The 52,725-nt window shown below is 54.7% G+C and carries 43 protein-coding genes, 2 tRNA genes and 1 other RNA gene; 24 read left to right on the top strand and 22 right to left on the bottom strand.

Annotated elements, in window-relative coordinates:
• The 9 genes from ACT3TJ_RS14350 to ACT3TJ_RS14310 form a co-directional block, all read left to right on the top strand.
• Positions 1-676: S8 family serine peptidase (locus tag ACT3TJ_RS14350; protein WP_444622164.1), on the top strand; the 676-nt coding region annotated here is incomplete at its 5' end.
• Positions 677-689: 13 nt separating this feature from the next.
• Complete coding sequence (locus ACT3TJ_RS14345; RefSeq protein WP_444622163.1) at positions 690-929, top strand: hypothetical protein; 240 nt, start codon at positions 690-692, stop codon at positions 927-929.
• 105 nt (positions 930-1,034) lie between these two features.
• Entirely contained in the window at positions 1,035-1,520 is a 486-nt protein-coding gene (locus tag ACT3TJ_RS14340; protein ID WP_444622162.1) for a VOC family protein, read from the top strand.
• Between the two features lie 50 nt (positions 1,521-1,570).
• On the top strand, positions 1,571-2,089 hold the full coding sequence (locus ACT3TJ_RS14335) for an MgtC/SapB family protein (RefSeq protein WP_444622161.1): 519 nt from the start codon (positions 1,571-1,573) through the stop codon (positions 2,087-2,089).
• 181 nt (positions 2,090-2,270) lie between these two features.
• A complete protein-coding gene (locus ACT3TJ_RS14330) occupies positions 2,271-2,993 on the top strand; it encodes a ZIP family metal transporter (protein ID WP_193056328.1) in 723 nt (240 codons plus the stop codon).
• Between the two features lie 173 nt (positions 2,994-3,166).
• Positions 3,167-4,477, top strand: coding sequence for a DUF945 family protein (locus ACT3TJ_RS14325; RefSeq protein WP_444622160.1), 1,311 nt, complete (start codon positions 3,167-3,169; stop codon positions 4,475-4,477).
• Between the two features lie 362 nt (positions 4,478-4,839).
• On the top strand, positions 4,840-5,433 hold the full coding sequence (locus tag ACT3TJ_RS14320; protein WP_172116468.1) for a LemA family protein: 594 nt from the start codon (positions 4,840-4,842) through the stop codon (positions 5,431-5,433).
• Positions 5,434-5,464: 31 nt separating this feature from the next.
• Positions 5,465-7,414 (top strand): M48 family metallopeptidase, encoded by a 1,950-nt coding sequence (locus ACT3TJ_RS14315; protein ID WP_444622159.1) that lies wholly within the window; start codon positions 5,465-5,467, stop codon positions 7,412-7,414.
• A gap of 442 nt (positions 7,415-7,856) precedes the next feature.
• The gene (locus tag ACT3TJ_RS14310) at positions 7,857-8,177 is read left to right on the top strand and encodes a DUF1330 domain-containing protein (RefSeq protein ID WP_193056331.1); all 321 of its coding nucleotides are present in this window, start codon (positions 7,857-7,859) and stop codon (positions 8,175-8,177) included.
• 54 nt (positions 8,178-8,231) lie between these two features.
• Here ACT3TJ_RS14310 and ACT3TJ_RS14305 read toward each other — a convergent pair whose 3' ends face one another.
• Positions 8,232-8,936 (bottom strand): FMN-dependent NADH-azoreductase, encoded by a 705-nt coding sequence (locus tag ACT3TJ_RS14305; RefSeq protein ID WP_444622158.1) that lies wholly within the window; start codon positions 8,934-8,936, stop codon positions 8,232-8,234.
• Positions 8,937-9,056: 120 nt separating this feature from the next.
• Here ACT3TJ_RS14305 and ACT3TJ_RS14300 point away from each other — a divergent pair, with 120 nt between their 5' ends.
• The gene (locus tag ACT3TJ_RS14300; protein WP_444622157.1) at positions 9,057-9,962 is read left to right on the top strand and encodes a LysR substrate-binding domain-containing protein; all 906 of its coding nucleotides are present in this window, start codon (positions 9,057-9,059) and stop codon (positions 9,960-9,962) included.
• A gap of 115 nt (positions 9,963-10,077) precedes the next feature.
• Here ACT3TJ_RS14300 and ACT3TJ_RS14295 read toward each other — a convergent pair.
• The 11 genes from ACT3TJ_RS14295 to ACT3TJ_RS14245 form a co-directional block, all read right to left on the bottom strand.
• Positions 10,078-10,173 (bottom strand) — tRNA-Sec (locus tag ACT3TJ_RS14295).
• A 12-nt stretch (positions 10,174-10,185) separates the two neighbouring features.
• Positions 10,186-12,114, bottom strand: a complete 1,929-nt coding sequence (selB, locus tag ACT3TJ_RS14290) for a selenocysteine-specific translation elongation factor (protein ID WP_444622156.1) — start codon at positions 12,112-12,114, stop codon at positions 10,186-10,188.
• Positions 12,111-13,574, bottom strand: a complete 1,464-nt coding sequence (gene selA, locus ACT3TJ_RS14285; RefSeq protein WP_444622155.1) for an L-seryl-tRNA(Sec) selenium transferase — start codon at positions 13,572-13,574, stop codon at positions 12,111-12,113. Before selA ends, selB begins: the two co-directional genes overlap by 4 nt.
• A gap of 85 nt (positions 13,575-13,659) precedes the next feature.
• Complete coding sequence (gene fdhE, locus ACT3TJ_RS14280) at positions 13,660-14,586, bottom strand: formate dehydrogenase accessory protein FdhE (protein WP_444622154.1); 927 nt, start codon at positions 14,584-14,586, stop codon at positions 13,660-13,662.
• A complete protein-coding gene (locus ACT3TJ_RS14275; RefSeq protein ID WP_444622153.1) occupies positions 14,583-15,290 on the bottom strand; it encodes a formate dehydrogenase subunit gamma in 708 nt (235 codons plus the stop codon). The genes fdhE and ACT3TJ_RS14275 overlap by 4 nt, the downstream gene beginning before the upstream one ends.
• Positions 15,287-16,195 carry a formate dehydrogenase subunit beta gene (fdxH, locus tag ACT3TJ_RS14270; RefSeq protein WP_444622152.1) on the bottom strand — a complete coding sequence of 303 codons (909 nt, stop codon included), beginning with the start codon at positions 16,193-16,195 and terminating at the stop codon, positions 15,287-15,289. Before fdxH ends, ACT3TJ_RS14275 begins: the two co-directional genes overlap by 4 nt.
• A gap of 15 nt (positions 16,196-16,210) precedes the next feature.
• Complete coding sequence (fdnG, locus tag ACT3TJ_RS14265; protein ID WP_444622166.1) at positions 16,211-19,273, bottom strand: formate dehydrogenase-N subunit alpha; 3,063 nt, start codon at positions 19,271-19,273, stop codon at positions 16,211-16,213.
• 153 nt (positions 19,274-19,426) lie between these two features.
• Complete coding sequence (locus tag ACT3TJ_RS14260; RefSeq protein ID WP_172116477.1) at positions 19,427-19,825, bottom strand: hypothetical protein; 399 nt, start codon at positions 19,823-19,825, stop codon at positions 19,427-19,429.
• Positions 19,826-20,003: 178 nt separating this feature from the next.
• Complete coding sequence (locus tag ACT3TJ_RS14255; protein WP_444622151.1) at positions 20,004-20,963, bottom strand: nucleotidyl transferase AbiEii/AbiGii toxin family protein; 960 nt, start codon at positions 20,961-20,963, stop codon at positions 20,004-20,006.
• A 46-nt stretch (positions 20,964-21,009) separates the two neighbouring features.
• Positions 21,010-21,630, bottom strand: a complete 621-nt coding sequence (locus tag ACT3TJ_RS14250) for a type IV toxin-antitoxin system AbiEi family antitoxin domain-containing protein (protein WP_444622150.1) — start codon at positions 21,628-21,630, stop codon at positions 21,010-21,012.
• A gap of 279 nt (positions 21,631-21,909) precedes the next feature.
• A complete protein-coding gene (locus ACT3TJ_RS14245; protein WP_444622149.1) occupies positions 21,910-23,823 on the bottom strand; it encodes a DNA topoisomerase III in 1,914 nt (637 codons plus the stop codon).
• Positions 23,824-23,907: 84 nt separating this feature from the next.
• Here ACT3TJ_RS14245 and ACT3TJ_RS14240 point away from each other — a divergent pair, with 84 nt between their 5' ends.
• Positions 23,908-25,155 (top strand): ABC1 kinase family protein, encoded by a 1,248-nt coding sequence (locus ACT3TJ_RS14240; RefSeq protein WP_444622148.1) that lies wholly within the window; start codon positions 23,908-23,910, stop codon positions 25,153-25,155.
• A gap of 71 nt (positions 25,156-25,226) precedes the next feature.
• Complete coding sequence (locus ACT3TJ_RS14235) at positions 25,227-27,047, top strand: SEC-C metal-binding domain-containing protein (RefSeq protein ID WP_444622147.1); 1,821 nt, start codon at positions 25,227-25,229, stop codon at positions 27,045-27,047.
• 41 nt (positions 27,048-27,088) lie between these two features.
• On the opposite strand, the gene ACT3TJ_RS14230 is transcribed toward ACT3TJ_RS14235, so the two are convergent.
• A complete protein-coding gene (locus ACT3TJ_RS14230) occupies positions 27,089-28,450 on the bottom strand; it encodes an AmpG family muropeptide MFS transporter (protein ID WP_444622146.1) in 1,362 nt (453 codons plus the stop codon).
• Positions 28,451-28,546: 96 nt separating this feature from the next.
• Here ACT3TJ_RS14230 and ACT3TJ_RS14225 point away from each other — a divergent pair, with 96 nt between their 5' ends.
• On the top strand, positions 28,547-29,065 hold the full coding sequence (locus tag ACT3TJ_RS14225) for an FKBP-type peptidyl-prolyl cis-trans isomerase (RefSeq protein WP_444665909.1): 519 nt from the start codon (positions 28,547-28,549) through the stop codon (positions 29,063-29,065).
• Between the two features lie 473 nt (positions 29,066-29,538).
• Here ACT3TJ_RS14225 and ACT3TJ_RS14220 read toward each other — a convergent pair whose 3' ends face one another.
• Positions 29,539-31,275, bottom strand: a complete 1,737-nt coding sequence (locus ACT3TJ_RS14220; RefSeq protein WP_444622144.1) for a proline--tRNA ligase — start codon at positions 31,273-31,275, stop codon at positions 29,539-29,541.
• Between the two features lie 237 nt (positions 31,276-31,512).
• On the opposite strand from ACT3TJ_RS14220, the gene ACT3TJ_RS14215 reads away from it, so the two are divergent.
• Positions 31,513-31,947, top strand: coding sequence for a hypothetical protein (locus ACT3TJ_RS14215; protein ID WP_087105633.1), 435 nt, complete (start codon positions 31,513-31,515; stop codon positions 31,945-31,947).
• 114 nt (positions 31,948-32,061) lie between these two features.
• On the opposite strand, the gene ACT3TJ_RS14210 is transcribed toward ACT3TJ_RS14215, so the two are convergent.
• Complete coding sequence (locus tag ACT3TJ_RS14210) at positions 32,062-33,273, bottom strand: benzoate/H(+) symporter BenE family transporter (protein ID WP_444622143.1); 1,212 nt, start codon at positions 33,271-33,273, stop codon at positions 32,062-32,064.
• A gap of 320 nt (positions 33,274-33,593) precedes the next feature.
• Here ACT3TJ_RS14210 and ACT3TJ_RS14205 point away from each other — a divergent pair, with 320 nt between their 5' ends.
• Positions 33,594-34,181, top strand: a complete 588-nt coding sequence (locus ACT3TJ_RS14205) for a helix-turn-helix domain-containing protein (RefSeq protein WP_193056347.1) — start codon at positions 33,594-33,596, stop codon at positions 34,179-34,181.
• Here the strand turns inward: ACT3TJ_RS14205 and nfo are convergent.
• Positions 34,151-35,011, bottom strand: a complete 861-nt coding sequence (gene nfo, locus ACT3TJ_RS14200) for a deoxyribonuclease IV (protein ID WP_193056348.1) — start codon at positions 35,009-35,011, stop codon at positions 34,151-34,153. The genes ACT3TJ_RS14205 and nfo overlap by 31 nt on opposite strands.
• A 38-nt stretch (positions 35,012-35,049) precedes the next feature.
• Complete coding sequence (locus ACT3TJ_RS14195) at positions 35,050-35,814, bottom strand: glycerophosphodiester phosphodiesterase family protein (protein WP_444622142.1); 765 nt, start codon at positions 35,812-35,814, stop codon at positions 35,050-35,052.
• 195 nt (positions 35,815-36,009) lie between these two features.
• Between ACT3TJ_RS14195 and ACT3TJ_RS14190 the strand changes: the two genes are divergently transcribed.
• The 5 genes from ACT3TJ_RS14190 (at position 36,010) to ACT3TJ_RS14170 (ending at position 42,286) form a co-directional block, all read left to right on the top strand.
• The gene (locus ACT3TJ_RS14190) at positions 36,010-36,987 is read left to right on the top strand and encodes an NADPH:quinone reductase (protein WP_444622141.1); all 978 of its coding nucleotides are present in this window, start codon (positions 36,010-36,012) and stop codon (positions 36,985-36,987) included.
• 311 nt (positions 36,988-37,298) lie between these two features.
• Positions 37,299-39,143 (top strand): SLC13 family permease, encoded by a 1,845-nt coding sequence (locus ACT3TJ_RS14185; protein ID WP_444622140.1) that lies wholly within the window; start codon positions 37,299-37,301, stop codon positions 39,141-39,143.
• Positions 39,144-39,283: 140 nt separating this feature from the next.
• On the top strand, positions 39,284-40,042 hold the full coding sequence (locus ACT3TJ_RS14180) for a DeoR/GlpR family transcriptional regulator (RefSeq protein WP_087105625.1): 759 nt from the start codon (positions 39,284-39,286) through the stop codon (positions 40,040-40,042).
• 109 nt (positions 40,043-40,151) lie between these two features.
• Complete coding sequence (glpK, locus tag ACT3TJ_RS14175) at positions 40,152-41,639, top strand: glycerol kinase GlpK (RefSeq protein ID WP_444622139.1); 1,488 nt, start codon at positions 40,152-40,154, stop codon at positions 41,637-41,639.
• A gap of 422 nt (positions 41,640-42,061) precedes the next feature.
• Entirely contained in the window at positions 42,062-42,286 is a 225-nt protein-coding gene (locus tag ACT3TJ_RS14170; protein ID WP_172116492.1) for a hypothetical protein, read from the top strand.
• A 122-nt stretch (positions 42,287-42,408) separates the two neighbouring features.
• On the opposite strand, the gene ACT3TJ_RS14165 is transcribed toward ACT3TJ_RS14170, so the two are convergent.
• The 5 genes from ACT3TJ_RS14165 to betI all read right to left on the bottom strand — a co-directional run bounded on the left by ACT3TJ_RS14165 (position 42,409) and on the right by betI (position 50,838).
• The gene (locus ACT3TJ_RS14165) at positions 42,409-44,049 is read right to left on the bottom strand and encodes a glycerol-3-phosphate dehydrogenase/oxidase (RefSeq protein WP_444622138.1); all 1,641 of its coding nucleotides are present in this window, start codon (positions 44,047-44,049) and stop codon (positions 42,409-42,411) included.
• A 178-nt stretch (positions 44,050-44,227) separates the two neighbouring features.
• Positions 44,228-46,714 carry an acyl-CoA dehydrogenase gene (locus tag ACT3TJ_RS14160; protein ID WP_444622137.1) on the bottom strand — a complete coding sequence of 829 codons (2,487 nt, stop codon included), beginning with the start codon at positions 46,712-46,714 and terminating at the stop codon, positions 44,228-44,230.
• A gap of 298 nt (positions 46,715-47,012) precedes the next feature.
• A complete protein-coding gene (betA, locus tag ACT3TJ_RS14155; protein ID WP_444622136.1) occupies positions 47,013-48,686 on the bottom strand; it encodes a choline dehydrogenase in 1,674 nt (557 codons plus the stop codon).
• A 48-nt stretch (positions 48,687-48,734) separates the two neighbouring features.
• Positions 48,735-50,204, bottom strand: a complete 1,470-nt coding sequence (gene betB / locus ACT3TJ_RS14150) for a betaine-aldehyde dehydrogenase (protein ID WP_444622135.1) — start codon at positions 50,202-50,204, stop codon at positions 48,735-48,737.
• Between the two features lie 19 nt (positions 50,205-50,223).
• Positions 50,224-50,838: a transcriptional regulator BetI gene (gene betI / locus ACT3TJ_RS14145; protein WP_441679329.1), complete on the bottom strand. Its 615-nt coding sequence runs from the start codon at positions 50,836-50,838 to the stop codon at positions 50,224-50,226.
• A gap of 176 nt (positions 50,839-51,014) precedes the next feature.
• Here betI and ACT3TJ_RS14140 point away from each other — a divergent pair, with 176 nt between their 5' ends.
• The 4 genes from ACT3TJ_RS14140 to ACT3TJ_RS14125 form a co-directional block, all read left to right on the top strand.
• Positions 51,015-51,947, top strand: coding sequence for a choline ABC transporter substrate-binding protein (locus ACT3TJ_RS14140; RefSeq protein WP_444622134.1), 933 nt, complete (start codon positions 51,015-51,017; stop codon positions 51,945-51,947).
• Positions 51,948-52,038: 91 nt separating this feature from the next.
• Positions 52,039-52,115 (top strand) — tRNA-Met (locus tag ACT3TJ_RS14135).
• A gap of 50 nt (positions 52,116-52,165) precedes the next feature.
• Positions 52,166-52,262: signal recognition particle sRNA small type (gene ffs / locus ACT3TJ_RS14130), an RNA gene on the top strand.
• A 123-nt stretch (positions 52,263-52,385) separates the two neighbouring features.
• Positions 52,386-52,725: TnsA endonuclease N-terminal domain-containing protein (locus ACT3TJ_RS14125; protein WP_444665907.1), on the top strand; the 340-nt coding region annotated here is incomplete at its 3' end.

Genomic DNA, 52,725 nt, shown 5'->3' with positions numbered 1-52,725 from the left:
GTTTATTAGCTGCTCATTCGTAGGAGAGCCGGTTCAAGATATCAATGGTCACGGAACGCACTGTATCGGCACGGCCTGCGGCCCCAGGATGCCTTTCGAAAATGCTCCTCGCTACGGTATCGCATCCGATTCGCAGGTGCTGGTTGGAAAGGTGCTCACCAACTCGGGTAGCAGTACGGGGGCGGGAGTACTTGCGGGAATGAATTGGGCGATCGCCAATCGATGTGACGTCATTTCGATGTCGCTGGGCAGTCAAAGTCCTGTGCAAGCTGCCTACACCCACGCGGGTGCTGCGGCTCTGCGTAAAGGGTGTCTGATTATTGCTGCCGCAGGAAACTCTTCTGCCCATACGGGAGCGCCTGCCAACTCATCTACTATCATGTCGGTTGCATCTATTGACGCCAACTTAAAGCCTTCGAGCTTTTCTAACGCCGGCAAAATCGAAATTGCCGCACCCGGTGGCGACATTTTTTCGTCCTGGCCCCGGCCGGTACATCATAAAACGATTAGCGGAACCAGTATGGCGACGCCCCACGTTGCAGGCTGCGCCGCCCTTTGGGCTGAGTCAGATGCCTCGCTGCGCGGTATGAAACTCTGGCAACGGCTGTTGGGTTCTGCAAAGCCTTTACCATCCTCTGGTTCCCGTGTTGGGGCCGGGTTGGTACAGGCACCTTAGGTGAGGATGATCGATGCCGACAATAGCGCTTTGGATAATCACGATTTCTGAAGATCAATCGATCAATGACATAGCTTCGCGCCTTAGTGACGAAGGGCTCACCATCAGAGAGGTGTTTGAGGAGATTGGGTGCATCACCGGGGCGGCAGATGACATTACCGTTGAGCGGCTTAAAAAGGTCAACGGAGTGGTGGATATTGCCCCTGATATGCAGCTCGATATAGGCCCGCCAGGTGCTGATAAGACTTGGTGATTCCTCAGTAATCATCTTGGGAGGAGCTGTTAAAGGAGGCTGGGGTGCGCCGCATTACAATGTCATACCCATCATTGGCTGTTTCGTTTTGATTGGAGAAGTGTCATGGCAACACCAGCAAAGAATACGGTTTGTCTTTGGTTCGATGGTCGCGCAGAAGAAGCCGCACGCTTTTATGCAGATACCTTTCCTGATTCGTTTGTCAGTGCTGTTCACCGCGCGCCGGGAGACTTTCCAGCCGGTAAGGAAGGGGATGTGTTGACCGTTGAGTTTACCGTGCTGGGCATTCCATGCCTGGGGCTTAACGGTGGGCCTGAGTTTACGCATAGCGAAGCGTTTTCCTTTCAGGTCTCAACCAATGATCAGGCCGAAACGGACCGCTATTGGAACGCGATAGTGGGTAATGGCGGGCAAGAAAGCGCGTGTGGTTGGTGTAAAGATAAATGGGGCGTGTCTTGGCAGGTAACGCCTGTGGCGCTGATTGAAGCGATCACTGCCTCGGATCCTGCCGCTGCAAAACGCGCGTTTGCAGCGATGATGCAGATGAAAAAAATTGATATTGCCACCATTGAGGCAGCACGTAACGGTTGAATTAGATAAAAGATGTTCACTCATCGCGCGTTAACGACAGGGCTGAGGCAATGGAGTCAGTGAGTAATATTGTTATTTCTGAATTTTCTGATTTTAATGACCTAAGTGAATTTATTATTGTAGTGACTCGGTTGCTAATGGCTGCTTTTCTCGGTGGCCTCTTGGGGCTTGAGCGTGAACAGAGCGGTAAGCCAGCTGGAATACGTACCCACATGCTTGTGTGCATGGGGGCGGCGTTATTTATATTAATCCCGCAGCAAACAGGCATTTCAGATGCAGAGATGAGTCGGGTCATTCAAGGTGTTATTAGCGGCATTGGTTTTTTATGTGCTGGAAGTATTATCACCCGTAAAAATGATCTATTTGCTACCGGGCTTACCACGGCGGCTGGCATTTGGTTTACAGCGGCTATAGGTGTCGCCGTTGGTCTTGGGCGTGAGCAAACGGCCGTTTTGTGTACCGTGCTGGCCTGGACAGTGCTGTATGTGGTGCCTTTCTTCTCACGCGCAATAACCAAGAAAAGGCCTGTGGCTTCAGGATCGAAAGAAGATGATTCTGGTAACAAATAAGCGTGAGACGCACCCCGTTAATTTGCGGCATTCATGGCCTTATGGACCTTCATAAGCTGAACAAACGCAAGGGGCGAAAATACGATACGGCTCGGTGCTCTGAAACGCTTGGGAGGCAGCGAGAAATGCCGGACAACCCGGTGAACCAACGGTGGTTGAAAAGAGGCTAATCTGACATTTTATGGCTGAAATTATCACTATCCTTCTTTTATCATTAATGGCAGGTGCCGCAATGCCCATCGGGGCATTATTAGCTAAGTTTGACCTGGTTCATCCCTCCCTTTTAGGGGATTCCTGGCGACATTTCATTATTGCTTTTGGTGGTGGAGCGCTGATGTCAGCGGTCGCTCTGGTATTGGTACCTGAAGGTGCTAGTAAGTTACCGCTTGTACCGGCCGCCTTGTGTTTTGCTGCTGGTGGGGTATGTTTTTACTTCCTTGATGCCTACTTAAAAAAACTCAATAGCTCGGTAGGCCAACTGGTGGCAATGTTATCTGATTTTATCCCTGAAGCGATTGCCTTGGGTGCTGCCTTTGCAGCAGGCGAAGGCACAGGGTTGCTGCTTGCACTATTAATGATTTTACAAAATCTGCCTGAGGGTTTTAACGCTTACGAAGAACTGAGCAATAATAATACTCAACTATCTTCCAATAAAATCATACTGGCATTTAGCGGCTTGGCATTAGTGGGGCCCATCTCAGCAGCAACCGGCTATTACGTATTGGCACAGTACGATGTGTTAATGGGAGCGCTAATGCTATTTGCGAGTGCAGGTATTTTGTACCTTGTTTTTCAGGATATTGCCCCTGGGTCCAAGCTCGAACAACATGGAATGCCGGCAATCGGTGCTGTCGCTGGGTTTCTGCTTGGGTTGATGGGTAACATGGTACTTCTTGCTTCCTGATGGCAAATAACCGCAAGCAGCGTAATGCTATGACTATGCGGTTTAATGGCGAAGAATATGAGTCTTCGCCTCGCTTTTTCTTTCTTTAATAGCTAGCCATGAACTGAATTAACAGTGGGTTTTTATTCTTAAATACAGGATAATTAATAATCATTTTTATTAAGGATAGTGATATGCCCGCAACTTCCAAGACGTTAATTTTGACCGCTGCTGGTGTTGTAGTGCTCGGGGCAGGGGGATATATAGGCGCCCAAGCGGTGGTGGGTAATGAGGTGGAAAAAGTGCTAGCCCAAACCTTTGCGCAGTTGGATGATTCTGTTTCCTGGTATGCAAGCGACGTAACGATTGATAAATCGTTGTTCAATACAACGGCGACGGCAACGATCGGTATGGAAGGTGTTGAAAACGCCAATGCCCAGGTAAATCTGCTGGTGGATCACGGCATTATCAATAGCCCGATTACCGGCACGATTCATCCCAACGAGCAGTTTCTAAGCGGGGATATCGACGTTGATCTGGTCGCGACTCGCAGCGCCGTCACGGGGCAGTTGACGGCAGGTTCGTTAAGCGGCGTTGAGTTTGACGGCACTCTGCACGACCTGGTAGTGGATCTTGATCTTGAAGATGAAGACGTGTGGAAGGTAGACGGCCAGGCACGTGAAATTGTTGTCAATGACGAGAACGACTCGTTTCGGATTGTCTCGCCACGCTTTGAAAATAGCTCCCAGGAAGCGTCTAGCCTGATACATCAACGTCTGGAAATACCCAAAATTGAGTTTTTGGCGGAGGGCGTCAATGTTTATATAGATGGCATTGAGCTTGAGGCCGAGTCTGAATCCGTAGGTGATAGCCAAATCGTCAATTCAGGCGGCCGTTTTAAGATAGCCGATATCGGCGCCGACGGCACCTCAATGGGCAGCCTGTCACTTGATATCGATGCCAAGAACTGGGATATGTCAGCATTTCAGGCGCTTCAGGAAGCCTATGCACCGCTGGAAGCCATGCGTGCAGAGTATGAAGAGACCGGTGTACGCGGCGATGAGCAGGAAGAGCGTGAACTACTGATCCAGTCTATCGAACGAGGCTATGATGTCCTGATTGCGAGTCCCTCAATGGCGTTCCAACCGCTGGAAGCGCACGTTACGCTGCCCATGCTGGGTATCGATTTTAATCCCCGCATTACGGCGGATATCCGCTTTGATGGTGAAGAACTTTCCAAGGAGGCGCTATACAGCGCTTTATGGGATAACCGTTTGCCGTTACCCGAGCAGCTTCAGGCATCGCAAGACAGGATGAGCACACCGGAGGCGCAAGAGTACCTCCAAAACCGCTTGAGCTTGGATATTGGCGTAACGACACCTCCCCAGATGGTACTTTCACTCATTCCCATGCCTTATGCTCTGTTAATCGATCCGGACTTTGAAGAGCAGACGTTGACCTGGCAAGACGGCGTCCTGACGGTTAATGGTGAAGAAGTGATGTAAGCAAGGCTTGTATCATAAGCACTACGCCATACGGAGTGGCGTAGTGTTAAATCAAAGGTATTAAGATCACTGCACTAAACAAATTTGTACCGTATTGAAACTTTCGGTCAATGGAAAACATCCTTATCAGGTGATAACGCAGTGGTTGAATCCCGCTACCATGCAAGTACATGTGTTTAAAAGCCAGAATATCTGGTTTGATCCCTCGCCTTATATCAATACGGATACCATTGCTGTCTTTATCGAGCAGAATGATCCCCAGAAATATCACATGGATATAGAGTTTTTGCCTAAACTCGCCAAGTAAAGCCGTCAGGTCGTGATGCGTAATAGTTTTTTATTAACCACAGGAAGGATCAATTATGGTTTTAACTATCATTATCGTAGCGATAATAGCGGTTATCGCGTTCTACCTTATCGGTGTGTACAACCGGCTCGTTTCCCTGCGAAACCGTTTTCAAAACGCCTTTGCTCAAATTGAAGTGCAGCTAAAGCGCCGTCACGACTTGATACCTAACCTGGTCGAAACCGCCAAAGGGTATCTCAGCCACGAGCGCGAAACGCTTCAGTCGGTGATTGAAGCGCGCAATTCAGCGGCGGCGGGGCTCAAAGCGGCGGCCGCCAACCCAGGGAGCGCCAAAGCGATGGCCGAATTGGGCGGGGCAGAAGGTGCGCTAAGCCAAGCGATGGGGCGGCTTAATGTGGTGATGGAAGCTTACCCGGACCTCAAGGCCTCTGAAAACATGCAGCAGCTCTCTGAAGAGCTTACCAGTACTGAAAACAAGGTCGCTTTTGCCCGCCAGGCGTTCAACGACGCTGTCATGCAATACAACACTTACCGCCAGAGCTTCCCTCCGGTGGCCGTAGCAGGCCTGTTGGGGCATGGCGAGGACGCTTCCTTCCTGGAGTTCGAGGACAGCGCCCAGATTCAGTCAGCGCCTAAAATATCGTTTTGAAGCGTTCTTGAACCGACAAGGATAGGTGTGCATGGATTTCTTTACGGCTCAGGACAACGCCCGACGTAAAACCGGGCAACTGGTTGTTTTATTGATAGCGGCGGTAATCGCCCTGATAGCGGTCACCACTGTCGTGATCGCAATCGTCGTGCATTTCATGAGAGATGACCGAGGCAGCGTGACAGCGAATAACCTGTTGGCTGCGCTATCCCCAGAACTGGTAGCCGTGGTTGCGCTTGGCGTGGTGGCGTTAGTGGGTCTCGGCGGGCTTTTCAAGCGCTCTCAGCTGCGTCGCGGCGGCGGTAAAGTAGTGGCCGAGGCGCTGGGCGGACGAGAAATCAGCCCCAGCACCGAAAACGCTAACGAGCGCCGTATTCTCAACGTGGTGGAAGAAATGGCAATTGCCTCGGGCACGCCGGTTCCACCGGTTTATCTGCTTCAGGAAGCGGGTATTAACGCTTTCGCCGCCGGGTATGATACCAGCGATGCCGTGATCGGGATCACCCAGGGGGCGATTAATCACCTCAACCGCGAGGAACTACAAGGCGTGGTTGCCCATGAATTTAGCCACATTCTGCATGGCGATATGCGCTTGAACATGCGTTTGATCAGCGTACTTCACGGTGTGCTTCTGATCGGACTGTTAGGCTATATTCTGCTGCGCAGTACGACGTCGCGTGGTCGAGCTGTGCGGCGCAACAATTCAAATGGCAAAGGCGCTGTCGTCGTACTTGCCTTGGGTGTTGCCCTGGCCGTCATTGGTTATGCGGGCACGTTTTTTGGCAACTGGATCAAGGCGGCCGTGAGCCGCCAGCGAGAATACCTGGCCGACGCCTCCGCCGTTCAATATACGCGTAACCCCAATGGCATCGGCCAAGCGTTAATCAAGATTGGCTCCCTTACGCAGGGGGCCAGAATAGAAGCCTCCCAAGCGAGCGAATATAGCCACCTGTTTTTCGGCCAAGGCATGAAGCTTGGTTTCACTCGCTTATTGGCGACCCACCCGCCGATACGCCAGCGCATCAAACGCGTTATGCCAAGCTGGAACGGTGAATTTAACGCGCCGCTAAGTGCATCTTTTGACGGTGACGTGGAAAAAGCGGGAGGTGAGTCAGTGGTTGGCTTTGCAGACACCCCCTCCGCCCACGCTTACTCCAGCGCAGCAACCATGAACGGCACCTCGGCCCGCATGGCGATTGCCTCAATGGGGCAACCCGGCCCACGCCATTTGGCCCAGGCACGTACCATGCTCAATGCATTGCCTAAGCGGCTCGTCGACGCCGCCCACGATCCTTATGCAGTACGCGCATTAATGTACGCACTGCTGTTGAGCCAGAGTATCGAGGTGCGTAAGCAGCAACTGGCATCACTTCAGCAGACAGCCTTGCCCGATGTGTATCGTGAAGTCATGAACCATGCCGGCGACGTGTTAATGCTTAGAGACCAGCTTCGCCTGCCGTTGATGGAATTGGCGTTGCCAGCGTTAAAAAACCTGTCAGTGGATCAGGCCACGCATTTTCGGCACTGCATGGTAGAACTGATCAATGCGGATAATCAGGTCAGCCTGTTTGAGTGGACACTGTATCACTGGCTGGTTCATCACCTGGGCCTGGGAAAGAAAGATAGTGGCCCTGCTGTTCGTAAGCTGAGCGATTTACAGCAGGAGTGCCAGCGGCTGCTCAACGTGCTGGCCTGGGCAGGGCAGAGTGACCACGAAAAGGTAAGCGCTGCGCTAGATGCCGCTGAAAAAGAGCTGCCGTTTGCACTAAACGTAAAAAGAGAGGCCCCTAATATCAAAGCGCTGGGCCCCGCAGTCAGCCGCTTGCGTCGTTTACGACCGCAACAAAAGCCTGCTGTTCTGCAGGCCATGGCCCGCTGTATTGAGCATAGTGGGCAAATAAAGCCCGCAGAGGCCGAGCTGTTTCGCGTCATTGCCGATATGCTGGAATGCCCCATGCCGCCGCTGCTGATAGAAGAGTGATTGAGCGTCGCCATTTTCAAGGCGGGGAGTATCCATAGCATGAATGAGGCAGAGTCCTTGAACCGAGCGACTAACGAGAAGATAGTACTCTGCTCATACAGTACTGATTGGCCAACTCTGTTTGAAGCGAAACGGGCTCGGCTGCTGCCTCTTTTCAACTTCCATGGAATATAACGCCTCTCTGATCGATAGGCGTTGGGCGGCGAAATATAGGTTGGATAGAGAAGCGTATACAGCAGCAAAAAGGGACTTTATTTGCGAAACCCTGAATGGAGGCCTCTAACCAGTGCAGCAGTGAAGCATTATTGGTTTAATAAAAATTAAATTTATGGAGAGTTATTGTCAGTTAAATCGATATAGTGATAAGTGGGTTCGTTATTTAAAGTGTTTGCTCTAGGCTTTCGTTGTTCAGAAAATTATTTCGTCTAATCAAGGGGGGATGATGCCTGCCTACGCTGTTGCTCTCATTCGAGAAACTCGATTCGATCCTGAGGTTAAACACTATTTAGAGCGTATCGACGCAACGCTCGCTCCTTTCTCAGGTAAATACCTTGTTCATGGTGGGCCATACACGCCTCTTGAGGGTGCGTGGGCTGGCGATATGGTCGTCATTGAGTTTCCTACTATGGAACAAGCACAGGGGTGGTATGACTCCGATGCTTATAAGACGATTCGCCCATTTCGTACCCGGCATACCGAGGGCGATGTGCTGTTGGTTCAGGGCGTGCCAGAGGGGCATAAAGGTGCGGATATCCTGGGTTAGCGATACCCGCACCTAACGCGCCGACCTTGATAGTAAGAATGCTGCTTGCTGCTTTTATGCCGGTTCAGATATTTGTGTGTCTCGCCATGTCATCACCTGCAACTCATCAACGAGCCGTTCGACTTTCCTTCTTGCGTCAGCAACTGACTTCGCCAATACCTCCCCGCCTACTTCCTGCCCTTCAATGGCGATATAGTGAATTTTAGTGATGCCAATAAACGCCAGTGCAGTGGCTAAATTGGGCTCCAGGTGGTTGATGTGCGCCATCTTTCCACCGATATCAAAGCCTATCCCGCCTCTGGCAGTAAGAACAACCGCATGCCTTGGCCGGTCAGAAAGTTTTGGAACGTAAGGATCGGTCGGGTTACTCTCATCGATATCCACCGTTCGACCGGGGCGTACTACTTGGTCGATCCACGCTTTGAGGGCGGCAGGCATGCCGAAGTTGTAGAACGGCGTGCCGATCACTACGACATCCGCGGCGATTAATTCATCAACCAGTTGGTCGCTTTCTGCTAGTGCATCCTTCATCCAGGGTGCCCGCTGTTCTTCAGGCGTGAAAGCCGACGCGATCCAGTCGTGGTTGAGAAAGGATGGCGGGTGTTGGCCTATATCGCGATAGGTGATCATGTCTTGCGGGCGGCGTAATTGCCATTGTTTGGCAAACTGATCGGTAAGGTGACGGCTGTGAGAGCCATGATTGTCTGTTCCTGCAATCCCCGGGCGAGCGCTGGCGTCTATATGTAGGATATGCGGCATGGATAGTCTCCTGTTCTGAGCTGAGCTCATCTATGATTAACAACAGACGTAGCTTAGACTTGGATTGTGCGCCGTAACAAACGACCTTTTCTTGCAGGTATAGGTGAGTAAAACTCATTCATGAATTCTCGACGATTACCCTCGCTTTCGGCACTTCGCGCTTTTGAAGCGGCTGCTCGCCATGAAAGTGCCAAACAGGCAGCGCAGGAGCTCTCGGTAACGGCCACGGCCATTAGTCACCAGATTCGTGGGCTTGAAGAGGCTCTGGGCATTGCGCTGTTTGTACGCAGGCCCAGGCAACTGGAATTGACGCCGCAAGGCCGCGAGCTGCAGCAGGTGCTGGAATCTTCATTCGACAATATCAGCAACACCATTGAGCGCTTGAGTACCATGCCCGAGCGCAGGGGCATTACGCTGACGACCACGCCGGTGGTGGCCGTGCGTTGGTTGCTGCCCTGGGTTTGCATACTGCGCGAATCTCACCCAGACATTGACCTGCGAATCCATGCGTCCCACGAGCCCGTTGCGTTAGATGGGGTAACCGCCGACCTTGCCATTCGGCATGGCGATGGACGCTGGCCAGGGTTAGTAGCCGAGAAGCTGTTTGATACCACGTTGATTCCGGCTTGCAGCCCACAGCTTGTTCAGCATGCAGGGGAGGATCTATCGAAGTATCCGCTGATTCACTTTCGACCCCAGGGAGTAATTATATCGCCCATGGATTGGCTGGGTTACCAGAAAACCGCCCAGATTCCAGGGTTGAATGTCGGCGCCGGGCTGGCTTTTTCTGACGAAAGCCACGCTATTTCAGCGGCTGTGGGAGGGCAGGGTGTCATGCTGATGAGCCGTCAACTGATTGAAGATGAGCTGGCCGAAGGGCGCCTGGTACACCCTTTTGGCCCTGAACTTGAAGACCGCGCCTTCTTTTTGGCCTACCCTGAAAGCCGCCGCAACGATCCAACGATGTTGGCGCTTCGCGACTGGGTGATGGCAGTGCCTGGCAGGCTATCAACGCCTTCGGCTTGATAGTATCGTATTTTATACCGTTATCTTACGTGACCTGATGCTTCGCCGTCTGTGAGTTTCATGGCGGAATCTGATTTGGCTCAAATAGCGAGGCTGGGGGAAGAGTCAAAAAGAGTGGCGGAAGAGCGTGGGAGTCGAACCCACCAAAGACTGCTGGCAGCCCCTGCCAGATTTGAAGTCTGGCCGCCCCACCGGGGGTCGATCCTCTTCCTTGAGCGGTTGCCTAGTTCCACAGGGCAGTACGGCGAATGTAGCGTTCATCTTGCACCCGGCGTGTAAAACCTATCCTATCAAAGAATTCGAGAATATGAATGGCCAATTTGCGTCCGGTACCGATGCGGTTGCGAAATTCTGCGACGCGAATAGTGCCGTGCTCGTCCATCAGCTTACGCGCGATATTGGCCAGTTCATGTGTCGCTGAGGCGAGGTAGAAGTGGTCCTTGCGTACTTGGTAGAGCCTGCCGAGGCGAGCGCAGGCTGTTAGCACCCGGCGAACACACTGTTCATCAAGCCCACCGCTTGCTGCCAGGTCGCGAACCCGGGGTGGCTGGAAGGGGACTTCCGCGAGAAGAGGTTCGAGCCGTTGCCAGAGCGCCTCGTCGTGTTCATTAAGTGCTGCGCGATGGCCAGGCAGAGAAATGAAGGGCCCATTGCTATCAAGCTGGCCCGCCTCGATCAGTTGTTTCAGCAGGCCGCGGAAGAGGGGAGCCGGTAACCGAGGGGCGGCCTGGCGATTTAGTCGCTCGCGCTCGGTCCCCAGCATGGCGGGTTCGTTCTGGTGATTACTGGCGATTACTTGGATAATCCGCTCTCTAAGCGATTCGATGGCTTGCCTGGAGAAAGCGCTAACTTCGCCTTCGGCAGTGAGGACTTGACCTGCGGATGCCTCGACCAGCGGCGCTAGATCCTGAACGCTGATATTAAGATTACGCGCCATGCCAGTAAGATCCAGGCCTTCGGGATGGAGATCAAGCGCAGCACTCAGCGGTTCATGAAGATCGTAAGGTGGCTTGGTGTTTGCGCATTCCGCCAGTGCCGCCAACCAGGCTAGGCGAGCGGGAGCGCGCTGACCACGGCGGGGTGGTTCGCCGTCCAGTGCGATTCCGCCACCCAGGGTAATATGCCCGCCATGATCACGGATGACGAAACGATCCCCCAGGCAGGCATGTACCGGGCTATCACAGACCAGTTGGCCCAGCATGCTTTTGCCTGGTTCGAGTCGTTGCCCTTCGAGAAGCGAGACCCGCCCCATGAGATGGGCGGCCCCCAGGTGTATATGGACTGGCGTCCAGTGCTTGAGCGGTGGGGTAGAGTCGAGCAACCTTAGCTGGGCGTCGAGGCGTTTGATGGGCGGCGTTTCCAGTGCATCGGCGACCACCCAGTCGCCGCGACGGATGCGATCCCGTTCCACCCCAGTGCCTGAAAGGTTGAGCGCTACCCGGTCACCCTGGTGTGCCTGATCGCTCTCGCGGTGCTGGCGCCGCAGCTGGCGTACTCTGGCCTTATGGCCGTCGGGTACCAGGCGCACCATGTCACCCTTGGCAATGCAGCCACTGAGGGCGGTGCCGGTCACTACCAGACCGGCACCCGGCAGCGCAAAGACGCGGTCCACGCTAAGGCGGAAATGCCCATAAGCAGAGAGCGCATGCTGTTCGGCCGCCTGGGACCATAGTGTGTCACGCAGTGCCGCTACGCCTTCACCGCTATGGCTCGAGACGTCATACAGCGGCGCCTTGGCGAGCTGGGTCCCTGCCAGCAGTTGGGTGATCTCTTGTCTGACTTCCTGTCGCCGTAGTTCGTCGACTCGGTCGATCTTGGTCAGTGCCACCACGCCGCGGTCGACGCCGAGCAGGTCGAGAATTTGGACATGTTCGATTGTCTGGGGCATTACACCATCGTCGGCGGCCACCACCAGCAGGGCCGTGTCGATGCCAGCACTACCCGCGAGCATGTTATGCAGGAACCGATGATGCCCGGGCACGTCGACAAAGCCGAGCTCGACGCCTGACGCGACTTCGGGATAAGCGAAACCAGCTTCGATGGTCAGCCCACGGGCTTTTTCCTCTTTGAGGCGGTCGGTATCGATACCGGTCAGCCGCTGGATCAGGGCGGTCTTGCCGTGGTCGACATGGCCGGCAGTGCCGACGATCATGGCTGGCCGTCCTGGGACATGTCATGGTGGCTCTCGTAGCGCTGCTTCAAGATCGAGAATTGTGCAGCGAAGGCGTCGACGTCTTCAGGACGGTATAGACAGCGCAGGTCGAGATAGAGAGCACCTTCGTTAAGGCGGCCGATGACCGGACGGGGGAGCTGACGAAACGCTGTCTCGATGCGTTTGAGGCACCGTTCCCTGGCGCGGCGGTCACCGTTTAGTGGGCGCCAGACCAGCGCGTAGCTCGGCAGCCGGTCAACGGGTAGCGAGCCGCTGCCGAGCTGACTCACGCAGGGGGCCAGGGTAACATCGATGTCGTCGAGCAAAGCCTGGGCGGCGGAGAGTAAACGCTCGCCGGTCGCCGCAATCTCGACGTCAGTACGCGTCAACATTGCCAACGTGGGAATGTCTCGCTGGGGCGCGTCACTGTCACGATAAAGACGCAGGGTGGCTTCCAGGGCGGCCAGGGTCAGCTTGTCCAGGCGCAGGGCACGTTTTAATGGATGGCGCTTGATCGTATCGATAAGGTCACGGCGGCCAACAATGATGCCTGCCTGCGGGCCGCCCAGTAGCTTGTCGCCGCTGAAGGTGACAACATCGGCTCCGGCGGCGATTGCCTCGCGAGGTTGCTCTTCATGAGGTAGTCCAAGCGCGGAGAAGTCGGCTAGTGCGCCGCTGCCCAGGTCAACCATGAAGGGGACTCCCTGCGCGTGTGCAATATTCGCCAGTTCGCGCTCGGGCACGCTCTTGGTAAAACCGGTGATGGCGTAGTTGGAGGTGTGTGCCTTGACGATCAACCCGGTGCTCTCGCCCATGGCGGCCTGGAAATCCTTGGCATGGGTGCGGTTGGTAGCGCCTACCTCATGCAGCCGACAGCCTGCCGCGACCATGATGTCGGGCATGCGAAAGGCACCGCCTATCTCAATCAACTCGCCGCGTGAAATGACCGCCTCGCGACCACTGGCCAGAGCGCTCAGAGCCAGTAGTACTGCGCCTGCGTTATTGTTGACCACGGTGGCTGCTTCGGCGCCGGTCAGCTCGCAGAGCAGGGGTTCCACTAGGCGGTCGCGGTCGCCACGGCCGCCGCTCTCCAAGTCGTACTCAAGTGCCATGGGATGGCGGGCGGCTTCGGCCATGGCCTCAATGGCGGGTTCGGCAAGTGGCGAGCGGCCGAGGTTGGTATGAATCACCGTACCGGTCAAATTGAATACGCTGCGGTTGTTAGGCCGTACCAGCTGTTCCAGGCGTTCAAGTACTCGGGCAGTGAGTGTATCGACAGAGAGGGCGGCAAGTTGATGCTCGGCAGCCTCGGAACTACCCGCAAGGCGCGAGCGCTCGCTCTCAAGGGTCAGGCGGATGGCCTGCCTGACCAGGCGCCCACCATGGCGCTGCTGGGCTTGCTGCAGAGTGGGGTGGGTCAGCAGAGTGTCTACGGCGGGCAGGCTGCGTCGAACGTCCATTGTTGTTTTCAATCCATGCCGGGATTCAAATCCCAAGGTATAGCATGGCTGAGCGCGGGTCGTCCATGGTCGCTCGGGGATGCCCTTATTCGCCAACGATGAGCAGCGGGTTGAAGCCGCTACGAAAATACTGCTTTTCCTCGGCAAGCAGAAGATCCAGCGCTAGGCTCGCAAGGTCATCAGCGAGGGGGTCAGCATGTGCATCGAGCTCACGTGGCATGATTTTGAGATAGGAGTGACAGTCGCCACAGGTCTCGGCCTGAGTAGGAAGCAGGCGCTCGCCGCTCTCGTCTTCGAGACTCAGGTAGTCAAGCTTGCCGCTCTGATCGCAGACACTGCACTTGGAACGCTCCAGATACCATTGTGTCGCGCATAGCCCACACTGCAGGTAACGCACCCCGCTGCGTTTAGAATCGATCTGAATGATGCTTGCCACCGGCCGTGAGCCGCAACAGGGGCAGATCGAGCGGGCCTCGGCGGAGGGGCGCTTTGGCGGTTGGGGCAGGGTGCGTGCCAAGCGCAGCCAGGCCACTTGCAACGCTGCCGCTACCAAGGGCATCAGCCCACGCCTTGCTTCAGGGCCGGGACGCGCTTCCAGCACTTCCTGGGCGAGGTGGTCGATTTCCTCCTTGGGCAGCTTACGCAGAGTGTCGAGCAATGGCCGCTGCGCCTCACCAATATGCAAGTCAAGGCCATCGAGAAGTGCGGTGAGTTCACTACGAAAATCGATGTCGCGGCAAAGCGCTTGGGCACCCAGCGGCGGCATGCCGTGCTCCAAGGCCAGCGCAAAGGCGTCCGGCTCGGGCAGCCACGCTGGGGTATTGTGCTCGAGTGCCCGCTGCTGTGCTTGGGAGAGCTGTGCCATAAAGGCCAGGAAATCACGCAGCGGTTCGATACGCTCGGAGAGGTCACGCAGGCGCTGCGCGCGCTGGGCAAAGTGCTCCTGCTCGGGCAGCACCACGGAGGGGGGATCAATAACGCCCATCGGGGCATTGCCATATGCGTGATTCACTTGGGCTCCTCTCTTGTCATGGTCGTGTGCGGCTGCTTGGTCATCTCGCGCTCCTTGCGCTCTTTGTCCATTTCCTCCTCGTACCATAAATCATGATGATGTTTCGCCCAAGGCTTGCTGACCCGGCCACGAATCATGGCGGTGAACGAACCCTTCACCCAGATACCCGAGTAAATGTGGATGATCAAGGTAATGATCGCGAGGAAAGCCACATAAGCATGCCCAGCGGCGGCCAACCGACGTAGTGTGATGGGGACGGCATCGGCAAAGTAGGGTTGCCAGATGAGTAGACCGGTTACCAGCAACAATGGCACGCAGAGCACCATGATCCAGTAAACGAGCTTCTGCCCGGCATTGTTCTTACCTACCGGCGGCAGACGCTCGTCATGATTACTCAGCACGTCCTTGATCTGTTTGAGCCACTGAACGTCATGGCGCTTGATCAGGCTCACCTTGAAGAAGCGGATTGCCATGATCATGAAAAATAGCGTCATACACAGCCCGATATACGGGTGCAGGATGCGCGTCATGATCGGGCCGCCGAACAGGCCGGTTAACGACCAGAAGAAGGGGTGAAAAAAGGGCAGCCCACTGAGCACCAGCATCACGAAGCTGATCGCGACGAGCCAGTGATTGATGCGTGAAAACGTATCATATCGCAGGATGCCTGGATCGGATTTGGCATGCGGTTTTGACTCATTCATGGCTGTTCCTCCTCAGGCTCCTCGTCCTCCACTCCTTCTTCCGGTGTTTCCTTGGGGCCTGCGGTGAGGTAGTGGAAGAACCCGGCAAATGCGGCAAGCCCGATAGCTGCTGAGGCCAGTGGCTTGGTTATACCTTTCCAACCCTCGACCAGAGGACTGATGCGCGGGTCCTTGGGCAAGCCGCTGTAGATCTCCGGTTTGTCGGCATGCTGCAGCACGTAGATCACATGGGTGCCGCCCACTCCTTGAGGGTCATAGATACCGGCATTTTCAAAGCCACGCCCTTTGAGAAAATCGGTGCGCGTTTCAGCGAGATCGAGCATGTCCTCCTTGGTGCCGAACATGATCGAACCGGTAGGGCACGATTTTACACAGGCTGGTTCCAGGCCATGAGAGACACGATCAGAACACAGTGTGCATTTATAGGCCTTGGAATCCTTCTTCGAAATCCGTGGAACATCGAAAGGGCAGCCAGTGACACAGTAGCCGCAACCAATACAGTGCTCGGAGTTGAAGTCAACGATGCCGTTGGCGTACTGGACGATAGCACCAGGTGCCGGGCACGCCTCAAGGCAGCCCGGTTCGGCGCAGTGCATGCAGTTGTCCTTCCGGATCAGCCACTCCAGGTTGCCTTGCTCGTTCTCGTGCTCGTTGAAACGCATTACCTGCCAGGAGTCGGGCGTAAGGTCAGTCGGGTTGTCGTATTCACCCACGCATTCACCCACCTCGTCACGCAAGTCGTTCCACTCAGAGCATGCCACCTGGCATGCCTTGCAACCGATGCAGCGGGATACATCAATCAGCTTGGTGACAGTTTCAACGCTGCCGCTTCGCCTTTGAGGCGAAGGTACTGAGGTCGCTGAGCGGGCGATGATATTCTGCGAGTTGATTTGTTCCCCACGCATGCTCTCCTCCTTGCGTTATAGCTTTTCGACCCGTACCAGGAACGACTTGAACTCCGGCGTCTGGGTATTGGCGTCACCTACAGAGGGCGTCAGCGTATTGGTCAGGTGAGCCTGCTTGGTTTCGCCCAGATAACCCCAGTGAATCGGGATGCCTATCTGGTGCACCGTATGTCCCGCTACCTGCAATGAACGAATGCGTTTGGTCACCACCGCCACCGCTTCGATATGGCCGCGCTTGGAGCTGACGCGGACTCGGTCGCCTTTAGCAATGCCCAGTTCGTTGGCCAGGATTTCGCCAATCTCCACGAATTTTTCCGGCTGGGCGATGGCGTTCAAGCGGTTGTGCATCGTCCAGTAGTGGAAATGTTCAGTGAGGCGATAGGTCGTCGCCGCATGCGGAAACTCCTCGAAGGTGCCGAAATTGGCCCGATCCTGCTCGAACACCCGCGCGCCTGGATTGTTCTTGGCCAGTGGGTTGTTGGGGTGCATCGGGTTGTTGGCGATGGGCGTTTCAAACGGTTCGTAGTGTTCCGGGAAAGGCCCTTCGACCATGCGGTCACGGGCAAAGAACTGCCCTCGGCCCGTCTGGTTCATGATGAAGGGGCCCTGAGCTTCTGTCGGCGCAGATTCCACCGGGAAGTCAGGAACGTCATTACCCACCCATCGATTGCCATTCCACCAGACGACCGCCTTGCGCTCGGCCCACGGTGTGCCGTCGGGACGCGCGCTTGCCCGGTTGTAAAGGATTCGCCGGTTGGCCGGCCACGACCAGGCCCAGCCCAACGTCTGGCCGACGCCGTAAGGGTCGGAGTTGTCGCGGCGGATCATCTGGTTGCCTTCATCGGTCCAACAACCGGCAAAGATCCAACAGCCGCTCGCCGTGCTGCCATCGGCACGCAGCATGCCGAAATCCTCGATCTGCTCGCCCGCCCGGCAGACAATATTGCGCTGTTCATCAACCACGTCCTCGAGTGCCCAACCGTTGTACTCCCGGGCTATTTCGTTGGCGCTGGGTTCTGCCGGGTAACGATAGGGCCAGCTTAGATTGAGCAGCGCATCTGAAAAGGCGCCGCCTTCGTCACGATACATCTGCTGCATCCGCAAGAAGATGCCCGCCAGAATGGCGGTATCGGGAATCGCTTCGCCCGGGGGCGGTGCCGCTGCCCAGAACCATTGCAGCCAGCGTGAGCTGTTGACGATGGAACCGTCTTCCTCGGCAAATGCGGTGGTCGGCAAGCGGAACACTTCAGTATCGATCTCGGCGGTGTTCACATCGTTGAATTCGCCATGGTTCTTCCAGAACTCGGCGGTTTCGGTTCTCAGCGGATCGATGACCACCAAGTACTTCAAGCGGGAAAGCGCCGCACTAGTCTTGGCTTTATGCGGAAAGGCGGCCAGCGGATTGAACCCTTGGCAAATATAGCCGGTGATGTCGCCATGGCTCATCCGCTCGAAGGTATGCAGCACGTCATACAGGGTCTCGCTGAGCTTGGGCAGCCAGTCATAGCACCAGTTGTTTGTTTCGGTGGCCACATCGCCGAACCAGGCTTTCATCAGGCTGATATGAAAACGCTCGTAATAGCGCCAGTAGGACACTTCACCAGGCAGGAGGTCCGGGCGGGAGCGATCAAGGATATAGGCGTCGTAATCCTGCTCATCGGCCTCGGGCAGCGACATGTATCCAGGTAGTAAGTCCGAGAGCAGCCCGAGGTCGGTCAGCCCCTGGATGTTGGAGTGCCCACGCAGAGCGTTGACGCCGCCCCCGCGCATGCCCATGTTGCCAAGTAACAACTGGAGCATCGCCGCAGTGCGAATGATCTGCGAGCCGATCGAGTGCTGCGTCCACCCCAGTGCGTAGAGGATCGTCATGGTCTTGTCGTCCACGACGGTCGCGGCGACCATGTCCCAGACGTGCAGAAGCTTGTCGCGGGGCGTACCGCACACTGAAGAGACCACATCAGGGGTGTAGCGGCTGAAATGCGCGCGCATCAATTGGAATACGCAGCGGGGGTGTTGGAGCGTATCGTCGCGCAGGGCATAGCCTTCGTCGTTATACTCGTACCGCCAGGTCTCTTTGTCGTAGTCGCCATTCTCGGCGTTGTAGCCGGTGAACAGGCCATCCTCGAAGCCGAAATCCTCGCGCACGATGAGGCTCGCGTCGGTGTAGGCGCGTACATACTCATGATGGATCTGATCGGTTTCGATCAAGTAGCTGATCAGACCGCCCAGAAAAGCGATATCGGTGCCGGTACGAATTTCCGCGTAGTAGTCCGCCACCGCTGCCGTGCGGTTGAAGCGGGGATCGACCACCACTAAACGGGCATCGTTGTGCTCCTTGGCTTCCATCACCCAGCGAAAACCAACGGGATGCGCCTCGGCGGCATTGCCACCCATGACGAGAACAAGATCAGCGTTGCGGATGTCGACCCAGTGGTTGGTCATGGCACCGCGACCGAATGTTGGGGCAAGACCTGCCACCGTCGGTCCGTGTCAGACGCGCGCCTGGTTGTCGAGTACCACCATGCCAAGGCTGCGGACTATCTTCTGTGTCAGGTACGCCGTCTCGTTGGTCGAGGCGGACGCCGCCAGCATCCCGGTCGTGGTCCAGTGGTTGACGGTATTGCCTGCATCGTCCTGGGTGACAAAGTTGGCGTCGCGATCATCCTTCATGTGCCGGGCGATACGTGTCAGCGCGTCGTCCCAACTGATGCGTTTCCACTCATCAGTGCCGGGTTCGCGTACCTGAGGATACTTGAGGCGCGATTCACTCTGGATGTAGTCGAGCAGCCCCGCACCCTTGGGACACAGCGAGCCGCGACTGACCGGATGATCCGGGTCGCCCTCGACATGGTAGATGTTATCAATGCTGTTGATCGCCCCATCGCCGCGGCTATAGAGCAGCACGCCGCAGCCCACCGAGCAGTAGGTGCAGTTGCTGCGGGTTATCTTGGCGCCGGTAAGCTTGAACTGGCGAACTGAGGCGAGCGCGGGCTCAGGTGCAAAGCCCATCATGGCCATACTGGAGGTGGCCATGCCGACTGCCCCGAGTTTAAAAAACTGTCTTCGCGTAACCTTCAGAGTCATCCCGGCCTCCTATCGATTTGTTCTGAATGTCGTCACTTCCTGAGATGGCATATCCGTTAAGCATAGTGCGTCTGTTCTTGTTTGTCGGTGCGTCGCGGTGTCGTTTGTCCAATGAGAAGGTTGCCACTAGGGCTTGCTATTAACGGCTTATTCGGGCGAATCGGACGTGCTGCCCTGAGATTCACCGTCTTCCCGGCGCCCACTGTCGTCGGCACCCAGCGGTTCATCCGGCAAAAGTGCTTCCTCGCGCTCAGGTGTCTCGGTTTCGTAGGTGGACCCAGCATCGGGCTGAGAGTCCGACGTCTGGAACATGGCATCGCCCCGGGATTGACCACCACCGGTGGTCTCATCCTCCTGATCCATATTCGCCCCGGTAATGCCGCTGGTGGTACCCGCCGTGCCGGTATCTATATTCGGCTTCTCGGGCATGGCGTTGGGAAGTACGCCGCTTTCATTCTGAGGCGCTGCTGGTTCGGAGGCCTGAAGCGTGATGGTGGCGCCAGTGCTTAGCAAGGCAACAAGGAGGGGGAGCGTGCGTCGTATCATGCTGGAACTCCTCGAATGAGCTAAGTCGAATGGGTCAAGGCCTCTGCCGCTGAGCGATCCACACTGGCTACTATTTAAGGGCAGCGATGCCGTATCTACCTTCTGTATAGACAGTCGCGCCGCTTGGCGCAAGAATATGGGTTAAGAGGTGTTCATCCCGTCATCGTTATTCTACTTCTTACTCCCACTGGTACTTTTTCTCTTTGTATAGCTCTTTTTTGGCTTGCTCGTACGCTTGGCTGGGCTGCGGACTCCATGGACCGGGTGGGTGCCAGATTTTGTGCACGGGATTAGCGGGTGTTTTCTCTATGACGGGGCCAAGAAATTCCAACACCGCTACGACAACCTCCGAAAACGCCTCCGGCACATGGTCTTGGCCAAGGCGCTTATGGAACGCCTGCCATTGTGGCTGCTTGCTGTCCACGAAAGCGGTAGAAAAAGGGTTAGTTTCAGGGAGTGCCGTATGTCGGTTAGCAAAGGTTCTTGTTATAGCGCCATCCAGGTTCGAAAGCGTGAAAGAGTGCTGCCGCGAAAGTATCCAAATATCGTAAAAGTCTTTCATGCGGTTGTTCAATTCACCCAGATGGACCATCGCCTGAAACTTCTCAGCAATGGATGATTCCGGTGTATAACAAAGAATTCTGTCGGTAGGGAAGCCTAGTAGGCCGGGAAATGTCTGCCAGGAAGGCAGCGGAAAAATAATGTCGCCAAAACCAATATCCAATTGCATGGGGATTTTGGCATTATCGAGAAATCCGGTAAACGTCACCCTAATCCCTTGATAGTCGGCGTCTTCGGTAATGGTTTCGGCTTTTAGCGTATTTAAGTCAAACGATAATCCATCATCCATTACGCCCGTAGCCAACACATCGCTCACTTGGGCCAGAATGGCATCTGGGCGATTGCTTGTTTGACCCAGCATATCGATATCACGCGTCGGCCGAATGTCCGGCCCCTGCATAACCCAAAGCAGTAGGGCACCCTTTAGCGTAAAACTGCGGTTATGAGTCGATTGGCTAAGCCGGTAAAGAAACCGCTCCATAGCGAAGTACTGTAGTAACTCTTGGAAGGGGCGTTTTTCTTCTCGGGATTTATTCAGCAACTTCTGGCGCACAGACGCGGCGATGTTTTTGGCCACCGTAGTCTCCTGTCATCTTGTTGGTTCGTTGACTGAGTGATTCCGCTCAAAGCTTGGCCTCTACATAGGGCGCCATCACCTTCGCAACTCGGCAGATGCTGGCGTATTCCATCAGTTTCCCAGGCCGGAATGTTTTACGGTTGCGGTAGAGCTCAAGCGCCTCCAGCACCACATCCATGCCGATACGGTTACGGAACTTGAAGCAGTCCGCCAGGGTTTTCTCCGGGTTGTAGACCTGTAGCGTGATGTCATCTACTTCTACCTGCTCGATGCCTGTGCTGAAGGCCTGCCCTGAGAACCGATAACCGGCCACCGGCGGATAATCCAGAACCGGCAGACGGGCATCCCGTTTCACCGCTAGATGCACTTGGTGAGGAATCTGGGTGGTAATGCCGTGCCAGTCTAGCGCCGAAATCAAGCAGAGCACGGCATGGGGAAAACGGGTGGCGGTGGCCACCAAATCTGGATTATCAATCGGGGGAAGGTCCGCCAGTCGATAGAGGCCACGGCTGACCGGCTCAATCAGCCCTTCATCACGAAGGCGATAGAACTGGTACCGGCTGATACCCAGTGTCAGGGCCTCACTCAGGCGAAGCTTACCGCCTTGCTGGCGGAACAGGGTTTGAAGTTGAGTCCGAAAAGATCGGGCGGAGCAGGATTCAGACAAAGTGTCACCACTTGTTTATATGTGGTGATACTTTGTCTGATCGCGCTTGAAGATTCAAGCGGCAGCTTCGTCGGGGGTGTTGGACTGGTCGAGCGCAAGCAGTTTCTTACAATGCGTAGCATCCATGGCGTACGTGAACTTTCTGTTCAGGCGATAATGAAATCGGGGCCTAGCTCTAATAAAAAAAGGCATGACAGGCTTTAGTGTAACAAGGTGTCTTATAGGTGTTGGGGGCCGTGTTTCATTAACTTGCTGGCGTCGCCAAAGTTGAACCCCCAGTCAGCGTTGCTTGGCAGGTTTGCGTTTCATATAGCTGGCGCGTTTGGTTTTAGTGCTTTTCCTTGGCTTTGCCGGGCTACCCGCTGCACCTTGGGCTGTTTGCAAACTCTGCCTGAGTTTGTTCGCGTCACTTTGTTCGAGCAGGGCGCGAAGGTCTTCCAGCAGGGCCTGCTGAAAAGCGCCTGCATCATCCTGCTGTTCTGAAATGGCGCGCAAGCGCTGCTCCCAAAGGGCGGTGCGTTCCGGCGTGCTGACGGCGCTGGGTAGGGCGGTGATTAACGCGTTCCCCAGTTTGGTGGCACGTAGGGCTTTTTGTTGGCGCACCAGGTAGCCGCGTTGCACCAGGGTTTCGATGATACCGGCGCGGGTGGCTTCGGTACCCAGGCCATCGGTGTCCCGTAAGGTCTTGCGAACGTTCGGGTCATCCACGTAGCGGCCGATGTTCATCATCGCCTTGATTAGGCTGGCATCGGTAAACGGCTCGGGTGGGCGGGTTTCCTTTTCCTCTACGCCTGCACCCAGCGCTTTGCAGTGCTCATTTTGGGTAAGCGATGGCAGCGGCGGCGCTTCTTCTTTCGTGGTGAAAAGCGGTTTCCAGCCAGGGTCGAGAATGCTTTGACCGCGGGCACGGAACGCCTCGTTTAACAGGGTGAACTCGGCTTTCACTTCAAAGGTGCGAAAAGGGCGATAGAACTGGGCCATGACGTTGCGCACCACCAGCCGAAACACGTGGCCTTCGGTGGCCGAGAGCTGACTGAAATCAGCAGGCTTGCCGGTAGGCGCCAAGGCGTGGTGGGCACCCACCTGCTTGTCGTTCCACGCCTTTGAGCGCAGCGAGAAATCGGCACCATTCAGCCATTGCCTGAGTGTGTCATCATTTTGGCAGGCGCCGGTTAAACTGCGCTGGGCAAGGGCCAAGTGCTCTTCGGGCAGATAGCGACAGTCGGAGCGCGGGTAGGTGATCAGCTTGTGCTGCTCGTAAAGGCGCTGGCAAATATCCAGCACCATCTGTGCGGAAAGCCCAAAGCGTCGGGCGGCATCGACCTGAAGTGCGGAAAGCGAGTAGGGCAGCGGCGGCGCCTGACGTTTTTCCTGCTGGTCGAGCTTGGTGAGCTGGCCGATAGCTCCCGGCAATTGGGCGGCCAGTGCATCGGCAGGCGTGCGGTCAATCAAGCGGCCTTGATCATCCAGCGGCTGGTGTTCCTTGGGTGCCCACCAAGCGCGTAGCTGACCTTTTTCAACCTGTAAGTCCACCCAGAGCGGATAGAACGGGTACGGCCTGAAATCTCGAATGGCGTTATCGCGGCGCACAATCAGCCCGAGTACCGGTGTTTGCACACGGCCAACGGAAAGTACACCATCGTGGCCCGCCTGGCGGCCGGTGAGTGTCCAAGCACGGGTCAAGTTGATGCCATACAGCCAGTCAGCGTGTGAACGCGCTTGCGCTGCCTGAAAGAGCGGCTGGAATTCTTGATTGGAGCGCAGTTTGGCGAGGGCGCGACTGACCGCTGGGCGGTTCAAGTCGCTGATTAACAGGCGTTGGACCGGGCCACGGTACTTCAGGTGCTCGATCACTTCCTGCACCAGTAGCTGGCCTTCTCGATCCGGGTCGCCAGCATGAACAACATCAGTGGCCTGCTTGATTAACTTGCGAATCACCGCTAGCTGCCCACGCGCTTTATAACGCGGTGCCAGCTTCCAGGTGCCAGGCACAATGGGCAAACGGTCCAGCCGCCACTGTTTATCGGCGGGGTCGTAGGCCTCTGGTGGGGACTGCTCAAGCAGGTGGCCCAAACACCAGGTCACGGTGGTATCACCGCACACAATAGCGCCTTCCTGGCGTTTGGAGCTTCCCGGCAGCGCTTCAGCAATGGCCCGGGCAAGGCTGGGTTTTTCGGCAATAATCAAGCGCATGCGAAGCGTGGCCTTAACGTCTGTTCGAAATGCGCCTATGGTAACAGTAGCGGTGACTTATAGGGCAGGGCAGTGGGGATTGATATGCGCGAACGCGGTAGAACACGCAGGTTAGTGGGCCTGGGTGCACGCACGGGTGGTGCGCTGCTTAAAACGCGCTTGGGCGGCCAGGCGGATTGGCGTGCGTTAGGTGAGGCGCTGTTCGAAGGGCTTTCCGAGCTTAAAGGCCCGGCAATGAAGCTTGCTCAAATGATGTCGCAGTGGGACGACCTGTTGCCGCCCGATTTAGCCGATGAGCTGGCGCGCTTGCAGCGCCAGGCAGAGCCGATGCCTTGGCCGCGTATCCATGAAGCCTTGGTGCTTCAGTACGGCGATATCCATGAGTATTTTACCGAAATTGAAGAGCGGCCTTTTGCCAGCGCTTCCATGGGCCAGGTGCACAAGGCAGTCACCCTTGAGGGCAAAACGGTGGTGCTGAAAGTGCAGTACCCCGGTTTGGCGGATGTACTGGAAAGTGATTTAAAACAGGTGCGGCGCATTATCGGGCTGGGCCGTTGGTTCAAGGTGCCTCAGGCGCGCCTGGATGCGCTGTTTGAAGAGCTGGCGGCGGGGCTTCGCGATGAGCTGGATTATCAGGCAGAAGCAAACGCCCTGGCGCGGTACCGAGAGCGCTACCAGAGTGATTCTCGAATCATCATACCCAGGCCGCTGTTTGAGCTTTCGGGCCAACATGTTCTGGCCATGTCTTACGTGCCCGGTACGCCGCTACGTGAGCTGGAAAGCGCCGATGATACAGTGCGCCAGAAGGTGGCCACTACGCTTGCCGACTGGATTACCCAGGAGCTGTTTACCCACGGCGAGCTGCATGCCGACCCGCATGCCGGCAATTTCGCGGCAGATGAGCAAGGTCGGCTGATTATTTACGATTTTGGTGCTGTGATTGCGGTGCCCGAAGCGCGAATTGAGGCGATGATGCAATTGCTCAGCGCCACGCTTGATCACGACCCCATGGCCATGGATGACGCACTCGTCAACTTGGGTGGCCGTCAAGGTCAAGGCGCACCGCTGGCGCTCTACCGCGAGGCTGCGGAAAGTGTTGCTCCACTGTTTGAACCGGGGGAGCAGGATTTCAGCGATGTGCGCGTACACCGCCGCCTGCGTGAGCTGTCGCCCAAAGTGTGGGCGGCGATGGACCGCTTGCAGCCTCCCGCGGATACGCTACTTCTCTCGCGAGCATTGAATGGCCACTACTGGAATCTGGTGCGTTTAAAAGCGCGGCTGGATATGCACGCACGGACTGCGCCGCTGGTTGAGCGCCCAGGCCACCTATAAGCAGTTCACCGCTGCGGCCATGCCCACCTTCATGGTAAGCTATTGCGCTTTTAAACACAGTGGAGACGGCAATGCTAGCGGTATGGGTCGATCAGCTGCTGGGATTTGCCTCCGGGGCACTCTCGGCAATCAGGCAGCAAGAACACTATCCCGACTTTATGACTTGGGTGCGCGATGAAGGCGCCAAGTCATTTAACGGTGATGTCGCCACCGCCCAGGCGCTGGCCCCTATTTTATGGTCACAAACGCCGTTGGCCAGGCTGGATTTTGCCAGTGAACCGCTGGCGACGCCCGGGCGTAACGAGGCTTGCTGGTGCGACTCTGGGCGCAAGTATAAGCAGTGCTGTTATCGCGTTGATTTCCCCACCGACATTCCAGAGCAGATGATGTGGATGTTGTCGCTGCGTGAATGGAAGGGCGCTACGCTGAAGTCTGCGTTGGAGAGCCGCCAAGCGCCGCCCCAAGCACTGCTGGAAGCGGGGCTTATTGCCGCCGAAAGCGGCCAAACGGGCCGGGCGATGCAGATTCTGGAGTCACTGTTTGATGGTAGTGACTGGTCGAGGTTGCCAGAGCAAGCCGAGCCCGCCTTTGAAATCCTGCTGGATATCTATCAGGAGCGTGGCTTTACCCGCAAACGGGCAGACCTTCTGGATGAAGTGATGGAGCGCGGGCCGCTGTTTTTACGCGGTGTTGCCCTTGAACGGCTCTGTTTAATGCATTTGGATAATGATGATTTGGACAGCGCCCGGGCAGCCTTTGTCAAAGCCCAGCAGGCCCTGCCTGATTCGCCCACACTTGCGTATATTGAGGCGATGTTGCTGCTTCATGAAGGCCATGAAGAAGAAGCCAAGGCGCGGGCTAATTTCTGGTATCGGCGTCTGGTGCGCCAGGGGGATCTTGACGAAGAGCAGTTGGATTTTCTTGCGGCACTTGCTGATAACCCTGGGGCAACGCTTGCGGATCAGCTGTTAAGCGCGGAAGAGGATCTGGCCACGCCGCTGGTATCCCTGCAAACACTGCTTGCTGTCCTTCCTACAGCGCCCAAACTTGATATTAGCAGCGACCCGGAAAGCGGCCATTTGCAGTATGTGACCACCGCCCGTGAAGCGACCTTGTTCGCCGCTTGGCATGAGCAGTTCCAGGTAATGGTCGATGAAGAGGTGGCCTTGGGCTTTCGCGATGACCCGTGGGGCAATGCAGAGGAGTGGATGTCAGCGCTCTGCGCACACCCTGAGTGGCTGGATGCGCCTCAGGTCGTTCAGGATGTCACTCTCGCGCTTACCAGCCGTTTTGGAAGCCTTCCGTGGATGGCGCCAACCCTGCTGGAACCACTGGCGGTGCGTCTTTCACGCTGGCTGGAACAGGCCCGAGCCGCAGGCAACGGCAGCCTGTGCTGGGATGACGCTGACAATGCCATGCTGCTGCGTACAGGGTTGGCGCTCGTGGTCGGCATGGAGCGCGGCGCACGCCAGCATTCACGCGAGCTGGCTGAAGAGTTGTTAGCCATCGACCAGGAAGATAGCCTGGGCCTTAAAGAGTTGGTGCTTGACCAGCTACTGCGCGATGACCGCAACCAGGAAGCGCTGGCACTCACTGAGGAGTCGGAAGACGATGATGGCTCACTGGTGCTGGGGTTACTCATGGGGCGCACGTTGGCGCTTTATCGTTTAAACGAGCATGAGGCGGCCGAACGGGCGCTTGGCGACGTCACCGCGCATAATCGTCATGCGCTTGAGATGATCTGTGCGGAAAAACCGCGCCCAGCGACCCCCTATGCCGATGGCCAAGTGGAGCCAGGTTCACGTGCTGAGGCGTGGCAGTACCGTACGCTGATGCGTGATCAGTGGCGTACCACGCCAGGTGCACTTGAGTGGCTGGATAGCCACCGCTAATCCTCTTCTTATGTACGAAAGCTTACTCTTCCCACAGCCGCTCAACGCGGCTGTGGGGGGGGCACCAGCTGCTTGTCGCGGCTAATCCAGATAGCCAGCAGAATGGCGGGTAACCCCAGCAACGTAGCAACGATAAAGAACGTGACATACCCCTGGGCGCTAACCACTAGCCCGCCAAAGCCGCTTAAAAACTTCCCCGGTAGCGTCATCAATGATGAAAACAACGCGTACTGCGTTGCCGTATATGCACGCGATGTGAGCGTAGAGAGAAACGCAATAAACACGGCGCTTGCCAATCCATTGGCCAGGTTATCGCCGATGATGGTGACCACCAGCATGGGGACCTGGTTGCCGATCAATGCAAGTACCGAGAACAGCAAATTGGTGAAGGTGGCGGCAACGGCCCCCAGTATCAGCACCGGCCCAATACCGTAACGTGCGACCAGTAACCCGCCCAGAAGACCGCCGCCAATACTCATGGCAATACCGAAGATATTGGTCACATTGGCAATCGTTGCCAGTGAAAAGCCAAGGTCGATATAGAGCGGGTTAGCCATCGACGCCATGGCAAGATCGCTTATTCTAAACACTGCAATGAATACCAGAATGCCCAGCGCTTTTACCCCATAACGACGAAAGAAATCGGTAAAGGGGCATACGATGGCGCCGATAAACCAGGCGCCCATGCGGCGTAGCACTTTAGGTTGGCCACGGCTAGCGCGAATAAACGCACGTACTTTGGGTTCATGAATTAACTGCACTGAGAGCGACGCTCGCTTGGGCTCGGGGCGAATCAGCACGGTGAGTACACCCACGCCGACGAGCGCCGCCATGGTTAAGTAGGCCACGTCCCAGGAAATGGCTGACGCTACATAGAGCGCCCCGGCGCCTGCGGCCAGCAGGCCACCCCGGTAGCCGATAATGTAGGTAGATGCCATGGCAGCCTGGACGTCGTCATCGGCGGACTCAATGCGGTAGGCATCAATCGCAATATCCTGGGTAGCTGAGCCAAACGCCACCAGCAGCGCAAACGCGGCTACCACGCCAAGATTGCCTTGGGGATTAACGCCTGCAAGACCCACAAGCCCCGCTGCAATCATCGCTTGGGCCAGCAGCATCCAGCCTCGTCGCTGCCCGAATATGCGCGTGAGGACCGGCAGGGCGAGCCTGTCTACCACGGGCGCCCAGAAAAACTTGACCGAGTAGAGCATTCCTATCCACGCGAAAAAGCCGATGGCGGCGACGTCAATCCCGTCGCTACGTAGCCAGGCCGACAGCGTAGAAAAAACCAGTAAGAACGGTAAGCCCGCGGAAAACCCCAGAAACAGCATGGTAATAACAGGTGCCCGAAAGTAAATCGCCAGCGCGGCTAGCCAGCTACGCCGGGGTAAAGGGGTGGGCATATCGTTCAACTCCAGAAAAGACGTTGGCTTGAGCCAAGTGATAAACTGCATCAATGTTTATGACAATGTTGATAGCTTACCGGAGAGGAGTTTTCCATGTCGATCACGGCACATCAGGTCGTTACGTTGCACTATGTGCTTAGCGATGTTTTAAGCGATAACAGTGAGCAGGTATTGGATGATTCACGCGCCAGCAATAAGCCCCTTGAGTATCTGCATGGCCACGACAACATCGTGCCTGGGCTTGAGCGCGCACTAGCTGGCCTAAAGGCCGGTGATGAAGTAACGGTGACGCTTTTACCTGAAGAGGCCTATGGCCTGCGCAATGAAGGCTTGGTACAAGAAGTCGGCCGTGGCTCGTTTGGTAACGCCGACTTAACGCCGGGCAGCCGCTTTCAAACCGAAGGTGAGGCCGGGCCGCAAATTGTAACGGTAGTGAGCGTGGCAGGAGACCGAGTTACCGTAGATACCAATCATCCGTTGGCAGGGCGTACGCTGAGCTACCAGGTAAACATTCTGGAGCAGCGTGAAGCAACGCGGGCGGAACTGGCAAAAGGACACCCACTTCCGCCGGGAACCGAGCATGCCAAGGTAGAGGATCGTAAAGTGCTTTAAGTTGAGCTGCGTTAAGCGCGTCTCAGCGTGGGTGTTTAAGGGCTGTATTAAAATGGCTCAAAAAGGTTCGTGGCACCTTCTTAAAATTTGACCCAGGTCAGAGACTGATATACTGCGGCTCGATAAGATGATGACCAGTTAGCGCACAGAAGCCGCTTTAGGCTGGGGAGTCCCAAGCGGTGTGTCAGTGACAAAAATGCGAGTATTGTCACTCATTTTCTTGGTTAGTAGGCGCGTGGCGACGCCCGTTATGGATGCAGCATGCCACGCAAGAAAATGCCTGCTAAGCCTTGCGTCAGGGGAGGGGGTTTACTTTAAGAAGTAAGCTTCCTTTTTACCGGCCCACTCCACTGGGCCGGTTTTTTTTGTCTGCGACATAGCGATGAGTACGTACAAGCGTTGCTAAGCCTGTGCGGTTGAAGTCGAGAGGATCACCGCCGTGTTGAGACACGGCGGCGGGACGAGATGCTGCTTTACTGAGCCGTGGGGTGTGCGCTGGCTTTTTCGAGCAGGAAATCGACAATGTCATCTGCTGGAATCATGGTCGCTTCACTGTCACGGCGGCCCTTGTATTCAAGCTCGCCGTTATCCAGACTACGGTCGCCAATTACCAAACGATGAGGAACGCCCATGAGTTCCAAATCAGCAAACTTAACGCCTGGGCGTGTATCGCGGTCATCAAGCAGTACATCCAGGCCTGCAGCTGTTAACGCTTGGTAAAGACGCTCTGATTCTTCGCGAACGCGCTGGGATTTATGCGCATTCATGGGCACCAGCGCGACCTGGAAAGGTGCAATCGCGTTAGGCCAAATAATACCGGACTCGTCGTGGTTTTGTTCAATCGCTGCCGCCACTACACGAGTAATGCCAATGCCGTAACAGCCCATCCACGGATGGCTGGTTTTGCCGTTGTCGCCCAGCACGCTCGCATTCATGGCTTCAGAGTATTTTTGACCCAGCTGGAACACGTGGCCGACTTCAATACCGCGCTTGATCGACAGCGTGCCTTCACCATCCGGTGACGGGTCGCCTTCAACCACTTTACGTAAATCGGCGACCTGGGGCAGGGCAACGTCGCGCTCCCAGTTAATGCCAAAGTAGTGCTTGCCATCAATATTCGCGCCCGCGCCAAAGTCACTCATCAAGGCAACGCTGCGGTCAATGATGACCGGCATTTTAAGGCCGATAGGACCTAGTGAGCCAGGCCCCGCGCCTACAGCAGCACGAATTTCTTCTTCGTTTGCCATGGTGAGCGGCGTCGCTACCTGAGGAAGGTTTTCTGCCTTGACGTCATTAAGCTCGTGGTCGCCGCGCACCAACAGCGTAATCAATCCGCCTTCAGCAGCATGAACCATCAATGTTTTTACGGTTTTTTCGATAGGCAGCTTAAACTGTTCAACCAGTGCTGCGATGGTTTTGGCGTTGGGCGTCTCTACAACGCGCATTTCTTCACTGGGCGCTGCGCGCTGTACATCGCTACCTAACGGTGCCGGTAAGGCTTCGGCTTTTTCCATGTTGGCGGCGTAGTCAGACGCATTCGAGAACACGATATCGTCTTCGCCGGAGCTTGCCAGTACATGGAATTCGTGAGAGCCGGTGCCGCCGATAGAGCCGTTATCCGCAATCACCGGGCGGAAGTCCAGCCCCAAACGGGTAAAAATTCGCGTGTAGGCGTCGTACATGGTCTGGTACGTCTCTTGCAGCGACGCTTCATCCAAATGGAAAGAGTAGGCATCTTTCATGATGAACTCGCGCGAGCGCATCACTCCAAAGCGTGGGCGGATCTCATCACGGAATTTGGTTTGGATCTGGTAGAAGTTAATCGGCAGCTGCTTATAGCTTGCTATCTCTTTGCGCACCAGGTCCGTAATGACTTCTTCATGGGTCGGGCCTACGCAGTAGTCACGATCATGGCGGTCTTTTACGCGTAGTAATTCAGGGCCGTACTGCTCCCAGCGACCAGACTCCTGCCATAGTTCTGCCGGCTGAACGGCGGGCATCAGTACTTCCTGACCACCGGCACGGTTCATTTCTTCGCGAACAATCGCTTCTACTTTACGCAGTGTACGCAGACCCAGAGGGAGCCAAGTGTACAGGCCAGAGGTCAGGCGGCGAATCATCCCGGCACGCAACATCAACTGATGGCTAATGACTTCGGCGTCGGCCGGGGTTTCTTTTAACGTAGCGATTAATAATTGGCTGGCGCGCATGGGAGATAGCATTCCTTGATAGTATAAAAGCCGCTGGTTTAGCGTTGAATGAGGCTATTGTACGGCTTAGCGGTTAGCGCGGCAAAATACTGCCATCAGCATGCCCGTCATCCAGGGGGCTGTTTGTGTTAATATGAACGCGTTTTCACATGTGCTCGCGGGCAGTTTTCCTGTAAAGCTATCTTTTAAAGCTACCTTTTTGCCTGCGCGCTGTTTTAAATTTTTGAGAGAATCTTGATGAAGCAAACTGTACGCCGTTGGTTATCGGGAGCCGTTGTGGGCGCCTCCATTATTGCATTGACTGGTTGCGGTACCCTGTTTCATCCAGAGCGGAAAGGCCAATTAAGCGGCCAAATTGACCCGGTAGTGGCCATTGCCAACGGTGTGGGGCTTCTGTTTTTCATTGTTCCCGGTGTTATTGCCTACGCGGTCGACTTTTCAAATGGCACGATCTACCTGCCCAGTAATAACAGCGCTTCTGTCGATGTTCTACACCTTGATCGTGACTTAAATCTGGCGTCACTTGAAAAGTTGTTGTCCGACAAGGCGGGCCAGCCGGTTAGCCTGGAAAGCGAGCTGGTAATGATTGAAGAAATGAGCAACCTTGAAGAAGCGCTGGCAATGGTGCGGATGTCGGGTGTGATGGATGAAGAGCGCCTGGCGACGATGTAACGTTTAAAGCCCTACATCAACAAACCTTCATTGAAGAAAACGAGATCCCAGGGCTGTACTGTAAGTCTGCCTGGGGATCTCGTTTTTTATTGGTTGTTGGTTATTAATGATTAGTTATTGGTTGGGCGCCGTCAGCTTTAAGGTGATTAAACCCGCGATTAACCCCCAAAATGGCCCAGCAATACCCAGTAGCGTAATGCCTGAACCGGTCAACAAGAAAGTGACGATGGCGGCATCACGATGTCGGCTATCGGCAAAAGCACTGGCTAGCCCGCCTGCCAGTGTGCCAAGCAGCGCGATACCCGCCAGGGCAATCACCAGTGCGCTGGGTAGGGCGTTAAACACGCCGGTCACCGTCGCGCCAAAAATCCCCATAATGGTATAAAAAATGCCAGCGGCCATGCCAGCCGTGTAGCGGCGCCGTGGATCAGCGTGGGCATCAGGGCCTATGCAGACAGCGGCACTGATCGCCGCCATATTGAGCGCAAAGCCACCAAATGGTGCAAGCAGCAGGCTTGCGCCGCCTGTCCAACTGATAAGCGGTGAGCTGTCAGGTTGATAGCCTGCCGCGCGTAAAACCGCCACGCCTGGTAGATTTTGGGTCGCCATGGTAATGATAAAAAGTGGAATGCCCACGCCAATCAGGGTCGTTAAGGAGAATGCAGGCGCAGTAAAAACGGGCATGGCCGGAGTCAATGGAATATCGTTTAAATTGATTTGCCCCTGCGCAAATGCAAGCCCCAGCCCGGTGACGAGTACGCCGGGTACCGCAAGGGTGGGCCATAAGCGACGGCCTGCTATCCAGGCGGCCAGCATAACGAGTGGGATTAGCCACTGTGTCTCGATAACGTTAAACAGCCCCAGCCCAAAGCGCAGCAGAATACCGGCCAACATGGCGGCTGCTATCGCGCCTGGTATATAGCGCATTAAGCGATCAAACAGCCCCGTTACGCCGCATAGCGTAATAAGCAGCGCTGAGAATAGAAAAGCGCCAATAGCTTCATCAAGCGGGATACCCGGCAAGCTAGTGGCCAGAAAGGCGGCGCCTGGCGTCGACCAGGCGGTTAGCATCGGCATGCGGTAACGCAGCGAAAGCCCGAAGGAGGTAACACCCGTGCCAATTCCCAGCGCCCAGAGCCAGGAGCTTATTTGCGCTGCGGATGCGCCGCTAGCCTCTGCGGCCTGAAAAATAATCGCTGCTGAACTGGTATAGCCAATGACGACGGCAACAAACCCAGCCGTCACCGTTGATAGGCTAACATCCCGCCAAGCCGAGTTGTGTGGCCGTGGCGAGGTGGCATGCTCTTCGCTGGATGGCGCCTCCATGGTATCTCCTCGCTAACGCTTATTAGTAAATGTGCGTTATAGCGCACAGTTGTGTAGGCTACCACCGTGCGCTATAGCGCACAACGCCATTAAGAAGGCCTTACCCTAAAGAGATATGCGCCGTTTAAGGGGCCCTTGCTCATGAGCTTGGGCGGCGATACGTAGCTAAAAAAGCAACAGAACATGCCGGCCCGAAGGGCTGGCGAAGTGAAAGTCATTATCAGCACGGAAAGATACGCATCGCGGTGCCGATTAAATGCGTGTGTCGCTTTGACGAGTGAGTCAGTAAACTTCTTTTATGGCGTTAAAGGGGGAGCCCTATGGCGAGTGAAGTTCACACCATTGCTGAACATATAGCCAGCACGGTTAAGCAGTTACGCAATAAACAGGGCTGGAGCCTGGATCGCACAGCGGCTGAAACAGGCGTAAGCAAAGCCATGTTAGGGCAAATCGAGCGTGGTGAGTCGAGCCCGACCGTATCAACGCTGTGGAAAATCGCCAGTGGCTTTCGAGTGTCGTTTTCTACCCTATTCGACAGCCAAAAACCGGTTCAGGGTGAGCTACGCCGGGATAGCGGAGAGTCGGTATGGGGAGATGACAGTGCAGGCATGCAGGCACGGCTGATTTTCCCTTATGATCCATTGTTGGGCTTTGAAATGTTCATGATTGAGCTGGCGCCCGGCGCGATCAGCGAGTCAGCGCCGCATGCCGAGGGCGTGGTAGAACATATTGTGGTGGTTGAAGGGGAGATGGAGCTGCGCATTGATGACCGTTGGCAAACGCTAAAGGTAGGCGAGGGGCTGCGCTTTTTTGCTGACCGCCCCCACGCAATGCGCAATGCCACGGCCACGCGCTTACGCTTTCATGATGTGATTCACTATTTGCCGGGGGCGGCCTCTTCTGCTTGAGTGCGCAGCCAGCTGATTTCTTCAGGCCAGATATCAGGCTCTACGGTTTCTAAAATCATGGGGATTCCATCAATGCGGGCATCCTGCATGATGGTGGTAAAGGCAGGCAGGCCAATATTGCCTTTTCCTAAACTGTGGTGGCGGTCAACCCGGCTGGCAAACGCACTTTTGGCATCGTTTAAATGCATGCCGCGCAGATACTCAAAGCCTACGATGCTGCCAAGCTCATTTAAGGTTGCCTGTGTCGCCTCGGCGGTTCGCAAGTCATACCCCGCCGCAAACGCATGGCAGGTATCGATACATACGCCAACGCGTGACTTGTCATCGACATGGCGAATGATTTCCGCCAAGTGCTCGAAGTGCCAGCCAAGGTTAGTGCCTTGCCCAGCGGTATTCTCGATAACGGCCGTTACGCCTTGGGTATGCACCAGCGCTTCGTTAACCGATTCCGCAATACGTTTTAAGCAATCCGTCTCGCTGATTTTGTTTAGATGGCTGCCGGGGTGAAAGTTAAGTAGCGTCAGCCCTAATTGTTCGCAGCGCTGCATTTCATCCAAAAAAGCCGCACGGGATTTCTCAAGCCCCTCGGCTTCCGGGTGCCCCAGGTTAATCAGGTAGCTATCGTGGGGAAGAATTTGCTCTGGGCCAAAGCCATGCTGGCGACAGGCGGCTTTAAAGGCCTCAATTGCCTTATCGGTTAACGGCTTGCCTTTCCACTGGCGCTGGTTTTTAGTGAATAGCGCAAAGGCATTAGCGCCTATTTCCACTGCACGTTGCACGGCCTGGTCGGCTCCGCCCGCTGCGCTAACGTGTGCACCTATGTATTTCATGAACCCCCCTTGTATTTCATGACATCCCCCTGACGACTCTATTTTGAACGCTGGTTATCCAAAAAACGTTTAAAAATAGCAGGTTCGTCGGTAATCACGCTAGCAATGCCCCATTCCCAACGGTTATTAAAAGCGCTTGGGTCATTCGCGGTGTAACACAACAGTTGATAGCCCGCTTGGTGCATGGCATCGGCCTGGTCGCGTTTTAAGCGTGGCCAGTGGGGGTGAATGCTGAACGCATCAACCGACTCGCAGAGGGCGCGCCACTCCCTGGGAGTGTTACCAAACAAGACTCCCAGCGCCAGCTCTTCTTTTGGCGCCAATGTGCGGCAATGTTTAAGTGCATCTACATCAAACGAAGACACAATCAGGCGCTCTGGCGATAGGGCATCGCGCATGTCTGGTAGTACGCGATTAACCAATTCGATTGGGTTGCGGCCTTTATTGACTTTTATTTCCATATTGACGCCCATCTCCAGCTCATTGAGCAGCGCCAGCATGGCCTCCAGGCTGGCCATTTTTTCACCCGCAAAGGCATCGCCAAACCAACTGCCGACATCCAGAATGTTGGCCTGTGGCCAAGTGAGCGTGTTGAGGTTCCCCCGCCCATCAGAGCAACGGTCCACTTCTGCGTCATGCCAAATCACGGGGGTGCCGTCGCCCAGTAATTGAACATCCAGCTCAACCCAGCGGGCACCTGCCTCATACGCGGCTCGTACGGCGGCTAGCGTGTTTTCAGGGGCGGCAGCGGAATAGCCGCGGTGAGCAATTAGGGTAGGGAGGGTAATAGCAGGGTGGGTCATCGCACATCCATAAGGCGTCACAGATTGAGTAAAATCAGTCTAGCATGCGCAAGTGACATCAGCGTGTCAGGTCAATCGCAGTGAATGCCGCTCGCTTAGAACTAACGGCTTGATTTCTGACGCCTAAAGCGTTTGGATAGCCGTTAGCTCGTTTACAAAATGTCTGTCTGCCAAAATAAAGTACAAGGAGTTTATATGTCTCAGCGTATCGAGTTTGCCCGTACCGGCGGTTCCGAGGTGCTTGAAGTAGCGACGGTTACCCCGGCAGCGCCCAAGTCAGGTGAAGTGCGGGTCGCCAATAAAGCCGTTGGCCTCAACTTTATTGATATTTATTTTCGTACCGGCCTTTACCCAGCACCGTCGCTGCCTGCGGGCTTGGGTACTGAAGGCGCGGGTATTGTTGATGCGGTTGGCGAAGGGGTGACTCATCTCAGTGTTGGGGACCGCGTTGCCTATGCGCAAGGCCCGTTAGGCGCTTATGCGACGCATCATACGCTGCCGGCTGAAAAAGTCGTCAAACTGCCTGACTTCATCGATTTTGAAACCGCCGCGGCGAGCATGCTTAAAGGCTTAACCGTGCAGTATCTGTTACGCCAAACGCATGAACTCAAAGGTGGCGAGACCATCTTGTTCCATGCCGCAGCGGGTGGTGTAGGCTCGATTGCCTGCCAGTGGGCCAAGGCGTTAGGTGTGAAGTTGATTGGTACGGTTAGCTCTAAAGAGAAAGCCGACTTGGCGCTGGCAAATGGCGCATGGGCGACCATTAATTACACCGAAGAAGACGTTGTTGAACGCGTCCGCGAGCTTACTAACGGTGAAATGTGCGATGTGGTTTATGATTCGGTGGGCAAGGACACGTGGGAGATGTCGTTAAACTGCCTGAAGCCTCGCGCGTTAATGGTCAGCTTCGGTAATGCCTCCGGCCCGGTTGATGGCGTTAATATTGGAATTTTGAATCAGAAAGGGTCGTTATTTGTTACCCGCCCCAGCCTGAACGGTTATGCCGACACGCGCGAGCGCCTGGAAATGATGTGCAAAGATTTCTTTAGCATGATCGAGAGTGGCAAAATCAAAATTGATGTTGCCAACCGCTATCCGCTGGCCGATGCGGGTAAAGCCCAGGATGCACTCCAGAACCGTAAAACAACCGGTTCAACCGTACTGCTGCCCTGATCGGTAGCGAGCAACAAAAGCCGCAAACGCGGCTTTTGTTGATTTTAGCTTTCAGACTAGCTCCTCTTTACTGCTTATTTGTACCTTTTCCAGATTACCGTTCTGGGAAGCGCAGCCAATGTGTCGTCCCCATGCGGCTTTATCAGTAGTTCCAGCCGGTCGGCTATTCTCTAACGTTTGCACACGCTATACAGCTGTATAGATACCGTCTAATGTGTAAAGGTTCTTCTCATTCTTTACATGGGTTGTGGTTTACAAAGGCAAGCCGGAAGGGGTAAGCAGGCCGGGTAGCGTTACAGGAGATGATTCGCATGGCGATGGAAGCAATCGGCTTGGCACCCAGCACACTGATATTTATCGTGCTGGGATTAACGTTGGTAGCGTTCGTATGGGGGCGTTTCCGCTATGATTTAGTGGCATTAACGGCGCTTTTTGCATCGGTGATGCTAGGGCTTGTTCCGGCTGATTCAGCGTTTGCCGGGTTTGGTCATCCCGCCGTCATTACGGTGGCTGCCGTGCTGGTGTTAAGCCGTGGCTTTGAGCGTTCTGGCGTAGTGGATATTATCTCCAACCAAGTGCTCAAGGTGGGTGACCGGCTGATACTCCAGCTTTTAGCGCTAGTAGGAACCGTGGTGGTGTTGTCCGGCATTATGAATAATGTGGGGGCGTTAGCGCTATTGCTACCCGTTGCCATGCGGCTTGCCCGCGAACATAACACGTCTCCTTCCCTGCTTTTAATGCCGCTCGCGTTTGGTTCGTTGCTGGGGGGCTTAACCACCCTGATTGGCACACCGCCCAATATTATTATCTCCAGCTACCGTGGCAGTGTAACCGGGGAAAATTTTGGCATGTTCAGCTTTTCCCCTGTCGGGGTTGCGGTAGCTGCTGTAGGCCTTGTGTTTATCGTGTTAATTGGCTGGCGCTTAACGCCTAAACGCAATGCGAAGTCATCAACTGAAGAGATGTTTGATACCGCCAATTATCTGGTAGAGCTTAACGTTACCAAGGACTCTAAAGCCAACGGCTTAACGCTGCCGCAGTTACGCGATGAGCTTGAGGAAACCATTCCTGTATTGGCCGTAGTGCGCGACGATAACCGTCGGGCGGGCTACTCCTTTCATGGGATCTTGCAAGAGGGCGATATTTTACTGCTTGAGGCGGGCCCGGATGATCTAAAGCTGCTTGAAGATAAAGTAGGGTTGAGTGCGGTTGCGGAGCCTGAGGAGAAGGATGAAGATGCCTCAAAAGAGGATGAGGGCGAAGCAGACAGCAGTGAGGGCCGGCAGCCGGTGGATACCGAAGGGCTGCAACTGATCGAAGCGGTCGTGCGTAATGATTCGATGATGAATAATCGCAGTGTCCGACAGCTGCGACTAAATCAACAGTTTGGTCTACATCTGGTGGCGGTTGCTCGTGACGGTAGTCGTTTGAAGCAGCGCTTGCGGGATATTCGTTTTCAAACCGGCGATGTACTGCTGCTTCAGGGCAGCGAGAACGAAATTAGTGATAGCCTTTCTACCTTAGGCTGTTTGCCGTTGGCTAATCGGGAGCTGCAGTTAGGCCAGCCGCGTAAGTTGGTTATCTCAATCGGGATTTTTGCGCTGGCCATTGTCGCGATGCTGCTGGACCTTCTGCCCGCAGCGGTCGCAATGGGCTGTGCCGCGCTTATTTCGCTATTAATTGGGGTATTGCCACTGCGGGATGGCTACCAGGCCATTGATGGCCCTGTGATTGTACTGTTAGCCGCCATGATACCCGTAGGGGAGGCCTTGGAAACCAGCGGTGGAGCCACGATTGTAGCGAACATCTTGCTGGACTTTGGCGCGCAGTGGCCCATCTTTATTTCCTTAATCGGCCTTTTCGTGCTCACCATGCTACTTTCAAATGTGGTCAATAATGCCGCCGCCGCATTGTTAATGGCACCGATTTCCGCCAGTTTAGCCCAAGGCTTTAATGTCTCCCTTGATCCGTTTTTAATGGTGGTCGCGGTGAGTGCTTCATGCGCGTTTTTAACCCCTATCGGCCATCAGTCCAATACACTGGTGCTGGGGCCTGGCGGCTATCGGTTTGGTGATTATTGGAAACTAGGCTTGCCGCTTTCGATCGTTGTGCTGGTGGTTGCCCTGCCGGTTATTTTGTGGGTATGGCCGCTGTAAGTAACGACAGCAAAAGATAGTGCTCGGTGGCCCCTCCGTGTGCCACCGAGCTTTGTTGAGCTTCGTCGTGTGGATCAGGGCTATCAGATTTTGTTACCCTATTACGCTTGGCGATAAATAAAAGTGAACAGGCTAAGCCTATGAATCAACAATACCGTCAGGATGCGATTGTCGAGCTGGTTCGTCAGCACGGTTATATGAGCATTGAGCAACTGACTGATCATTTCGCAGTAACGCCTCAAACGATTCGGCGCGATCTCAATACGTTGGCGAATGAGGGCCGAGTGAGGCGGGTGCATGGTGGCGTGGGAATTGAGTCAAGCACCGTTAATACGGCCTACAGCACACGTAAAACACTCCATCTTGAAGAGAAAGAGCGCATTGCTCATTGTCTGGCGCAGCATATTCCTAATCACTCATCGCTGTTTATCAATATTGGTACCAGCAATGAAATCATTGCCCAGGCATTGCTGGAGCATCAAGGGTTGGAAGTGATCACCAACAACCTGAACGTTGCCGCTATTTTGCAGCATAAAGAAGACTTTAACGTCATCATTGCGGGCGGCCAAGTGCGCTCCCGGGATGGCGGCATCATCGGTGAAGCCACCATCGACTTTATTAATCAGTTTAAGGTCGACTACGGCATTATTGGTATCAGCGGTATTGATGAAGATGGCTCTTTGTTGGAGTTCGATTACCAGGAAGTACGTGTGGCCCAAGCGATCATTGCTAATTCGCGACGCGTGTATCTAGCCGCGGATTACTCCAAGTTCCATCGCAACCCTGTGGTACGCCAAGGGAATCTTTCCCAGCTGGATGCGTTGTTCACTGACCGTAAGCCTCCCGAGTCTATCCAGCAGTTGCTAACCCAATATGATGTGGCGCTCTATATCGCCTAAACGGGCCAAGGCTGCTTTGTAGAGGTATTTTCGTACTTGAGCATCAATAAGGCTTAGCGTAGCCTTATTCATAATAAAGCGAAAATATTCACCTCAAAGCGAACATCTAATGTCCCGTTATCTACTTTCTATTGATCAAGGTACCACCAGCTCCCGTGCCATCTTGTTTAACCGACAAGGGGAAATTGCGGCCGTTGCCCAGCAAGAGTTTACCCAGCACTTTCCCCGTGATGGCTGGATTGAGCATGATCCTGAAGATATTTGGGAATCAGTAGTTGCGACCTGCAAAGAAGTGCTGGTGAAGGCCAGTATTTCTGCAGGTCAAGTGGCGGGTGTGGGTATTACCAATCAGCGCGAAACCACGCTGTTGTGGGACCGCGCAACAGGTAAGCCACTTTATAACGCGATTGTATGGCAGGATCGGCGAACGTCTGATACCTGCCAAACGCTGCGTGAAGCTGGGCATACCGATAGCGTTCAAGCAAAAACCGGCCTGTTAATTGATCCCTACTTTTCGGCGACGAAACTGGCGTGGTTGCTTGAGAACGTGGAGGGTGCCCGTGAACGCGCTGAGCGTGGCGAGCTGGCATTTGGCACCGTAGATAGCTTTCTGATTTGGCGGCTGACAAACGGTAAGCAGCATGTCACCGATGCCACCAATGCCTCGCGCACGGCGCTCTTTAACATACACACCCAGCAATGGGATGAGGATTTGCTGGCGCTGTTCAACATACCCGCCAACCTGCTGCCCAGTGTGAAAGACTCCAGCGATGATTTTGGCATGATGGAGGCAGAGTGGTTAGGGGCTGAGCTACCGATTGCTGGTGTGGCGGGCGATCAGCAGGCAGCGCTAGTAGGGCAGGCATGCTTTACGCCGGGTATGGGGAAAAGCACCTACGGCACCGGCTGCTTTATGATTGTAAACACCGGTGACACGCCCGCACTTTCGCGTAATCGCTTGTTAACCACCATCGGCTATCGGCTTAACGGTAAGCCCACCTATGCGCTGGAAGGCAGTATTTTTGTCGCAGGCGCAACCGTACAGTGGCTGCGGGATGGCTTGAACCTGTTTGCGGATGCGGCCGAAACCGAGGCGCTTGCCAAGGAGACCCGGCTGGGCCATAGCGTCTATTTGGTACCTGCCTTTACGGGGCTTGGGGCACCGCACTGGGACCCTAAAGCGCGGGGAGCAATCTTTGGCCTGACACGGGACACCGGTATTGCAGAAATCGTTGCGGCAGGCTTGCAGGCAGTCTGTTACCAAACCCGCGATTTACAGCACTGTATGAACGACGATATGGACGCCACACCAAGCAAACTACGCGTGGATGGCGGCATGGTTAAAAACAGCTGGCTGATGCAGTTTTTGTCCGACATGCTGGATGTTGAGGTGGACCGTCCCACTATTTTAGAAACCACTGCACTGGGAGCAGCGTACCTGGCAGGCTTACGCTTAGGCTGGTATGACTCTTTGGAAGAAATTGAACAGCTCTGGGACTGTGAAAAGAGCTTTATGCCGACCATGGAGGATGCGTCTCGCGAGCAGCTGTACCAAGGCTGGCTGGATGCCGTGTCGCGCGTACGTTCCGGCGAATAAGGCCATCACGTAGCCATCGTAAGGTGGCTGCGTGCACTTCTTGATTCTCTTCTTGTTGTAAGCTTTTAACACGTTTAACCCTGGGCGGCGGCCAATGTAGTCAAGCTACAACGGGGCGTGCGTCCAATGATGCATTGTTGGCTGATCGTTCATGAACCATAGTCAGGGCATGGGATGGAGTGATGCCTCGTTACCCCGACACATCGCACTATACCTTGCCATATAACCTTTGTGCGTGCATACAGCAGGCGCTAAAGAGCGAAGATTTTATCTGTTTGTTTGACCGTTCGCAGTCACCGAACCAGGTGCTTATCCGACCTGGCATGAGTAGCAATGCCACCATACGTATAGGGCGGCTGGCTTTGCCAACGAAAGCCCTTTGTGAGACCGGCAACGGATGACCATACCATGAGGTACTGAATATGAACTGTATTGAACTAAGCCAACAAGCTAACCAGATTGCCAGTACATTTAGCAAGCAGGACCTGGCTAAACTGGTACTTGCGCTTAAAGATAGCCCGAGATCGCTTCAATGTGCCGTGGAAGTGATCGATACGCTCGATAGTCGGTCTGGCTGTACGCTGGATGAAGCCTGGGATGAAGTGTTGGCAGGCGACTCGCAGCTACAGGTTGCCAACGAGGAGTAAGGCGTTAAACGCTTAGAAGCTTTGGTGGTGGATGTACACAAAGCTCCCTTAACAGTTTTAAGGGAGCTTTTTTAGCACGATAATTGGGTTATGTCCGTTTGGTTATGTGCTTTTAGCAAGCACTAGGCGTCTGCCATTGCTTGTTGAATCGCCTCGCCAGAATTATTTTCGAAGTAGGCATTAAATCGTTCATCGGCCTGGTCACCGAAAAGCATCCGGCAAGCCTCTTTAAGCCCTTCAGAGTGGCGTAGCTGCTCATGACGCACCACAAGCGATATTTTGGCCCGGCGGCGCAGGAAATCTTCCAGTTCAGTGATCATTTCATAATCGCGGGCGTGTTCAAGCTCAACGCGAATATATTCGGTACCTTCAATAAGCAAGGCGGCCTGGTCATGGTCTGCTTCGATTTTTTCAAGCATCGCAAACGCTTTATCCGCGTAGCGGCGCCACAGGCGTTTTGTCAGTAGCTCTGAGGAGGTGCTGGGCGTCATCGCATCAAGGCCGATACGCTCGGCCTGAGCCATAAATTGCTGTTTAACAGAATCAGCAGGTTCGCCGTACCACTGGAACCTGGGGTTGGTTAACGTCACGCCTAGCTGGGTTACCGCATCCGCAATTTCATCACCGACGTTTAAACAGTCGGTGAGCTTGCCACCAAAGATACTGATATGTGCCGTATCGTCATGTGTATCAATAATGTGTTTTCGTGAAAGCTGCAGGAAGTCACGGTCACTGCCCTGGTTGGCCTCGACGGCCAAGGGGCGCACGCCACAGCGTGTTGAAATAATATCGTCAGGTGTCAGGGGGTTCTCAAGCGTTAAGCGCTTGTTAATGTTCTCCAGCACGAAGCTTACGTCTTCATCGGTCACCACCGCATTAGGGTGGTCCATGTGCGTATCGGTAGTGCCGATACAGGTACGGTTGCCCATGGGGATAACAAAGAAAAGCCGCCCATCATCAGCAAAAAACGCCAGTACACGCTTTGACTCTGTTAACTGCGGCACGATTAAGTGGATGCCCTTTGAGTAAAGGTGCTGGTGCGATGTCTGCTGGTTGGTCAGCTTGTTGTGATGATCTACCCACGGGCCAGCCGCGTTAATCAATACCTTGGCTCGTATCTCAAACGTGCTGCCATCCATGGTGTTGCGGGCTTTCGTTACCCAGACACCATCTTTGCGCTCAGCACCCAGCGACTCCACATAGTTGGCGGCTGTCGCACCGAAATCGAGCGCGTGGCGGATAAAATTAAACACAAACCGGGCATCATTGTCGTGCAGGTAGGCATCCGAATACTCAAAGCCGCCCACCGATGTATCGACATTAATGATCGACTCTTCTTGCTTGATATTTTTTGGCGAAAGCAGGCGGGGCGTTTTGGTAAAACCATTACCCATTAACCAGTAAAGCCAGGTGCCTGCCCAAAGATAGCGAGGGGAGTGGCGAAACCCTTTGGTAATCGTGGTGAGAAAACGTATTTCCTCAACCGTGGAAGGGTAACTCTTGATCAGATGATTGCGGCTTTTACAGAGTTTACGCACCAGGCCAAAGTCATTGCTTTCCATATACTTGATGCCCCCCCACACCAGGTTGGAGGAGTGCATGCTGGTGCTGCCTGCAAAGTCGCCACGATCAATCAAGGCGACTTTGGCACCTTTGCCTGCCAGTGCCGCCGCGCTGGCCGCGCCATTAATACCGCCACCAATTACCAGCGCGTCAAAGGTGGTACTTGTCAATTGACTAACGTTTTGTTCACGCAGGGTCATGATAGCCTCATTAATGGGAAATTAGGTTTGATAACCAAAGCAAAACACAGTTATTTTCATTTATGAAGAATATGTGATCGTTTGCGATCTTTCAAGTTTGAAAACGAACATTGGGCGCCTATAAAAAAACCGGCTCCATTGTGGAGCCGGCTTATGGCAATCCTGTTTCCAGGATGTGTTATTCGACGTGGGCTTCCTCAGGATTAATTGGCGCTGCCTGCGTAGCATTATGGTTAATGAGCGTGCCTTTATTCTTTGCGAACGCATCGTAGGCAAAGTCATCGACCGTTAGCATCTCCAGCACGTTCTTTTCGAATTCGCGCATAAAGATAGTTTCTTCTTCACTAATCAGGCCTTTCTCAAACGCTACCTCAACCCGAGCTTCAGGGTGAAGGGCCGTTTGGGGCAGCTCACCTTTGGCGTAGGCTTTGTTAACCGTGCGATAAATGGCTTCAGCACGGTCATAATCAACCAGTAGTGCGTTGTAGCGCGCCAATGGGTTGGGCTGTTCGCCGTCGTCGGTATCCCAGGTGTTGGAAAGCAGTTTGGTACGCAACGCAGTGTGGGTGGAAACCCGTTTAGCAATGTCGCGTGCCAAATCGTCATGGGGTTTATCCCAACGACGGCCGGTTGGCATTACCACGGCGTCAAGCACACGGCCGAGTGCCCGATTAGGCAAGTTGTCGAAAATCTCCACAAAGGCTTGTTCCGCACGGTGCAGCAGGAAGCGGCAGCTGTAGTGAAGCAGGGCGTCTTCGCCTTCCACTTTGTCACCTGCTTGCCACTGTTTGAGCACCATGGATGCGAGATACAGGTTAGAGAGCACATCGCCCAAACGGGCAGAGAGCATTTCGCGTTTTTTCAGCGCGGACCCCAGGCTTGCCATGGCGGCATCCGCACATAGTCCAAAGCCTGCCGAGAGGCGGGCAATATCTTGCGCATAAGCCGCGGCTGGCCCGTCAAATGGCACGCGTTCTTTACCAAACCCTAGCCCCATGGTGAACGCACGTGCGGCGTTACCAAAAATCAGGCCCGCATGGCTGAAGAAGGCTTTATCAAACGCGTTGATGTCGTTGGCATCCTTGGCGGCCAGCTCTTCCAGCACGTAGGGGTGACAGCGGATCGCCCCTTGACCAAAGATCATCAGGTTACGCGTCATGATGTTGGCGCCTTCAACGGTAATCGCAACCGGGTTGGCGCTATAGCCAATACCTAAATAGTTGCGTGGGCCCAATGTGACCGCTTTACCGCCATGCACATCCATCGCATCGCTTAACAAATCACGTTGAAACTCGGTCAGTTGGCTCTTCAAAATCGCTGAAGGAACCGCCGGTTTCTCACCATGATCAATCAGGTTAGCCGTTTGATAAACGGTTGCCTGGGAGATGTAAGCCATCACTGCTATGCGTGCCAGCGGTTCTTGAACGCCTTCCATTTCGGCGACAGGCACGTTGAACTGACGACGAACACGCGTAAAGCCACCGCTCCAGCCCAGTGCGTAGCGGGCGGTGCCGGTCGCGCCGGAGGGCAGCGTGATACAACGACCAATCGATAGGCACTCAACCAGCATGCGCCAGCCTTGGCCAATCATCTCCTGCCCGCCGATGATGGTATCCAGCGGGACAAAGACATCCACGCCTTTAATCGGGCCGTTCATAAACGGGCTGCCGATGGGGTGATGGCGGCGGCCAATGTCCATGCCTTTCGTATCGCGCGGTATAAGTGCCAGAGTGATACCCCGGTCTTCTTCGTCACCCAACAGCTTTTCAGGGTCGAATAAACGGAAGGCTAAACCTACAACCGTGGCAATGGGAGCCAGCGTGATCCAGCGTTTTTCAAACGTCAGGCGCAGGCCCAGCGTCTCTTTTCCATTAATAATCTCTTTACACACTACGCCGGTATCAGGCAATGACGTTGCGTCAGAGCCCGCCCGCGGGCCTGTTAGGCCGAAGCAGGGGATTTCGCGGCCATCGGCCAAGCGAGGCAGGTAGTGGTCTTTCTGTTCCTCAGTACCGTATTTAAGCAGCAGCTCGCCCGGGCCGAGGGAGTTGGGCACCCCAACGGTCACCATTAACGTTTCGTTGGCGGAGAGTTTTTGCAGTGCCATGGACTGGGCTTTTGCTGAGAAACCCAGGCCACCGTACTCCTTGGGAATAATCATCCCAAAGAAGCCTTCTTTTTTTAGGTAGTCCCATAACTGCTGGGGCAGGTCGGCACGCTCTTGAGCAATGTCCCATGCGTTACACATGCCAGCCGCTTTAGCGCACTGGATATCGAGAAAAGCCTGTTCATCTTCGCGCAGGCCTTCATCCTTGTAAGCCAGTAGCTTATTCCATTGTGGCTTACCGGAGAAAAGCTCCCCGTCCCAGGAAACGCTACCGGCTTCTAGCGCCGTGCGCTCGGTGGCGGAGACCTTTGGCGCGACCTTTTTGAAAATTTTAAAAATCCGCGGTGTCAGCCACTGTTTGCGCACTGCTTCAAGGCCCGTCACAGCAACGACCAGAGCAGCGATTAGCAGCAATACGCCTATAACGGCGGCGTCAAAGAGTAGGCCAACAAGCCCTAATATACCCAACAGTGTCAGGGCTGCTGGGGCGCCTGCTTCGCGGCGCATAACAATCAGCAGGCCAACCACGGCCAGGATAATCAGTAGTAGGGTGAGCATAGAACGTCTCCATGTATTATTAGGCACTGTCCAGTTCTGGTCTACATTGCGCTTGGCTCAGAACGTTGATGTCTGATCCATCGATGCAGCCTTGCCGTCGTGTGTAACGCTTGAAGTGATGATTAGAACGCAAGCCATAGGCATTCGAACAGATGTTTGAATATTGGCAGACGTACGCTATCCCGCGCAAGTCGTTACGTCTTTTTATCCTGCTTATTAATAGTAGCTTAGTAAAAAAAAGCCACGGCAGTTAGCCGTGGCGCTTAGATGAACGGGGATTCACGTGTGAAAACGTCATTCACCCATGTTGGGCAGGTACGCTGTTAGCTACAAAATAGGAAACTTGCGCGCGAGGCAGCGGTTCGTGTCCACGGATGTGGTCGGCAATCTTTTCGGCCAGCATGATGGTTGGCGCATTCAGGTTGCCGGTAGGAATTAGGGGAAACAGTGAGGCGTCAACCACCCTTAAGCCTTCTACGCCATGAACGCGGCCTTGGCCATCTGTCACGGCCAGCGTATCGTCTCCCATACGGCAACTGCCACAGGGGTGATATGCCGTTTCCGCGTTTGCCTTAATAAACTGATCCAGCGCTTCATCGCTTTGTACATCAGGCCCTGGGGAGATTTCACGGCCTCGGTACTTATCGAATGCGGGTTGTTCGATAATGTTACGCGTTAAGCGAATGGCATCACGGAACTCTTCCCAGTCTTTTTCATGCGACATGTAGTTGAACAAAATACTGGGTGCCGCGTGCGGGTCTTTTGAGGTTAGCCGAATGCGGCCTCGGCTTTTGGAGCGCATCGAGCCCACGTGCGCTTGAAAGCCATGCGCTTGAACTGCGCTTTTGCCATTATAGCTAATCGCGATAGGTAAAAAGTGATACTGCAGGTTGGGCCACTCTTCCTCATCACGGCTGCGAATAAACGCACACGCTTCAAACTGATTGCTGGCGCCAATGCCCGTACCCTTGAGTAGCCACTCAGCGCCTATCATGGGCTGGTTGTACCATTTTAGAGCGGGGTAGAGCGAGATGGGTTCTTTACATGCGTACTGAATGTACATCTCTAAGTGGTCTTGCAGGTTTTCGCCGACACCCGGCAGGGCATGAACGGTCTTGATGCCTAGCGGCTCGAGCAGTTCAGGATGGCCGATGCCCGAGCGCTGCAAAATTTGAGGTGACGCAATAGCACCACCACACAGCAGCACTTCCCGCTTGGCGCGGGCGGTCTGCTGTTGCCCTTTGCGCTCGTAGCGCACACCCACAGCGCGCTTGCCGTCAAACTCAATGATGTCGGTAACGGCGTGGGTTTCTATGGTCAGGTTGGTGCGCTGTTTGGCGGTGTCCAGGTAACCCCGGGCGGTAGAGGCGCGTCGCCCCTTGGGCGTAACGAACCGGTCCATGGGGCCAAAGCCTTCTTGCTGATAGCCGTTAACATCGTCTGTTTCGGGGTAGCCTGCCTGTTTGCCTGCTTCAATAAAGATGCGATACAGCGGGTTGTTACCGTTTTTGGGAGTAGTGATGCTGACCGGGCCGCTGCCACCGTGGTAGTCATTGGCCCCGGTGTCGCGGGTTTCTGACTTTTTAAAGTAGGGCAGGCAGCTTAAGTAATCCCAATCTTCCAAGCCTGGCTGTTGAGCCCAGTTATCGTAATCCAGTGCATTGCCGCGGATATAGCACATGCCGTTAATCAACGAAGAGCCGCCCAACCCTTTCCCGCGCCCGCACTCCATGCGGCGGCCATCCATATGCGGTTCCGGGTCCGTTTCAAATGCCCAGTTGTAACGCTTTCCCTGAAGTGGAAAGGCGAGGGCTGCTGGCATTTGGGTACGGAAATCAAGCCGGTAGTCCGGCCCGCCGGCCTCTAACAAGAGAACGCGGACGTCGCTGTCTTCCGTTAAACGCATAGCCAGCACGCTTCCCGCTGAGCCCGCGCCGATAATAATGTAATCAAATTCATGCGGTTGCGGCATAGTTACACCTTGAGAGAGTAGAATAGCTGGCGTGTTTGCTGTTTCGCTTTAAAACACCGACTCAAAGGGGCCCATCTCGATTTGTACCGACTTGGTTTGGGTATAGTGGTTAAGCGTATCGATACCATTTTCACGGCCAATCCCCGATTCTTTATAACCGCCAACCGGCATTTCAGAAGGCGATTCACCCCACGTATTCATCCAGCAAATACCCGCTTCCAACTGATGAATAACGCGATGCGCCCGGTTTAAGCTTTCGCTAAATACGCCGGCTGCCAAGCCATACCGGGTGTCGTTGGCGCGACGAATGACGTCAGCTTCATCATCAAAGGCCAGCACCGACATCACCGGGCCGAAAATTTCTTCCTGCACAATGCGCATATCATCTGTGCAATCGGTAAATACGGTAGGTGCTGCCCAAGCGCCGTTGGCCCAGTCGCCGCTTTTCCACTCATCACCACCCACCAGCAGGCGGGCGCCTTGCTGTTTACCCAAGGCAATATAGGAAAGCACCTTTGCCTGGTGCTCAAAACTGACAAGAGGACCAAAATTAACGCTAGGGTCCATAGGGTCGCCTGCTTTGATGCGCTTAACACGCTCCACCAGCTTGGCTTCAAATGCGTCTTTCACACTGCGTTCGATAAACACCCGCGTACCGTTGGTGCAAACTTGGCCACTGGAGTAGAAATTGGCCATCATGGCCGCATCGGCGGCGCGGTCCAGGTCCGCATCGGCAAAGATGATCAGCGGTGATTTTCCACCCAGTTCCATCGTGACGTCTTTAAGCGATGAGCTAGCGGCTGCGGCCATCACTTTTTTGCCGGTACCTGCTTCACCGGTAAACGACACTTTGGCAATGCTCGGGTGTGCCGTCAGCATCGCGCCTACGTCGCCATCGCCTTGCACCACGTTGAAAACACCGTCTGGAAGGCCAGCTTCAGTAAAAATCTCAGCCAGTTTAATTGCGCTCAGCGGTGTCACTTCACTGGGTTTAAAGACAACGGCATTACCTGCCGCCAGTGCTGGCGCGGCTTTCCAGCAGGCGATTTGAAGGGGGTAGTTCCACGCGCCGATGGCGCCAATGACGCCCAGTGGCTCGCGGCGGGTATACACAAAGGAGCTTTCGCGCAGTGGAATTTGGCTGCCTTGAATAGCCGGGGCCAGCCCTGCGAAGTACTCAATCGCATCAGCGCCCGTCACGATGTCGACACTTGCTGTTTCGCTAATCGGCTTACCGGTGTTGCGGGTCTCGAGCGCTGCCAGCTCGTCATTGCGCTCACGCAGCAACGCAACCGCGCGCTGCATAATACGGGAGCGCTCCATGCCGGTCATGGCAGCCCATTCGCGCTGGCCACGCTGGGCCGCTTCAACGGCTGCGTCAACGTCCTGTTGGCTTGCTTGGCCAAGTGTCGCAAGCAGGCTGCCATCAAATGGGTTAGTAACGGTAAAAGTAGTACCTGACGTGGCAGCGACCGGGCGACCATCAATATAGAGAGGCTGTACATCTTGAGCGGACATGTTGATCTCCTTTATAACCTTAATGAGCGGGTGCTGAGTGTTGATATTGGTGATGGGCCAAGAGTTGATCAAGATAGTGGAGCGCTAGATGGCGGGCTTTGTCGGCATCAAGCCCTTCGGGTGTTAATGCACCGCGTAGCCATAAACCATCAATCATGGCGGCCAACCCACGGGCCGCATTGCGTGCCTCAACGTGGGGGAGCACGCGTCGAAACTGACAGCATAAATTGGCGTAAAGGCGTCTATCGTTCACATTCTGTAGGCGCTGAAGCATCGGCTTGTGCATGCTGCTGGCCCAAAAGGCAAGCCATGTTTTAGCCGCAGGGCCGGTCACTTGAGTGCGATCGAAGTTGCCTTCGATAATCGCGCTGATGTGCGCTTTAGGTGAGTCATCGTTCAACGCCCTGCGTCGCGCCGAAATAGCGTCACTAAGGTCAGTCAAGATCTGGCGCATAGTGGCTTCAAGAAGGCCATCTTTCCCGCCAAAGTAGTGACTGATGATGCCTGCAGAGACGCCCGCGTGACGGGCAATCCGCATAATGGTTGCCTCTGCCAACCCCACTTCGTCAATGGCCGCCATGGTGGCGTTGATTAACTGCTGGCGGCGTATCGGTTCCATTCCCAGCTTTGGCACAGCTGTCTCCTGATGACGTTGAATGCCTAACTTGAAACATACGGTTAGTCATGATTATCTGTATATCTTAGTAGTTGTTTATTGAACGTTCAATCAATAAACGCTGGTGCATGTTGCTGCGCTTGGCGTTAAAGGAATAAACATGCCCATTTACGTAAAATAGAAGGGGAGTTGTAATGAAGCGTGTCCAGGTGGTGGGATTAAGCGCATTGGTGTTGGGGGCTGCTATGCCCATGATGGCCCAAGCCGATGAGTGTTCGCGTGTGCGTTTTGCCGAAGTGGGCTGGACCGATATTACCGCGACGACGGCGTTGGCCAGCGAAGTGTTGGAGGCGCTAGGCTACACGCCAACCGTCGATACGGTGTCAGTGCCGATTGCCTATGCGGGCATGCGTAACAATGATTTTGATGTTTTTCTAGGCAACTGGATGCCCTCTATGGCGTCCATCAGCGACCCATATATTGAGAGTGGCGATGTTGAGCGGTTAGTTGTCAATTTAGAAGGTGCCAAATACACGCTGGCCGTACCGCAATACGTGTACGATGCAGGTGTTACCTCTGTGAATGATTTAGCGGCTCACGCTGATCAATTTAACCATCGCGTGCATGGCATCGAGGCGGGTAACGATGGCAATGAGCTTATCCAGCAAATGATTGATGATAATGCCTACGACCTGGGCGATTGGCAGGTGGTGGATTCCAGTGAAGCAGGCATGCTTTCAGAGTTGACAACACGCGTCCCCAATGAAGAGTGGATGGTCTTTCTGGGGTGGGAACCGCATCCCATGAATACCAACTTTGATATGGCCTACTTATCCGATGCGGATGATTACTTTGGACCTGACTTGGGTGGCGCCACGGTGCACACCAATACGCGCGCCGGGTTTGTCGAAGCGTGCCCGAACGTGGGTACGTTACTTGGTAATATGACGTTTACGCTGGAAATGGAAAACCAGTTAATGGGCGCCATTATGAATGAGGGTGTCGACCCTCGCGTTGCCGCCAATCGTTATTTAAAAGAGCACGACGATTTATTAGCCACGTGGCTTGAAGGTGTGACGACCCTGGATGGCGAGCCTGCACTGCCAGCGGTTCAGACCGCTCTGTAAATCTGTCATTGTCTCATTGAAAGGTAAGCCTGTTTTCGGCTTGCCTTTTGTTTCGAGAATAGGCATAATCTGCACCCGCTGATGTCGGAAAGGCTACGTAGCTCAGCTGGTTAGAGCACATCACTCATAATGATGGGGTCCCCTGTTCAAATCAGGGCGTAGCCACCAAAATCAGCGCCGCAGTACATGGCTATTCAAGTGTATTGCTATGGTGGCCCCTTAGGTCCTCCCGCAACGCTAAACTGCAAACCCCGCCAGGCCCGGAAGGGAGCAACGGTAGTGGTGGCTGCGTGTGCCGGGATGTGGCTTTTGGGGCCGCCTCCATTTCTGTCGTTTCTCCTTCAAAATGGCACAATTTGTCCTTCTGCTGTCATTTTTTGCCTTTTCTCGTGGCATAACCTATTTTTGTAGTAATAAAACAAAAATAGGTGTACTGCCATGTATACCCGTACCTTGCGCCCTTCCCCTATCAAGCACATCTATAAATTTGCCAGTCACAAGAATGGCAATGTCCAGACTGTTGAGTCCTCCCTCGAATTTAATGCCTGCTTTCACTTTGAATATGCCAACGAGGTAAGGTCCTTCGTTGCGCAGCCAGAAGGCTTTTATTATCAATTTGAAGACAGGACTTGCTCTTACACACCTGACTTTGAGCTTTTCTGTCACTCAGGCAATAGGGTGTTTGTTGAAATAAAGCCACCTCCAGAAGCTTTGAAACATGATTTTATCCAGCGTTTTACCGCTAAAAAAAAGGCGGTTGAAATGCTTGGCAAAGAGC

This window comes from Halomonas sp. AOP30-A1-24, from assembly GCF_052378165.1.
In the GTDB taxonomy this organism is placed as follows: Bacteria; Pseudomonadota; Gammaproteobacteria; order Pseudomonadales; family Halomonadaceae; genus Vreelandella; species Vreelandella citrativorans.
Note: the sequence above shows the minus strand (reverse complement) of the source record. Positions and strands in the feature narration are given on the sequence as shown.

What these genes read in the sequence shown, in the direction of transcription:
- ACT3TJ_RS14230 (WP_444622146.1), bottom strand. Translation starts at nt 28,450, where the DNA reads ATGCCCACCCCTTTACCCCGGCGTAGCTGGCTAGCCGCGCTGGCGATT.
- ACT3TJ_RS14315 (WP_444622159.1), top strand. Translation starts at nt 5,465, where the DNA reads ATGGATTTCTTTACGGCTCAGGACAACGCCCGACGTAAAACCGGGCAA.
- ACT3TJ_RS14180 (WP_087105625.1), top strand. Translation starts at nt 39,284, where the DNA reads ATGAATCAACAATACCGTCAGGATGCGATTGTCGAGCTGGTTCGTCAG.
- ACT3TJ_RS14220 (WP_444622144.1), bottom strand. Translation starts at nt 31,275, where the DNA reads ATGCGCGCCAGCCAATTATTAATCGCTACGTTAAAAGAAACCCCGGCC.
- ACT3TJ_RS14335 (WP_444622161.1), top strand. Translation starts at nt 1,571, where the DNA reads ATGGAGTCAGTGAGTAATATTGTTATTTCTGAATTTTCTGATTTTAAT.
- ACT3TJ_RS14300 (WP_444622157.1), top strand. Translation starts at nt 9,057, where the DNA reads ATGAATTCTCGACGATTACCCTCGCTTTCGGCACTTCGCGCTTTTGAA.
- ACT3TJ_RS14205 (WP_193056347.1), top strand. Translation starts at nt 33,594, where the DNA reads ATGGCGAGTGAAGTTCACACCATTGCTGAACATATAGCCAGCACGGTT.
- ACT3TJ_RS14225 (WP_444665909.1), top strand. Translation starts at nt 28,547, where the DNA reads ATGTCGATCACGGCACATCAGGTCGTTACGTTGCACTATGTGCTTAGC.
- ACT3TJ_RS14240 (WP_444622148.1), top strand. Translation starts at nt 23,908, where the DNA reads ATGCGCGAACGCGGTAGAACACGCAGGTTAGTGGGCCTGGGTGCACGC.
- selA (WP_444622155.1), bottom strand. Translation starts at nt 13,574, where the DNA reads ATGGACGTTCGACGCAGCCTGCCCGCCGTAGACACTCTGCTGACCCAC.
- ACT3TJ_RS14195 (WP_444622142.1), bottom strand. Translation starts at nt 35,814, where the DNA reads ATGACCCACCCTGCTATTACCCTCCCTACCCTAATTGCTCACCGCGGC.
- ACT3TJ_RS14325 (WP_444622160.1), top strand. Translation starts at nt 3,167, where the DNA reads ATGCCCGCAACTTCCAAGACGTTAATTTTGACCGCTGCTGGTGTTGTA.
- ACT3TJ_RS14245 (WP_444622149.1), bottom strand. Translation starts at nt 23,823, where the DNA reads ATGCGCTTGATTATTGCCGAAAAACCCAGCCTTGCCCGGGCCATTGCT.
- selB (WP_444622156.1), bottom strand. Translation starts at nt 12,114, where the DNA reads ATGATCGTCGGCACTGCCGGCCATGTCGACCACGGCAAGACCGCCCTG.
- glpK (WP_444622139.1), top strand. Translation starts at nt 40,152, where the DNA reads ATGTCCCGTTATCTACTTTCTATTGATCAAGGTACCACCAGCTCCCGT.
- ACT3TJ_RS14190 (WP_444622141.1), top strand. Translation starts at nt 36,010, where the DNA reads ATGTCTCAGCGTATCGAGTTTGCCCGTACCGGCGGTTCCGAGGTGCTT.
- fdxH (WP_444622152.1), bottom strand. Translation starts at nt 16,195, where the DNA reads ATGCGTGGGGAACAAATCAACTCGCAGAATATCATCGCCCGCTCAGCG.
- ACT3TJ_RS14170 (WP_172116492.1), top strand. Translation starts at nt 42,062, where the DNA reads ATGAACTGTATTGAACTAAGCCAACAAGCTAACCAGATTGCCAGTACA.
- betA (WP_444622136.1), bottom strand. Translation starts at nt 48,686, where the DNA reads ATGCCGCAACCGCATGAATTTGATTACATTATTATCGGCGCGGGCTCA.
- ACT3TJ_RS14320 (WP_172116468.1), top strand. Translation starts at nt 4,840, where the DNA reads ATGGTTTTAACTATCATTATCGTAGCGATAATAGCGGTTATCGCGTTC.
- ACT3TJ_RS14330 (WP_193056328.1), top strand. Translation starts at nt 2,271, where the DNA reads ATGGCTGAAATTATCACTATCCTTCTTTTATCATTAATGGCAGGTGCC.
- ACT3TJ_RS14235 (WP_444622147.1), top strand. Translation starts at nt 25,227, where the DNA reads ATGCTAGCGGTATGGGTCGATCAGCTGCTGGGATTTGCCTCCGGGGCA.
- ACT3TJ_RS14215 (WP_087105633.1), top strand. Translation starts at nt 31,513, where the DNA reads ATGAAGCAAACTGTACGCCGTTGGTTATCGGGAGCCGTTGTGGGCGCC.
- ACT3TJ_RS14345 (WP_444622163.1), top strand. Translation starts at nt 690, where the DNA reads ATGCCGACAATAGCGCTTTGGATAATCACGATTTCTGAAGATCAATCG.
- nfo (WP_193056348.1), bottom strand. Translation starts at nt 35,011, where the DNA reads ATGAAATACATAGGTGCACACGTTAGCGCAGCGGGCGGAGCCGACCAG.
- ACT3TJ_RS14305 (WP_444622158.1), bottom strand. Translation starts at nt 8,936, where the DNA reads ATGCCGCATATCCTACATATAGACGCCAGCGCTCGCCCGGGGATTGCA.
- ACT3TJ_RS14340 (WP_444622162.1), top strand. Translation starts at nt 1,035, where the DNA reads ATGGCAACACCAGCAAAGAATACGGTTTGTCTTTGGTTCGATGGTCGC.
- ACT3TJ_RS14260 (WP_172116477.1), bottom strand. Translation starts at nt 19,825, where the DNA reads ATGATACGACGCACGCTCCCCCTCCTTGTTGCCTTGCTAAGCACTGGC.
- ACT3TJ_RS14310 (WP_193056331.1), top strand. Translation starts at nt 7,857, where the DNA reads ATGCCTGCCTACGCTGTTGCTCTCATTCGAGAAACTCGATTCGATCCT.
- ACT3TJ_RS14160 (WP_444622137.1), bottom strand. Translation starts at nt 46,714, where the DNA reads ATGCTCACCCTACTACTGATTATCCTGGCCGTGGTTGGCCTGCTGATT.
- ACT3TJ_RS14210 (WP_444622143.1), bottom strand. Translation starts at nt 33,273, where the DNA reads ATGGAGGCGCCATCCAGCGAAGAGCATGCCACCTCGCCACGGCCACAC.
- ACT3TJ_RS14275 (WP_444622153.1), bottom strand. Translation starts at nt 15,290, where the DNA reads ATGAATGAGTCAAAACCGCATGCCAAATCCGATCCAGGCATCCTGCGA.
- ACT3TJ_RS14165 (WP_444622138.1), bottom strand. Translation starts at nt 44,049, where the DNA reads ATGACCCTGCGTGAACAAAACGTTAGTCAATTGACAAGTACCACCTTT.
- ACT3TJ_RS14140 (WP_444622134.1), top strand. Translation starts at nt 51,015, where the DNA reads ATGAAGCGTGTCCAGGTGGTGGGATTAAGCGCATTGGTGTTGGGGGCT.
- ACT3TJ_RS14185 (WP_444622140.1), top strand. Translation starts at nt 37,299, where the DNA reads ATGGCGATGGAAGCAATCGGCTTGGCACCCAGCACACTGATATTTATC.
- betB (WP_444622135.1), bottom strand. Translation starts at nt 50,204, where the DNA reads ATGTCCGCTCAAGATGTACAGCCTCTCTATATTGATGGTCGCCCGGTC.